Annotated in this window: 49 protein-coding genes; 28 read left to right on the plus strand and 21 right to left on the minus strand. The window is 63.0% G+C overall.

Annotation, left to right across the window (positions count from 1 at the left end):
• Nucleotides 1-280: 280 nt before the first annotated feature.
• A complete protein-coding gene (locus RT028_RS00165; RefSeq protein WP_312931059.1) occupies nucleotides 281-1,654 on the minus strand; it encodes a TolC family outer membrane protein in 1,374 nt (457 codons plus the stop codon).
• A 474-nt stretch (nucleotides 1,655-2,128) separates the two neighbouring features.
• On the opposite strand from RT028_RS00165, the gene RT028_RS00170 reads away from it, so the two are divergent.
• The gene (locus RT028_RS00170) at nucleotides 2,129-6,211 is read left to right on the plus strand and encodes a retention module-containing protein (RefSeq protein ID WP_312931061.1); all 4,083 of its coding nucleotides are present in this window, start codon (nucleotides 2,129-2,131) and stop codon (nucleotides 6,209-6,211) included.
• 15 nt (nucleotides 6,212-6,226) lie between these two features.
• Here RT028_RS00170 and RT028_RS00175 read toward each other — a convergent pair whose 3' ends face one another.
• The 5 genes from RT028_RS00175 to RT028_RS00195 all read right to left on the minus strand — a co-directional run bounded on the left by RT028_RS00175 (nucleotide 6,227) and on the right by RT028_RS00195 (nucleotide 10,526).
• On the minus strand, nucleotides 6,227-7,417 hold the full coding sequence (locus tag RT028_RS00175; RefSeq protein ID WP_312931062.1) for a benzoate/H(+) symporter BenE family transporter: 1,191 nt from the start codon (nucleotides 7,415-7,417) through the stop codon (nucleotides 6,227-6,229).
• A gap of 521 nt (nucleotides 7,418-7,938) precedes the next feature.
• Nucleotides 7,939-8,310 carry a glutaredoxin gene (locus RT028_RS00180; RefSeq protein ID WP_312931064.1) on the minus strand — a complete coding sequence of 124 codons (372 nt, stop codon included), beginning with the start codon at nucleotides 8,308-8,310 and terminating at the stop codon, nucleotides 7,939-7,941.
• Nucleotides 8,311-8,466: 156 nt separating this feature from the next.
• Nucleotides 8,467-9,012: a GTP cyclohydrolase I FolE gene (gene folE / locus RT028_RS00185; RefSeq protein ID WP_312931066.1), complete on the minus strand. Its 546-nt coding sequence runs from the start codon at nucleotides 9,010-9,012 to the stop codon at nucleotides 8,467-8,469.
• Nucleotides 9,013-9,081: 69 nt separating this feature from the next.
• Nucleotides 9,082-9,642 (minus strand): Smr/MutS family protein, encoded by a 561-nt coding sequence (locus RT028_RS00190; RefSeq protein ID WP_312931068.1) that lies wholly within the window; start codon nucleotides 9,640-9,642, stop codon nucleotides 9,082-9,084.
• Nucleotides 9,643-9,935: 293 nt separating this feature from the next.
• Nucleotides 9,936-10,526, minus strand: coding sequence for a cysteine hydrolase family protein (locus RT028_RS00195; protein ID WP_312931069.1), 591 nt, complete (start codon nucleotides 10,524-10,526; stop codon nucleotides 9,936-9,938).
• Nucleotides 10,527-10,705: 179 nt separating this feature from the next.
• Here RT028_RS00195 and prmB point away from each other — a divergent pair, with 179 nt between their 5' ends.
• A complete protein-coding gene (prmB, locus tag RT028_RS00200) occupies nucleotides 10,706-11,614 on the plus strand; it encodes a 50S ribosomal protein L3 N(5)-glutamine methyltransferase (RefSeq protein WP_312931070.1) in 909 nt (302 codons plus the stop codon).
• Between the two features lie 41 nt (nucleotides 11,615-11,655).
• Here prmB and RT028_RS00205 read toward each other — a convergent pair whose 3' ends face one another.
• Both RT028_RS00205 and RT028_RS00210 read right to left on the minus strand, forming a co-directional pair.
• Nucleotides 11,656-12,441: a hypothetical protein gene (locus RT028_RS00205; protein ID WP_312931071.1), complete on the minus strand. Its 786-nt coding sequence runs from the start codon at nucleotides 12,439-12,441 to the stop codon at nucleotides 11,656-11,658.
• Between the two features lie 372 nt (nucleotides 12,442-12,813).
• Nucleotides 12,814-13,779, minus strand: a complete 966-nt coding sequence (locus RT028_RS00210; RefSeq protein ID WP_312931072.1) for an alpha/beta fold hydrolase — start codon at nucleotides 13,777-13,779, stop codon at nucleotides 12,814-12,816.
• 170 nt (nucleotides 13,780-13,949) lie between these two features.
• Between RT028_RS00210 and aroC the strand changes: the two genes are divergently transcribed.
• The 3 genes from aroC to RT028_RS00225 all read left to right on the plus strand — a co-directional run bounded on the left by aroC (nucleotide 13,950) and on the right by RT028_RS00225 (nucleotide 16,846).
• Nucleotides 13,950-15,041: a chorismate synthase gene (gene aroC, locus RT028_RS00215; RefSeq protein WP_312931073.1), complete on the plus strand. Its 1,092-nt coding sequence runs from the start codon at nucleotides 13,950-13,952 to the stop codon at nucleotides 15,039-15,041.
• Nucleotides 15,042-15,155: 114 nt separating this feature from the next.
• Nucleotides 15,156-16,313 (plus strand): MFS transporter, encoded by a 1,158-nt coding sequence (locus tag RT028_RS00220; RefSeq protein ID WP_312931075.1) that lies wholly within the window; start codon nucleotides 15,156-15,158, stop codon nucleotides 16,311-16,313.
• Nucleotides 16,310-16,846 (plus strand): oxidase, encoded by a 537-nt coding sequence (locus RT028_RS00225; protein WP_312931077.1) that lies wholly within the window; start codon nucleotides 16,310-16,312, stop codon nucleotides 16,844-16,846. The genes RT028_RS00220 and RT028_RS00225 overlap by 4 nt, the downstream gene beginning before the upstream one ends.
• Nucleotides 16,847-16,894: 48 nt before the next feature.
• On the opposite strand, the gene RT028_RS00230 is transcribed toward RT028_RS00225, so the two are convergent.
• Complete coding sequence (locus RT028_RS00230) at nucleotides 16,895-17,167, minus strand: DUF3509 domain-containing protein (protein ID WP_312931079.1); 273 nt, start codon at nucleotides 17,165-17,167, stop codon at nucleotides 16,895-16,897.
• Nucleotides 17,168-17,445: 278 nt separating this feature from the next.
• On the opposite strand from RT028_RS00230, the gene RT028_RS00235 reads away from it, so the two are divergent.
• The gene (locus tag RT028_RS00235; RefSeq protein ID WP_312931186.1) at nucleotides 17,446-17,970 is read left to right on the plus strand and encodes an ankyrin repeat domain-containing protein; all 525 of its coding nucleotides are present in this window, start codon (nucleotides 17,446-17,448) and stop codon (nucleotides 17,968-17,970) included.
• Between the two features lie 53 nt (nucleotides 17,971-18,023).
• Nucleotides 18,024-18,551: a hypothetical protein gene (locus RT028_RS00240; protein WP_312931081.1), complete on the plus strand. Its 528-nt coding sequence runs from the start codon at nucleotides 18,024-18,026 to the stop codon at nucleotides 18,549-18,551.
• Between the two features lie 327 nt (nucleotides 18,552-18,878).
• On the opposite strand, the gene RT028_RS00245 is transcribed toward RT028_RS00240, so the two are convergent.
• From RT028_RS00245 to RT028_RS00255, 3 genes are all read right to left on the minus strand, one after another.
• Nucleotides 18,879-20,057: a VWA domain-containing protein gene (locus RT028_RS00245; RefSeq protein ID WP_312931082.1), complete on the minus strand. Its 1,179-nt coding sequence runs from the start codon at nucleotides 20,055-20,057 to the stop codon at nucleotides 18,879-18,881.
• A gap of 10 nt (nucleotides 20,058-20,067) precedes the next feature.
• Complete coding sequence (locus RT028_RS00250; RefSeq protein WP_312931083.1) at nucleotides 20,068-20,913, minus strand: MoxR family ATPase; 846 nt, start codon at nucleotides 20,911-20,913, stop codon at nucleotides 20,068-20,070.
• Nucleotides 20,914-21,118: 205 nt separating this feature from the next.
• Nucleotides 21,119-22,192, minus strand: a complete 1,074-nt coding sequence (locus RT028_RS00255; RefSeq protein WP_312931084.1) for a DUF748 domain-containing protein — start codon at nucleotides 22,190-22,192, stop codon at nucleotides 21,119-21,121.
• A gap of 135 nt (nucleotides 22,193-22,327) precedes the next feature.
• Here RT028_RS00255 and cysK point away from each other — a divergent pair, with 135 nt between their 5' ends.
• Nucleotides 22,328-23,302 carry a cysteine synthase A gene (gene cysK / locus RT028_RS00260; protein ID WP_312931085.1) on the plus strand — a complete coding sequence of 325 codons (975 nt, stop codon included), beginning with the start codon at nucleotides 22,328-22,330 and terminating at the stop codon, nucleotides 23,300-23,302.
• A gap of 310 nt (nucleotides 23,303-23,612) precedes the next feature.
• Nucleotides 23,613-24,548, plus strand: a complete 936-nt coding sequence (locus tag RT028_RS00265) for an aspartyl/asparaginyl beta-hydroxylase domain-containing protein (RefSeq protein WP_312931087.1) — start codon at nucleotides 23,613-23,615, stop codon at nucleotides 24,546-24,548.
• A 3-nt stretch (nucleotides 24,549-24,551) separates the two neighbouring features.
• On the opposite strand, the gene RT028_RS00270 is transcribed toward RT028_RS00265, so the two are convergent.
• From RT028_RS00270 to RT028_RS00295, 6 genes are all read right to left on the minus strand, one after another.
• Nucleotides 24,552-25,031: a DUF4265 domain-containing protein gene (locus RT028_RS00270; RefSeq protein WP_312931089.1), complete on the minus strand. Its 480-nt coding sequence runs from the start codon at nucleotides 25,029-25,031 to the stop codon at nucleotides 24,552-24,554.
• Nucleotides 25,028-25,921 carry a DMT family transporter gene (locus tag RT028_RS00275; protein ID WP_312931091.1) on the minus strand — a complete coding sequence of 298 codons (894 nt, stop codon included), beginning with the start codon at nucleotides 25,919-25,921 and terminating at the stop codon, nucleotides 25,028-25,030. The genes RT028_RS00270 and RT028_RS00275 overlap by 4 nt, the downstream gene beginning before the upstream one ends.
• 386 nt (nucleotides 25,922-26,307) lie before the next feature.
• The gene (locus RT028_RS00280; protein ID WP_312931093.1) at nucleotides 26,308-27,048 is read right to left on the minus strand and encodes a YciK family oxidoreductase; all 741 of its coding nucleotides are present in this window, start codon (nucleotides 27,046-27,048) and stop codon (nucleotides 26,308-26,310) included.
• 40 nt (nucleotides 27,049-27,088) lie between these two features.
• Nucleotides 27,089-27,760, minus strand: coding sequence for an N-acetylmuramic acid 6-phosphate phosphatase MupP (gene mupP, locus RT028_RS00285; RefSeq protein ID WP_312931095.1), 672 nt, complete (start codon nucleotides 27,758-27,760; stop codon nucleotides 27,089-27,091).
• Nucleotides 27,761-27,762: 2 nt separating this feature from the next.
• Nucleotides 27,763-28,461 (minus strand): bifunctional 2-polyprenyl-6-hydroxyphenol methylase/3-demethylubiquinol 3-O-methyltransferase UbiG, encoded by a 699-nt coding sequence (gene ubiG, locus RT028_RS00290; RefSeq protein WP_312931096.1) that lies wholly within the window; start codon nucleotides 28,459-28,461, stop codon nucleotides 27,763-27,765.
• 54 nt (nucleotides 28,462-28,515) lie between these two features.
• The gene (locus RT028_RS00295; protein ID WP_312931098.1) at nucleotides 28,516-29,841 is read right to left on the minus strand and encodes a TRZ/ATZ family hydrolase; all 1,326 of its coding nucleotides are present in this window, start codon (nucleotides 29,839-29,841) and stop codon (nucleotides 28,516-28,518) included.
• 167 nt (nucleotides 29,842-30,008) lie between these two features.
• Here RT028_RS00295 and mtnA point away from each other — a divergent pair, with 167 nt between their 5' ends.
• From mtnA to RT028_RS00390, 19 genes are all read left to right on the plus strand, one after another.
• Nucleotides 30,009-31,085 (plus strand): S-methyl-5-thioribose-1-phosphate isomerase, encoded by a 1,077-nt coding sequence (gene mtnA / locus RT028_RS00300; protein WP_312931100.1) that lies wholly within the window; start codon nucleotides 30,009-30,011, stop codon nucleotides 31,083-31,085.
• Between the two features lie 257 nt (nucleotides 31,086-31,342).
• A complete protein-coding gene (gene gyrA, locus RT028_RS00305; RefSeq protein ID WP_312931102.1) occupies nucleotides 31,343-34,114 on the plus strand; it encodes a DNA gyrase subunit A in 2,772 nt (923 codons plus the stop codon).
• Nucleotides 34,115-34,182: 68 nt separating this feature from the next.
• Nucleotides 34,183-35,268 carry a 3-phosphoserine/phosphohydroxythreonine transaminase gene (gene serC, locus RT028_RS00310; protein ID WP_312931104.1) on the plus strand — a complete coding sequence of 362 codons (1,086 nt, stop codon included), beginning with the start codon at nucleotides 34,183-34,185 and terminating at the stop codon, nucleotides 35,266-35,268.
• Nucleotides 35,268-36,362, plus strand: a complete 1,095-nt coding sequence (gene pheA / locus RT028_RS00315) for a prephenate dehydratase (RefSeq protein ID WP_312931105.1) — start codon at nucleotides 35,268-35,270, stop codon at nucleotides 36,360-36,362. Before serC ends, pheA begins: the two co-directional genes overlap by 1 nt.
• Before the next feature lie 63 nt (nucleotides 36,363-36,425).
• Nucleotides 36,426-38,666 carry a bifunctional prephenate dehydrogenase/3-phosphoshikimate 1-carboxyvinyltransferase gene (locus RT028_RS00320; RefSeq protein ID WP_312931112.1) on the plus strand — a complete coding sequence of 747 codons (2,241 nt, stop codon included), beginning with the start codon at nucleotides 36,426-36,428 and terminating at the stop codon, nucleotides 38,664-38,666.
• Nucleotides 38,666-39,343 carry a (d)CMP kinase gene (cmk, locus tag RT028_RS00325; RefSeq protein WP_312931188.1) on the plus strand — a complete coding sequence of 226 codons (678 nt, stop codon included), beginning with the start codon at nucleotides 38,666-38,668 and terminating at the stop codon, nucleotides 39,341-39,343. The genes RT028_RS00320 and cmk overlap by 1 nt, the downstream gene beginning before the upstream one ends.
• Before the next feature lie 124 nt (nucleotides 39,344-39,467).
• The gene (rpsA, locus tag RT028_RS00330) at nucleotides 39,468-41,144 is read left to right on the plus strand and encodes a 30S ribosomal protein S1 (RefSeq protein WP_312931114.1); all 1,677 of its coding nucleotides are present in this window, start codon (nucleotides 39,468-39,470) and stop codon (nucleotides 41,142-41,144) included.
• 256 nt (nucleotides 41,145-41,400) lie between these two features.
• Nucleotides 41,401-41,721, plus strand: coding sequence for an integration host factor subunit beta (gene ihfB / locus RT028_RS00335; protein WP_312931116.1), 321 nt, complete (start codon nucleotides 41,401-41,403; stop codon nucleotides 41,719-41,721).
• Entirely contained in the window at nucleotides 41,721-41,999 is a 279-nt protein-coding gene (locus tag RT028_RS00340) for a LapA family protein (protein WP_312931117.1), read from the plus strand. The genes ihfB and RT028_RS00340 overlap by 1 nt, the downstream gene beginning before the upstream one ends.
• Nucleotides 42,000-42,077: 78 nt before the next feature.
• Nucleotides 42,078-43,511, plus strand: coding sequence for an MBL fold metallo-hydrolase (locus RT028_RS00345; RefSeq protein ID WP_312931119.1), 1,434 nt, complete (start codon nucleotides 42,078-42,080; stop codon nucleotides 43,509-43,511).
• A gap of 251 nt (nucleotides 43,512-43,762) precedes the next feature.
• On the plus strand, nucleotides 43,763-45,205 hold the full coding sequence (locus RT028_RS00350) for a mannose-1-phosphate guanylyltransferase/mannose-6-phosphate isomerase (RefSeq protein ID WP_312931121.1): 1,443 nt from the start codon (nucleotides 43,763-43,765) through the stop codon (nucleotides 45,203-45,205).
• Nucleotides 45,206-45,334: 129 nt separating this feature from the next.
• Nucleotides 45,335-46,696: a phosphomannomutase gene (locus RT028_RS00355; RefSeq protein WP_312931123.1), complete on the plus strand. Its 1,362-nt coding sequence runs from the start codon at nucleotides 45,335-45,337 to the stop codon at nucleotides 46,694-46,696.
• A 2-nt stretch (nucleotides 46,697-46,698) separates the two neighbouring features.
• Entirely contained in the window at nucleotides 46,699-47,493 is a 795-nt protein-coding gene (locus RT028_RS00360) for an ABC transporter permease (RefSeq protein ID WP_312931125.1), read from the plus strand.
• Nucleotides 47,490-48,704: an ABC transporter ATP-binding protein gene (locus tag RT028_RS00365; RefSeq protein ID WP_312931127.1), complete on the plus strand. Its 1,215-nt coding sequence runs from the start codon at nucleotides 47,490-47,492 to the stop codon at nucleotides 48,702-48,704. Before RT028_RS00360 ends, RT028_RS00365 begins: the two co-directional genes overlap by 4 nt.
• The gene (locus RT028_RS00370; protein WP_312931129.1) at nucleotides 48,704-50,089 is read left to right on the plus strand and encodes a class I SAM-dependent methyltransferase; all 1,386 of its coding nucleotides are present in this window, start codon (nucleotides 48,704-48,706) and stop codon (nucleotides 50,087-50,089) included. The genes RT028_RS00365 and RT028_RS00370 overlap by 1 nt, the downstream gene beginning before the upstream one ends.
• Nucleotides 50,090-52,615 carry a glycosyltransferase family 1 protein gene (locus tag RT028_RS00375; RefSeq protein ID WP_312931131.1) on the plus strand — a complete coding sequence of 842 codons (2,526 nt, stop codon included), beginning with the start codon at nucleotides 50,090-50,092 and terminating at the stop codon, nucleotides 52,613-52,615.
• Nucleotides 52,616-52,657: 42 nt separating this feature from the next.
• Nucleotides 52,658-54,298: a DUF6311 domain-containing protein gene (locus RT028_RS00380; RefSeq protein ID WP_312931133.1), complete on the plus strand. Its 1,641-nt coding sequence runs from the start codon at nucleotides 52,658-52,660 to the stop codon at nucleotides 54,296-54,298.
• On the plus strand, nucleotides 54,295-55,239 hold the full coding sequence (locus RT028_RS00385; protein ID WP_312931134.1) for a glycosyltransferase family 2 protein: 945 nt from the start codon (nucleotides 54,295-54,297) through the stop codon (nucleotides 55,237-55,239). Before RT028_RS00380 ends, RT028_RS00385 begins: the two co-directional genes overlap by 4 nt.
• Complete coding sequence (locus tag RT028_RS00390; RefSeq protein ID WP_312931135.1) at nucleotides 55,236-55,628, plus strand: GtrA family protein; 393 nt, start codon at nucleotides 55,236-55,238, stop codon at nucleotides 55,626-55,628. The genes RT028_RS00385 and RT028_RS00390 overlap by 4 nt, the downstream gene beginning before the upstream one ends.
• Before the next feature lie 99 nt (nucleotides 55,629-55,727).
• On the opposite strand, the gene RT028_RS00395 is transcribed toward RT028_RS00390, so the two are convergent.
• The 3 genes from RT028_RS00395 to RT028_RS00405 form a co-directional block, all read right to left on the minus strand.
• Nucleotides 55,728-56,822 (minus strand): acyltransferase, encoded by a 1,095-nt coding sequence (locus RT028_RS00395; protein WP_312931136.1) that lies wholly within the window; start codon nucleotides 56,820-56,822, stop codon nucleotides 55,728-55,730.
• Nucleotides 56,823-57,030: 208 nt separating this feature from the next.
• Nucleotides 57,031-57,294 carry a DUF3077 domain-containing protein gene (locus RT028_RS00400; RefSeq protein WP_312931138.1) on the minus strand — a complete coding sequence of 88 codons (264 nt, stop codon included), beginning with the start codon at nucleotides 57,292-57,294 and terminating at the stop codon, nucleotides 57,031-57,033.
• A gap of 104 nt (nucleotides 57,295-57,398) precedes the next feature.
• On the minus strand, nucleotides 57,399-57,641 hold the full coding sequence (locus RT028_RS00405) for a hypothetical protein (RefSeq protein WP_312931140.1): 243 nt from the start codon (nucleotides 57,639-57,641) through the stop codon (nucleotides 57,399-57,401).
• Nucleotides 57,642-57,671: the final 30 nt, after the last annotated feature.

The raw sequence follows: 57,671 nt of genomic DNA on the forward strand, positions 1-57,671 counted from the left end.
AAGACCCGCTGCTCGTGCAACTGGCAGAGGATCAGCAGGCCATCGAGCAGCGGGTCTTCGACGTGCAACGGCGTGTGCAGGTGATTCACGGCGGTCTACTCCGGCTGCGGTGGGGCGAGCTTGAGCGGGTCCGTGCTCGATGGGCGGCTGGCCGCAGGGCGCAACCGCCCGCTGCAGCCCCGGAACGGGGTGCAGGCTCAGACGATCGCGGGGCGGGGCAGCGTCAACGCGCAACGGTGCGGGTGGCGCGTCAACAGGTCAGCGGTGAAGCAGGCAACACTCAGCGCATGTCAGGCAGGCGTGCCTGGTTGCGTACTTCGGTCTTGGCGATGGCCTCAGGCGGCAGGGTGATGCGCTGTTTGCTCAGCAACTCGCCCATGTTCGCCAGGATCCGGTACATCGAGTATTCCTCGGTGTAGCGCACCTCGGTGTAACGCCGATTGGCGTTGTACAGCTCGTTTTCACTGTCGAGCACATCGAGCAGGGTACGCTGGCCCAGGCCGAACTGGTCCTGGTAGGCGGCGCGTACGCGTTGCGTGGTCTCGGCGTATTGGCGGGCGCTTGGCGTCTGCTTGCGTGCGTTGTTCAGCGCGTTCCACGACAGGCCCAGGTTCTCGTTGATTTCGCGCAGGGCGTTGTTACGGATGTCCATGGCCTGGTTGATCTTGTACGAATCGGACTGCAGGCGCGCCTTGTCGCTGCCGCCGCGGAACAGGTTGTAGGTCAGTTCCACACCGGCCTGCCAATCGTTGTTGCTGTGGCCGCGCTCGCCGCCCAGGTTGTTGTTGGCGCCGGTGGCCAGTACGGCGTCCAGACGCGGGTAGAACGGGGACTTGGCCACTTCGTACTGGCGCTCGGCCGAATCCACGTCGGCTTGTGCCGACTTCAGGTACGGGTTGTTTTCCAGCATGCCCTGGCGCGCAGCGGCGAGGTCGGCCGGCATCATCGGTTTGGCCGACGTCGGCGCTTCCAGCTGATCAGCCTGAACGCCGACCACACTGAAGAAATTGACCTCGGCATCGGCCAGGTCCACTTCGGCGGTGTCCAGATTGTTTTCTGCCAGGGCACGGCGCGCCAGGGACTGATCAAGGTCGGCCGTACTGCCAACGCCACGCTCGCTGCGCAGGCCGATCTGATCGTTGACCCGCAGGTGCGCCTGCAGGTTGTTCTTGGCCAGGGTCACCAGCTCGCGGCGCTTGAGCACTTCGAGGTAGACCTCGATGGCGCGCAGCGCAATGGTTTCGGCAGTGGCCTGAGTGTAGTAGGCCCGCGAGTTGGCCACGGCTTGTGTACGGCCCACTTCGTTGGAGGTGTTGAAGCCATCGAACAGCATTTGTCGCAGACGCAATTCGGACTGGGTGTAGTTCAGCGTCTCTTTGTTGTGGTTGCGCGAGCCATCGGCATTCACGCCACGGGTATTGTTGTTGTCGGAACGCTGGCGCCCATATCCCGCCACCAGGTCGACCGTTGGGAAATAACCCCCGCGCGCGAACTTCACATCTTCATCGGCCGACAAGCGACTGTTGCGGTACTCACTGACTTCCGGGTGTTTGTCGACCGCGCTCTGAACCGCCTCGGTAATGGACATTGCATGCACTTGCGTGCCTGCCGTGGCGAGCAAGATGGCCGTGGTGAGCGGGGCTATAAGGCGCATTGGGGTACTTCTCCCTGGTCTCGATGTACTGAATATTCGCCAAAAAAATGGCGTAAAAAGAGGGTGTAACCGTTTCATGTTTGTAACATCACAGCTAAGAACATTTTCCGCCATAGCTAAGAAGATTTTTTCATAACCGTTATTCCAAAATAAACTTATGCAGTGCCGTCAATAGGCGACATTGTTCACCCAAGAGACGGCGCCAAGTGGCTGTAAATCACGGTTTTAAGGCGTCAATTAATGTTCCATCCCTTTTGCAGCCGAGGACGCAGGAGTGGACGGCAAGCGCGGAATTAGGCGACAAAATATTGTCGTTTGCAACACGTAACGTATCCGCGTTTGTTGAACCTGCCGCCGGGCGCTTTTGCGTACCGGCCATCGCAGCGGTGGTCTCTGCCCAGTGGGCAGGTCCGCTCCAGAGTCACCTGGCACCCCCTTGTTGCAAAACCCATCCAGACAAGGGAGCAGTGTGCCATGGCGAAGTCCGTAGGCGTGGTCAGCAAGGTCATCGGCGAAGTATTTGCAGTGCAGGTCGACGGTACTCGTCGCATGCTCATCGAAGGGGATCGGCTGTTTGCCGGCGAGCAGTTGGAGACCGGTGCTGGCGGTGCAGTGGCCGTGCAGCTGGATAACGGCGCGCTTTTGACCCTGGGCCGCGACAGTCGCGTGGAGATGACCCCGGAACTGCTTAGCCACCAGGCCCCATCCATCGACACTCCCGACCCACTGCCCAGCGAAGCCGAGCTGACCGACGTGCTGCGCCTGCAGCGCGCCATTGCCGCCGGTGCGGACCCGACGGTAGAAGCCGAAGCGCCAGCTGCCGGCGGCCCCAGGCCCTTGGGGGGTGGGCATGATTTCGTCCTGTTGACCGAAGTGGGCGCACGCGTCGAGCCGGAAGTCGGCTTTCCTACCGCAGGGTTCAGCTACCTGCCCGAACCGGGCGGCCGTGACTTCGGCGGTCGCGACCCCAGCAGCCGCTTTCGGGACGGCGTACCCACCTCACCGCCGACTGGCCCCGGTACCGAGCCCCCGGCACAACCGCCGACCGGCCCCGGTATCGAGCCCCCGGCACAACCGCCGACCGGCCCCGGGACAGAGCCTCCGGCACAGCCCCCCACCGGCCCCGGGACAGAGCCTCCGACACAGCCGCCGACCGATCATCCCGTCACCCTGCGTGGCCTGGACGTGGGCCCGGCTGAGTTGGTGCTTGACGAGGCCAATCTGGCGCAAGGCTCTGCCAGCGATGCCGCGTCGCTGACTCAGCGCGGCACCTTTACCGTGGTCGCACCGGACGGCGTCTACACGCTGAGCATCGGCGGCCTGAACGTGGTCAGCGCAGGGGTCGTGATCGGTGTTGGCCAGTCGCTGATCAGCCCCTTGGGCAATACCCTGACCATCACCGGTTATAACGCCCAGACGGGCGAAGTCAGTTACAGCTACACCCTCAACGGCGCCGAGCAGCACCCTGACGGCGGCGGCCGCAACAGCCTCAGCGAGCAATTCGTCGTGCAGGTCAGCGACACCGATGGCGACACTGCCAGCGGTACCCTGGACGTGCTGATCCGCGATGACGTACCCACGGCGGTCAACGATCTCAACGCAACCAGCGCCACGGAACTGCACACACAACTGACCGGCAACGTGCTCCTCAATGACATCCAGGGCGCCGATCGGGTCAGTGACGGCAAGCCCATCGTCGCCGGGACCTTCACCGGCACCTACGGCACCTTGCTCCTGGCCGGAGACGGTTCCTACACCTACACCCTCAATGCCACTGGGCAGGCGTTCAACCAGCTGCATGGCGGCGGGCAGGCCACCGAAGTGTTCACCTACACGCTGCGCGATGCCGATGGCGACACCAGCACCGCAACGCTGACGTTGAATATCAACAACCTCGATGATCCAGTGGTCCTCCGTGGCCTTGACGTGCAAGGGGGCGAGCTCACGGTTTTCGAAAAATACCTCGGGAGTGGCAGCACGCCTGACCCAACCGCACTGACCCAGGCCGGGACCTTCACGGTCAGCGCGCCAGACGGCCTGCAAACGTTGAAAGTGGGCGGTATGACTGTCGTGAGCGGCGGTGTGGCGGCAGATTTCACACAGGGGATTACCACAGGACTGGGCAATACGCTGACCATCACGGGGTATGACCCTGACACTGGCGTGGTCAGCTATCGCTACACCCTGCAGGACAATGCTGCGCATCCCACGGCTGGAGGGGCCAACAGCCTGCAAGAACAGTTCAGTGTCGTCGCCCAGGACAGCGACGGCAGTACGGCGACCGGCACGCTCGACGTGACTATCGTCGACGATCTGCCTGAGGCTCGTAGTGATTACGAGCAGGTGCGTGAAGGCGGCACGGTCAGTGGCAACGTGCTGTTGAATGACACGGTTGGCGCTGATGTCAGGCCTGATGGGCAGTATGTGGTTGGGGTGCGGGCGGGGAGTGATACCAGTATGTCCGCTACTGGCAACGTGGGTGTTCAGGTGCAAGGGCAATACGGCGTTCTCACCATCGCCGCTGATGGCAGCGCGACGTATCACGCCAACCCCAACAGCGTGGGCGCTCCGGGCGGACGTGACGTGTTCGTCTATACGATTCGCGATGCCGACGGGGATGAAAGCACCACGACTGTGACGTTGGACGTGAAGGACAGCGGCCTTGTGGCCTGTCCGGATTTCGACGTGACCGTGTATGAAAAAGCCCTGGATCTGGTGCGCGATGGGAATGATCTGGCGCCTGGTACGGTGGTGGGCAGCGATCCCGGCTCGCGCGGCGAAACCGGCACCGGCACGCTGGTCGGTGCAGTCTCGGGTGGCACGGGCGAGCTCACCTACAGCCTCATCGGCAACGCCACTGGCCAATATGGCCAGATCGCAATCAACCCAGATGGCACCTACACCTACACCCTGACCTCCGCGCCCAAAACGCCGGGTAGCCCGAATAATGGCGCCGATACCCAAACCGAAACCTTCACCTACCAAGCCACCGACGCCAACGGCAATACCATCCAGAACACCATCGTCATCCGCATCGTCGACGACGTGCCAAAGGCTCACTGCGACTACGAACAAGTCCGCGAAGGCGGCTCGGTCAGTGGCAACGTGTTGCTCAACGACATCCTCGGCGCCGATACCCGCAGCGACGGCCAATACGTCGTCGGCGTCCGCGCCGGCAACGACACCTCCACCTCAGCCACCGGCCACGTCGGCACCCAGGTCCAGGGCCAATACGGCGTCCTCACCATCGCCGCCGACGGCAACGCGACCTACCACGCCAACCCCAACAGCGTGGGCGCTTCGGGCGGTCGCGATGTCTTCGTCTATACCCTCCGCGATGCCGACGGCGACGAAAGCACCACCACCGTGACCCTCAACGTCAAGGACAGCGGCCCTGTACCTTGCACGCCATGGTTCGGCAAGCCCTCGGCGCTCACGCTCGACCGCCCCGACCTGGTCAAGTCCCTGGCCCGCAGCGACTTCGTCAGCAGTGCCGGCAGCCTCAGTGCAGTGCTGGTGGTCGCGGGCTTGCTGAGCTCGGCAGACGTGCACGCCGGCCTCGACCATCAGCCGTTCACCGTGGCGCTGCAACAGGGCGAACGGCTTAGCGTTCAGCACGCTGCGGGTAACGGCGGTCTGTCGATGGCCTGGCAGGACAGCACCGGCAGTGCCCAAGGGCTGGCCGAGCACGGCCAGTTCATCGCGCCGCACGACGGCCTCTACAGCCTGCAGCTATCAGGCCTATCGGGCAGCGACGCTCCTGCGGCGCAAGGCTATCAACTGAGCCTGGTGATCGATCACCCGCAAACGGCCATCGACGTCCAGCATCCGCTGGGCACGCCTGACCACCACGACGCGGCCAGCGCCGCGACAACCGCCACGGTTCATGCTGCCCACACCGACGTGGCGCATCCGCCGGCCGCCGGTGAAACGCTGATCGCTACCGACGGCAATGTGCTGCTCGACGGCGGCAGTGGCGACGCGCCGCTGATCAGCGGACAGGGCCACGAGACCGCGAGCTACGCCAACGCCAGCCACGGCGTGGTCGCCGACCTGCAACACAGTGGCGCGGATGCCTTGCACGGGATCGAGAACCTGATCGGCTCCGATCATGACGACCGCTTGTTCGGCAATGCGCACGACAATCTGCTGGTCGGCGGCCTGGGTGACGATCAGCTGACCGGTGGCGGGGGGGACGATACGTTTGCGTGGCGTCAGGGCGAGCGGGGCCACGACACCGTGACGGACTTCAAGCCCGGGCAGGATCACCTCGACCTGTCGCAGTTGCTGCAGGGGGAGGGCGCCAGCGCAACCACGCTGGATGACTACCTGCACTTCAAGGTCAGCGGCGAAGGCGCGGCACTGGCGACGACCCTTGAAGTCAGCAGCCCGGCCAGCGCAGCGCCGAGCCTGAGCATCGAGCTGGCGGGGGTCGACCTTGCCCAGCACTACGGCGTCGCACCCGGCGCAGGCGGCTTCATCGCCTCGGGTCACGACACCACCGCGCTGATCAACGCGATGCTCGGCGATCAGTCGTTGAGGGTCGATAACGTCTGATCCGGCAGGCGCTGCTCAGGCTTTGCGCGGGCTGAGGATCAGCAAGGTCAGCAGCCCGGCGATGATGCCCCAGAATGCCGAGCCAATGGAGAGCAGGGTAAAGCCCGAGGCGGTGACCATGAAGGTGATCAGCGCCGCCTCGCGCTCGCGCGGCTCGGCCATGGCCACGCTCAGGCCGTTCATGATCGAGCCGAGCAGGGCGAGCGCGGCGATCGACAGCACCAGTTCCTTGGGCAGGGCCGCGAACAACGCCGCCAGGGTGGCGCCAAAGACCCCGGCGATGCCGTAGAAAATCCCGCACCAGACCGCAGCGGTGTAGCGCTTGGCCGGGTCTTCGTGGGCATGCGGGCCGGTGCAGATCGCGGCGCTGATCGCTGCCAGATTCACGCCGTGGGCACCGAAAGGGGCCAGCAGCAGGGACGCCAGCCCGGTCGCGCTGATCAACGGCGAGGCGGGTAGCGCATAGCCGTCGGCACGCAGTACGGCCATGCCGGGCATGTTCTGCGAGGTCATGGCTACCACGAACAGCGGGATACCGATGCTGATCGTCGCGGCCAGCGAGAAACTCGGCGTGGTCCACACCGGTGTCGCCACCTCCAGGTGAAAGCCGCTGAAGTCCAGCAGCCCCAGCGTACCGGCGAGCGCCGTGCCGACCACCAGCGCCGCCAGCACGCAGTAGCGTGGCGACAAGCGCTTGACCAGCAAATAGCTGAAGAACATGCCCAGCACCAGCAAGGTCTGGTGCTGGGCTGCAACGAAGATCTCGCTACCGATACGGAACAGGATGCCGGCCAGCAAGGCCGACGCCAGTGACGCCGGGATGCGCCGCACCAAGCGCTCGAAGCTGCCGGTAAGCCCGCACACCAGTACCAGCAGCGCGCAGGTGATGTAGGCGCCGATCGCCTCGCCATAGCTGACCCCGCCCAGGCTGGTGATCAGCAGCGCCGCGCCCGGCGTCGACCAGGCCACCGTGACCGGGGTGCGGTAGCGTAGCGACAAGCCGATGCTGCACACCGCCATGCCGATCGACAGGGCCCAGATCCACGAAGAAATCTGCGCAGTGCTCAGCCCCGCCGCCTGCCCGGCCTGAAACATCAACACCAGTGAACTGGTGTAGCCGGTGAGCATGGCGATGAAACCGGCCACTACGGCTGAAGGGGAAGAGTCGGCCAGCGGCCGCAGACGTGCGGATTTGACAAGAGACATGCTGCGTTCCCTGTGCGGATGTAAGCATTTTTGCAAGCCTAGCGGCTCGTCAGGCGGCTTGTGCCATACAGCCGCGCGCGGGTTTGGCCGTACAGTGTGCGGGATGTGTTTTCGTGATGAGGGGCGGGGTAGGGCTGCTGAAAGTATGGTGGAGTGTGGCGTGCGGGAGGGCACGCGCACGGCTGATGCATCCGCGAAGCGATTTTGTCGGGTCGATTGGCAGTGTCTCGCCTGGCGATCCGGTCAGCCGCGATAGCTACAGGACCGCATGAATTTCAGATATTGCGCGGTCATGTAGGAGCGGCCGGTCCGGCGCTCCGGTCAGCCGCGATGGCCGGCAAAGCCGGCCTGATTCAGGCGCCGCGAAACACCTGATAAATGGAGGTGGCAGCTTTGGGCCGGCTTCGCCGGCCATCGCGAGCGAGCTCGCTCCTACAATGGGCTGCGTGCGTTTCAGGTAGTGCGCGGTCGTGTAGGCACGGCCGGTCCAGCGCTCCGGTTAACCGCGATTTCAGCAGGCTTCAGACGTTGCCGAAGCGCTGATCGAGGTAGGCGATGATGTCGTTGGACTCGTACATCCAGCGCACCGTCCCAGCCTCTTCGATACGCAGGCACGGCACCTTGATCCGGCCGCCGCCTTCGAGCAGTGCCTGACGATGCTGCTCATCGTGCTTGGCATCGCGCAAGGTCATCGGCACGTTGAGGCGGTGCAGGGCGCGGCGGGTCTTTACGCAGAATGGGCAGGCATGGAACTGGTACAGCGCCATGTGCCGGGCTTGCTCGTCGACCTGGGCCTGGGCAGCCGGATCGCGTTTGCGCTTGGCCGGGCGGCTGATCCAGTCACCGAAGACGATGAGCTGGCCGAGCCCGTTGCGCAGGGCTTTGACGATCATGAAACTCTCCTGAAAGCATCGAAACGAAAAAGCCGGTCTCGGGAGGGTAATGCCTGTCAGTCAATTGATTGGGGCTGCAGAGCAGCCCCAACCACCACAACGGGTATCAACTTACTGGAATTAGCCTGACAAGGCCGACCTCCAGGCAGCCACCGATCACTTGATCAGGCTGAGGAACTCGGTACGGGTGGCGGCATTGGCGCGGAACTCGCCGAGCATCACCGAGGTGATCATGCTGGAATTCTGCTTTTCCACACCGCGCATCATCATGCACATGTGCTTGGCTTCGATGACCACCGCAACACCCGCGGCGCCGGTGACCTTCTCGATGGCGTCGGCGATCTGCCGGCTGAGGTTTTCCTGGATCTGCAGGCGACGGGCGTACATGTCGACGATACGCGCGACCTTCGACAGGCCCAGTACCTTGCCCTTGGGCAGGTAAGCCACATGAGCCTTGCCAATGAACGGCAGCATGTGGTGTTCGCACATCGAGTAGAGCTCGATGTCCCGGACCACCACCATCTCGCTGTTATCGGAGCTGAACAGCGCGTTGTTGGTGACCTCTTCGAGGGTCTGCTCGTAACCGCGGCAAAGGTACTGCATGGCCTTCGCAGCCCGCTTGGGCGTGTCACGCAGGCCCTCGCGAGAGACGTCCTCGCCGATCTGGCCAAGGATCTCGGTGTAGTTCTGTTCCAGGGACATGGATCTACCTGTGGGAGTTTTCGCAAAAATGAAGGGTAAGTCGGAGAACGCGGCGCTGCAAGCGTGACGTCACTCGTCGCGGCCTTCGAGCATGGTGCGTTTGAGCATCACGTAGACCGCACCGGTGCCACCATGGCGCGGCTGACAGGAAACGAAGCCAAGCACCTGCGCATGCTGGCGCAGCCAGGTATTGACGTGACTCTTGATCATCGGCCGCTTGCCATCGAGCCGCGCCGCCTTGCCGTGGGTGACGCGCACGCAGCGCACTTCCAGCTGATTGGCTTCGGCAATGAAGGCCCACAGCGTTTCACGGGCCTTTTCAACGCTCATGCCGTGCAGGTCCAGGCTGCCTTCAAAGGCGATCTGGCCGAGCTTGAGCTTGCGCAACTGGGTTTCCTGCACGCCGTCGCGGCGCCAGAACAGCTCATCCTCAGCGCCTACGTCGATGACGAACTGGTCGGACAGGCCATCGATCACCAACGACTGATCGCTGCGGATGGTCGCTTTCTGCCGCAGGCCAGCCAACTGCTGGCGGTCAGCCTTGGGCTTGCCGACCTCGGCGCGGTCGTGGGTGATCCGCTTGACACCACGCACTTCGCTGCGAAAGAGGGAAAAATCGTCGTCTTGCATGCTGCCTCCACGTATGGCGGCGTAGTTTACGCCACTCCACGCAGCAGCGGCAGTTCTGTCGGCGCCAGGAAGGCGCAGGCAACGCCGCATTCAATTTGCATCGAAACGTCCTGGCCGCGCTGCTGGAAGACGGGTGTCCGCCCCCCCACAGCGCCTGGCGTGCAGGACGAGGACGCAGGCGCTTGGCGTCGAAGGCGTTGCACAGGGTCGTGGCAGGTCGCTGGAGCGGTGCAGCGGTGCAGCGTAGGGCTCGCAGCCGCTCGACAGGTTTCCGATCCGCCGCCGGGTTAGGCTCAGATCAGGCTGGCGGTAGGTGCAACGCAGGCAAAGTTGTCGGCCATCACCGCCATTTCATTCTGGTGAATCTGCGCGGCGGGGATGACGCTGTCCTTGAACGCCAGATCGCGCGTGGCAGAGGCATCCTCGACCAGGGTGCAGCGGTAGCCGTAGTCCTTGGCGCGGCGCACGGTGGTGCTCACGCTGGAATGGCTCATGAAACCGCAGACGATCAGATCGAGGTGGCCAAGGCCCTGCAGGGTCTCGTGCAGCGAAGTGTTCTTGAAGGCGTTGGGCATGCGCTTCTCGATCACCACCTCGCCGTCCTGTGGCTCGAGCCCGGGGATGAACGCGCCGCGTGGCCCTTGCGGGTCGAACAGGCCGCCCACGGTGCCCAGGTGACGCACGTGGACGATCGGACGCCCCGCCTGGCGGGCGGCAGCGAGCAGGCGGGCGATGTTGGCCGTGGCCTCATCCATGCCCGACAGCGCCAGGGGACCACTGAGGTACTCCTTCTGCGCATCGATGATGATCAGGCTGGCCTGGCTCAGTTTGGCCGGCGGATAATCGCGGCCGCTGAGACGGAGCATGGTGGTTGGAACGGACATCAAGGGCTCCTTTGCGATAGGGCTTTTGCGGGCCATTGTCCTCTGCCGCGACGACAATGGGAATGCTTGACAGCGTAAGCGGCATGGTTACTGGCCTGTGGCTATCTGTCGGGGCGCCTGGGGAATCATTTGCAGGCGTGGGCTGATAGACTTTCGCGCTGCCTTCAAAGGAGTCCACTGTGATCACTTCCCGCTTGCGCACTCTGCGCGACCACATCCGCTGGGCGGTCAGCCGCTTCCACGAACACGACCTGTTCTTCGGCCATGGTGCCGACAATGCCTGGGACGAAGCGCGCCTGCTGGTACTCGGCGCGCTGCACTTGCCCTGGGAAGTTGCCGACAGCTACCTCGACTGTCAGCTCGAAGACGATGAGCGTGTTCGTCTGCAGCATTTGCTCAAACGCCGCATCGAAGATCGCACTCCTACCGCGTATCTGCTCGGCGAAGCCTGGTTCTGCGGCATGGCATTCATCGTCGATAAACGCGTGCTGATCCCGCGCTCGCCCATCGGCCAGTTGCTCGAAGAGCGTCTGGAGCCCTGGCTGGGCAGCGAACCGGCGCGCATTCTCGACCTGTGTACCGGCTCTGGCTGCATCGGCATCGTGGCCGCCGATGTGTTCCCCGAGGCCGAGGTGGTGCTTGCAGACCTGTCGTTCGACGCGTTGGAAGTCGCCAACCAGAACATCGAGCGCCACGGCCTCGAAGAGCGTGTCTACACCGTGCAGGGCGACGGCTTTGGCGGCTTGCCGCACCAGCGTTTCGACCTGATCCTGTCGAACCCGCCGTATGTCGACGCCGAAGATTTTGCCGACATGCCTGCCGAATACCAGCATGAACCGGAGCTGGGCCTGGCCTGCGGCAAGGACGGCCTGGACCTGGTGCGACGCATGCTGGCCGAAGCGGCAGACCACCTCACCGACAAGGGCCTGTTGATCGTCGAGGTGGGCAACAGCCAGGTGCACGTCGAACAACGTTACCCGGAAGTGGATTTTGCCTGGCTGACGTTCAAGCACGGTGGCCATGGCGTGTTCATGCTCACTGCCGAACAGTGCCGCCAGCATCAGGACCTGTTCCGCGCCCGCGCCTGATGCCCTGCGCTGCGCCTGCCCTGGCGGGGCAGGCGTTCGCCTCAGCGGGTGGCGATGAAGATCAGCAGCCCGGCCTGGAACACCGCAAAGGCCACCAGGCAGGTGATGGTGAAGCGCAAGCCGCTGTCTTCACGCTCGACCCGCGCCATGCGTTCGTCGCGCTCACGCAATTGGCTGGCCATGTCCTGCAACTGCTGCTCGGCATGCTGCAGCATCGCTGCAGTGTCGAGAATCTGCAGCGCCTGCACCTTGTCTTCGTTCCAGAACGGCCGCAGCTGGCTGACCACGGCGTCGAGCGTATGGCCCTGGGTGGGCTGGCCGTCGGTGTAGCTGATGTCCAGGCCAACGCTGCGCAGCACATGGTCGCGGCGCAGGCGCAGGTCATCGTTCATGGCATCGCGCGCAGGCAGGTCGGCGCCCATCACGCGGTAGTCAGGCCAGCGGCTTTGCAGCCATTTGGCCGCCTGGGCCAGCAGGAAGCGGCCCAGGCCGCGGTTGCTGGGTTCCAGCTGCAGGCCGTGTTCACCACCGACCTGTACCTGGCGCAGCGCGTGATCGACCCGCACGTCGAGGCGGTTCTGCTCCTTGTGGGTCATCTGCCCAGGCAGGCGAATGTCCAGGCGCAGCAGGCTGTGGGTGCTGCTGTGCCGTTCCACCCGACCCCATTGCACGAAACGCAGCCCGCGCGGCCCACTGCGGTCGGTGGGTTGAGCGGTGAGGCGCAGAAGCTGGAAGTCTTCGGTGGCCACTTCGGCCCAGGGCAAGGGCGGGCTGGGTGGGTCTTGCGGCGCTTGGGCCGGTTCCAGGCCGGTGGGGGCGACGGTCATCACGGATCCTCGGGTGCGTGCCGGCTTGGCGCCGTTGCCGTGGCGAGGGATCGAGACCGCTCTCGCTCACGCTGGCTGGGGCTCTGTACGAAAAGTCTTGAGACGAAGGTCAGGCAAGGCGAAAACCGGCGAGGAAGCGGAGTGTACTGGAGTACATGAGCATTCCGAGCTGGTTTTCAACGCAGCATGAACGAGTATCAAGGCTTTTCGTACAGAGCCTAGGGCAGCACGCCCAACGCCGGCGCCTGATCCAGACGCGGAGGGTGGGCCTGCAGCTTGCGTGAATCAATCGGGGCACTGGACGAGCGCGCTGACGGCATCGGCATTGAGCCAATGCCAGTCTATCGGCAGCGACCGGCACAACCTGAGGGTTCAGCGGCCAGGCAGGTCTTGAATGAACGCCACCACTTTTTCGCCCAGCTCGCGCGCCAGCGGCAGCTGCGGGTTGTTGTAGCTCTCGCGCTGCTCGCTCATGTCGCGCGGGCTGATGCGCAGCATGTGGTTCATGCCGTCGATCAGCACCATTTGCGCATCGGGCTTGGCGGCATGCAGCCGTTCGGCATCGAGCACCTCCACCTGCACATCGTTGCGGCCTTGAATGATCAGCGCCGGGAGGGTCAGTCGGCCAAAGGCGGCCGCCGGGTCCTGGCGCAGCAAGGAAATCAGGTACGGCTGCACGCTGGGGCGAAAGGCCTGGCGCAGCGGAGTGGGTACGTCGAGGCTGGTCTGCCCGGCCATCAGGTGGTCGAGCAGCAGGTTGCCGCGCAGCATGTCCGCCGGGCTCAAGCGTTTGGCCAGTTGCTCGCGCAGCACCTGATCGATCGGGCGACCGCTGCCGGCCAAGGTGATCACGGCGCTGGCGCCGGCCTCCTGGGCGGCGAGGCTGGCAATCAGCGCGCCTTCGCTGTGGCCGATGATGATCAGCGGCCCGAAGCGCGGATCGGCACGCAGCTGCTTGCCCCAGGCGACGGCGTCGGCGACATAGCCTTCGACGCTGAGGTCGCGTTCATCGGGGGTCGCCGGCTGGCTGGCCGCCACGCCGCGCTTGTCGTAACGCACGCTGGCGATGCGCTGCTTGGAGAGCATCAAGGCCAGGCGCTTGAGGTTGTCGACCCGCCCGCCCGCAGGGTTGTTGCCATCACGGTCGGTGGGGCCTGAGCCAGCGATGATCAGCACCACGGGCGGTGGGGTGTCTTGCTGCGGCAACAGCAGGCTGCCGTGCAGCACGCCGTGGCCGGTGTCCAGTTCGATCGGGCGTTGTGACACGGTAGGGGCAGCGGCGTAGGCGGCGTTGAGACACAGACACAGCAGGAGCAGGGCGACGAAACGCGAGGTCATGGAGGGGCGCTACGTGGAGAGATAGAGCTCAGACCCAGCGGCCCCTGGAAGGTTCTGCGCCGCCGCAGGCGTTGCGTGCCGGCGAACGAGGCGACGGCGCCTACACCGATCAGGGCCATTTTCCGTATACTCCTCGCTTCGTTCACCTCAGGCAGATTCGCGGAGCGTCCATGTCCGGCAATACCTACGGCAAGCTGTTCACTGTCACCACCGCAGGCGAAAGCCATGGCCCGGCGTTGGTCGCCATTGTCGATGGGTGCCCACCGGGCCTCGAACTGTCCCTGGACGACCTGCAGCACGACCTCGACCGGCGCAAGCCCGGCACCAGCCGGCACACCACCCAGCGTCAGGAAGCCGATGAGGTCGAGATCGTTTCCGGCGTGTTCGAGGGGCGCACCACGGGTTGCTCGATCGGCCTGCTGATCCGCAACACCGATCAGAAATCCAAGGACTACTCGGCGATCAAGGACCTGTTCCGCCCGGCCCACGCCGACTACACCTACCACCACAAGTACGGCACCCGCGACTACCGCGGCGGTGGTCGCAGCTCGGCGCGGGAAACCGCCATGCGCGTGGCGGCCGGCGCCATCGCCAAGAAATACCTGGCCACCCAGGGTATCCGCGTACGCGGCTACATGAGCCAGCTCGGCCCCATCGAGATCCCGTTCCAGACCTGGGATAGCGTCGAGCAGAACGCCTTCTTCAGCCCCAACCCGGCCAAGGTGCCAGAGCTCGAGGCGTACATGGACCAGCTGCGCCGCGACCAAGACTCGGTCGGGGCCAAGATCACCGTGGTGGCCGAAGGCGTCATGCCGGGTCTGGGCGAGCCGATCTTCGACCGTCTGGACGCCGAACTGGCCCATGCGCTGATGAGCATCAACGCGGTCAAGGGCGTGGAAATCGGCGCCGGCTTTGCCAGCGTGGCCCAGCGCGGCACCGAGCACCGTGATGAACTGACGCCAGAAGGCTTCCTCAGCAACAACGCCGGCGGCATCCTGGGCGGCATCTCTTCGGGCCAGCCCATCGTCGCGCACCTGGCCTTGAAGCCAACCTCCAGCATCACCGTGCCGGGGCGCTCCATCGATGTCGACGGCAGCCCGGTCGACGTCATCACCAAAGGCCGCCACGACCCGTGCGTGGGCATTCGCGCCACGCCGATTGCCGAAGCGATGATGGCCATCGTGCTGATGGACCACCTGCTGCGCCACCGCGGGCAGAACGCCGACGTGCGAGTCACCACACCCGTACTCGGCCAGGCCTGATCCTCAGGCCCTGCGGCGGGTGGCTTCAGCGCCCGCCGGCACCATCCGTTCAGCACACCCGCACCACTTCGCCGCGCCGCTGACTGGCGCAGCCCTGCCGTAGCCGCGGAGCCCATGCCCACCATCCCGTACTGGCGCCTCTCCAGCTTCTACCTCTGTTACTTCGCGTTGCTGGGCGCCACCGCGCCGTTTCTCGCGTTGTACTTCGATCATCTGGGCTTTGCCCCGGCGCGCATCGGCGAGCTGGTGGCCATTCCCATGCTGATGCGCTGCGTGGCCCCCAACCTATGGGGCTGGCTCGGTGATCGTAGCGGGCAGCGCTTGCTGATCGTGCGCCTTGGCGCGTTGTGCACCCTGGTCAGTTTCTCCTTGATCTTCTTCGGCCACAGCTACGCCTGGCTGGCCCTGGTGATGGCCCTGCACGCGTTCTTCTGGCACGCAGTGCTGCCGCAGTTCGAGGTCATCACGTTGGCGCACCTGCACGGGCAGACGGCACGCTACAGCCAGGTGCGCCTGTGGGGCTCGATTGGTTTCATCGTCAGCGTGGTCGGCCTGGGCCGGCTGTTCGAGTGGCTGAGCCTGGACATCTACCCCCTGGCCCTGGTGGCAATCATGGGCGGTATCGTCCTCGCCAGCCTCTGGGTGCCCAATGCCCAGCCGGTCGAGCACGGGCAACGGCCGGGGGCCGAGGGCTTCGTGCGGCAGTTGCGCGCGCCTGGGGTGCTGGCCTTCTATGCCTGCGTGGCGTTGATGCAGCTCAGCCACGGGCCTTACTACACCTTCCTCAGCCTGCACCTGGAACACCTGGGCTACGACCGCGGCGCGATTGGCCTGTTGTGGGCGCTGGGGGTGGTGGCAGAAGTGTTGATGTTCCTGGTGATGAGCCGGCTGTTCGCGCGGGTCTCGATCCAGGCGGTGCTGCTGGTCAGCTTCGCGCTCGCCTCGGTGCGCTGGCTGTTGCTGGGAACCCTGGCGGACGTGCCGGCGGTACTGATCCTGGCGCAGCTGATGCACGCGGCCACCTTCGGCTGCTTCCATGCGGCCAGCATTGCATTCGTGCAATCGAGCTTCGGCCCGCGCCAGCAGGGCCAGGGGCAGGCGCTGTATGCCGCGTTGTCGGGTATCGGCGGCGCCCTCGGTGCGCTGTACGCCGGTTATGCCTGGAGCCTGCTGGGCGCCACCTTTACCTTTGCCGTCGCCAGCCTTGCTGCGCTGGCGGCTGCCCTGATCACCGCGTTCGCCCTGAGCGCCTCCCGGAGCCTGTCACGATGAGCATTCTCAGCGTCTTCCACTGCACCCGTCCCGCGCAACCCAACAAGGTCCTCACCCATGCCACTGACATCGCCACCACCCTGGCCGAGCATGGCGTGCAGTTCAGTCAGGCTGAACTCATCGGCCAGCCGCGCCCAGGCGCTGGCCAGCCAGCGGTGCTGGAGGCGCTGGGCAGTGAAGTGCAGGCCTTGTCGAGCGCCCATGGCTGCGCTGCGGTCAGCGTGATCGACTGCGACGGTTCGAATGCAGGACATGCACCGGCAGAAGGCGAACATGCCTACGACACGCCGGAAACCCTGATGATCCTCAGCGGACGTGCACAGATGAGCGTGCGCAGCGGCGATTGGGTGCTGGCGGTGCTGTGTGAGCGAGGCGATGTGCTGCGGGTGCCGGGCGGCAGCGGGCGCTGGCTGAGCCTGGGCGACCATCCGTTCTGCGTGGCACTGCGGATGCGAGAGGGGGAGGGTGATGCGTTACCGGTGGTCAGCGAACACGCAGGCCCAAGCGAATTTCCAGGCATGGATGAACTCTGAGGTATTAGTGGGGCCATAGACATGGCCCCAGGTCATGCAATGCGGGGTTTAGCGGTAGGTCGGCAGAGCGAAGCGCTGTTGGCTTTGCAGCATCGAGATCACCGGCAGCTCGCTGGCTTGTTCGGCCAGGTCACGGCGGATGGCACTGATGGCCCACGACAGTTGCTCGGCGCTGTGCAGTTGAGCGTACGACAGCACACGGCGGCTGACTTTGCTGTCAGCGGCGCGCAGGGTCAGCAGGATGCCACCGTCAGGACGGGGCTGCGTGTTGACTTGGTACCCTGGGAAGACGGAAGTGAATTTCTGTTGAATAAGGTCCATGTCGAGCTCCTGAACGGTAAGGGTTGCAGATTCTGTTCAAGAGAGTTGCAGCGACCGTGCCAGCTTTTGCGCTGAATAAAATCCCTTTAAAAACAATCACTTAATTTGTTTCAGAATTAGTTACTCGTTGCAGCCTGCAAGGTCGTGCACTTTGCACAGTGCAATTTGCAATGCCGGGCTGGCACATAGCCCAGCGCTTTCGTGGCGATAGATTCTGAACCTTTGTCTTCTGGCGCAGGCCTGACGCAGTATTGGGCGAACAATCTGCCAGGAGATCCATCATGCAAGACGCTGCCCCCGCCACCATGACCGATGAAGAAACCGCTGCCTTTGCCGAGCAGGTCTTCGACTGCGCCCGTCGCGGCGATGCCGACATGCTCACGCGCCTGCTGGGCAGCGGTTTGCCGGTCAACCTGCGTAATGGCAAGGGCGATACATTGCTGATGCTCGCCAGTTATCACGGCCATTTCGAGGCGGTGCAGGTGTTGCTCAAGCACGGCGCTGACCCCCTGCTGGCCAATGACAACGGGCAGATGCCGATTGCCGGGGCGGCGTTCAAGGGTGACCTGCCGATGATCAAGCTGCTGATGAAGCACGGTGTGCCGGTTGACGCCGCTGCCGCCGACGGCCGCACTGCGCTGATGCTGGCAGCGATGTTCAACCGTAGCGAGATTCTGGAATTCCTCTTGGCGCAAGGCGCAGACCCGTCGCTTCAGGACGCACGCGGTGCCACCGCGCTGGTGGCCGCCCAGACCATGGGTGCCGTGGACGCCGCCGCACGGCTGCAAGCGCTGGCCGGCTGACCCGGGCAGGGGTATTCTTGGCGCCTTTTTCCACCTGCCAGGCGACCCCTCCCATGAAAAACCCGTTGCGCGAACTCATTGCCCTCATCGGCGCGGGCTGCATGCCTGAACAGGACATCGAGCGCATCGCCGACGAAGCCGCCCAGGCTTACGCCGATCCGGCCGCTTTCCTGGCTGCCAACCCCGACATCAACTACGACGACAGCTTCCCCATCCCGCTGGGCGAATGGGTGGTGGTCGGCAGCCTGCCCGACACCGTGCTGTTCCAGGCCGAGACCTATCAGCAACTGTTCGAGGCCATCAGTGGTTCGTTCGATCAGAGCGTCGCCTTCAACCTCAAGCCCAAGCAGCTGGCGCGCACCGAGCCACTGACTGCGTTGAACCGCATCCAGGTGCAGATGAGTGCGTTGAATAAAGAAGGCGGCGGCTATGTCTTGCTCAACTTCAGCCAGGAGCTGGATGACCCGCTGCACATGGTGATCGCCGCGCGCAATGATCTGCCGCGCATCCTGGAACTGGCCGCCGAAGTGGGCATCGCCGCCGAACCTGCGCTGGAGGCGCTGAAGGCCGCTCAGGCCTGAGCCGCAGCCTCCTCGTGGGCAGGTGGTCTTACCGCGCAAACGCGTACCTGTGCGGCCGGTCCGGCGCTCCGGTAATCTATGGGCTACGCCGCGCACCTGTGGGAGCGGCTTCAGCCGCGATGGGCTGCTCAGCAGCCCTGACATCTGCAATCGCGGTTTATCGGGGTACGCGTCGCTTGAGTCAGGACGGCTGCGCCGTCCATCGCGACTAAAGTCGCTCCTACCCGGATCGCGGGCTCCTACCGGACCGCGTTTCTCCACCCGGATCGCTTGCTCCCACCCGGACCACACGCGCTCATTCATCACATAGTGCGCACGTCTGGCAGCTCACTTGGCCAGGTATTTCATCCCGTCTTCCAGCCCTTGCAGCGTCATGGGAAACATCCGCGCTTCCAGCAGTTCGCGCACCAGCCCGATCGAGGTGGTGTAGTCCCATGCGCGGGTTGGATAGGGATTGATCCAGATGACCTTGCGAAATTTCTCCAGTACCCGCTGCATCCACACGTAGCCGGCTTCCTCGTTCCAGTGCTCGACGCTGCCGCCCGGCTGAGTGATCTCGTAAGGCGCCATGGCCGCGTCGCCGACGAACACCACGCAATAGTCATCGCCATACTTGTGCAACAGGTCGAACGTGGCCATGCGCTCGTTGCTGCGGCGCTGATTGTTCTTCCACACCGACTCGTAGATGAAGTTGTGGAAGTAGTAGTACTCCAGGTGCTTGAACTCGCTGCGGCATGCCGAGAACAGCTCCTCGCAGACCCGTACATGGGCATCCATCGAACCGCCGATGTCGAACAGCAACAGCAGCTTCACGGCATTGCGCCGCTCCGGGCGCATCTGGATGTTCAGCAAGCCGGCATCGCGCGCGGTGTGGTCGATGGTGCCGGCAATGTCGAATTCTTCGGCGGCGCCCTGGCGGGCGAACTTGCGCAGGCGGCGCAGGGCCAGCTTGATGGTGCGGGTGCCCAGTTCGACTTGATCGTCGAGGTTCTGGTACTCGCGCTGCTCCCAGACCTTCACCGCCTTGCCCTGGCGCTCGCCGGCATCGCCCACGCGGATGCCCTCGGGGTTGTAGCCGCCTGAGCCGAAGGGGCTGGTGCCACCGGTACCGATCCACTTGTTGCCGCCGGCATGGCGCTCCTTCTGCTCGGCCAGGCGCTGCTTGAAGGCTTCGATCAGCCTGTCCAGGCCGCCAAGGGACTGGATCTGCGCCCGCTCTTCAGCGCTCAGCGAGCGCTCGAATTCCTTGCGCAACCAGTCTTCGGGAATCAGCGCCTCCAGGTGCCGATCGAGGTCGACCAGTCCATTGAAATAGGCACCGAACGCGCGGTCGAACTTGTCGAAATGCCGCTCGTCCTTGACCAGGATCGTGCGGGCGAGGAAGTAGAACTGCTCCATGTCGGCGAACACCACGTGCTGCTCCAGGGCCGCATGCAGGTCGAGCAGTTCGCGCAGCGACACCGGCACCTTGGCCGCGCGCAGTTCGGTAAACAGGTTGAGCAGCATGATGGGCTCCTCAGCGGTTGCCGCGGCGGCTCATGAAGGCCAGGCGTTCGAGCAGCTGCACGTCCTGTTCGTTTTTCACCAGGGCCCCCGCCAGGGGTGGAATGGCCTTGGTCGGATCACGCTCGCGCAGCACTGCCTCGCCGATGTCATCGGCCATCAGCAGCTTGAGCCAATCGACCAGCTCCGAGGTGGACGGCTTCTTCTTCAGGCCCGGCACCTTGCGCACATCGAAAAACACATCCAGCGCCTCGCTCACCAGCGACTGGCTGATGTTCGGATAATGCACGTCGACGATACGTTGCAGCGTGGCGCGGTCGGGGAAAGCGATGTAATGGAAGAAGCAGCGGCGCAGGAAGGCGTCGGGCAGCTCTTTCTCGTTGTTCGAGGTAATGATGATGATCGGCCGGTGCCGGGCCTTGATGGTTTCATCGGTCTCGTAGACGTAGAACTCCATGCGGTCGAGTTCTTGCAACAGGTCGTTGGGGAATTCGATGTCGGCCTTGTCGATCTCATCGATCAGCAGTACCACCCGCTCGTCGGCCTCGAACGCTTCCCAGAGCTTGCCCTTCTTCAGGTAGTTGCGCACATCGTGGACCTTGTCCACGCCCAGTTGCGAGTCGCGCAGGCGGCTCACGGCATCGTACTCGTACAGGCCTTGCTGGGCCTTGGTGGTCGACTTGATGTGCCAGGTGATCAGCCGCGCGCCGAACGAGGCCGCCAGTTGTTCGGCCAGCAAGGTCTTGCCGGTGCCCGGCTCGCCCTTGACCAGCAGGGGGCGTTGCAGGGTGATCGAGGCATTGACCGCGAGTTTCAGGTCGTCGGTGGCGACGTAGTCGCGGGTCCCTTCAAATTTCATCGAGCGTTCCTCATGGCCGGCAATGGGCAGTGCGGGGGACTATAACCGCAGCCTGGTGCGCAAATGCAACCCAGCTGTGCGGGGGCAGCAGCAGTCAGTCAAGTGATCGGGCCTCTCCCAGTTGATCGAAGCGCCGGACCGCTCAGCCACTGGGGCTGAATGCCAGCCCAAATAGCCAGAACGCGGGCCAACCGGCTGCATCGGTCTATTCGGCATCGGGCTTTGGCTGTTCGTAGCGGGCATTGAACGCCTGCACGAAGCCATTGCGCAGAATCTGCAGGAAGGCCTGGAAGGCGCTGATGTCCTGTTGGTGCACGCTGCCACTGAGATTGACGCGGGTGGCGAACTGGTTCTTCGGCTGATTCTTCAATACGTTCTGGCCAGCGCCGACCACCGCTTCCCACACCGAGCGGAAGAAACCCTTGTCTTTGTTTTCCACATCCTGCTGCCAGTTGAACACTTCCACGTCACGCAGCAGCGGCTTGATGTAGCCATTGAGCCGACCGTTTTCGGCCTGGGCTTCGATCACCACCTCGCCATGGCCGGCGTTGAAGTCGAACTTGCCATACGCGCTGGCGAAATCATTGAGCTGACGCAGGGTGATGTCGCGGGCGCGCAGACGGAACTGGAAGTCATCGAAGTCGCTGAACGGGTCGAAGGTGGCGCTGCTTTCGACCTTGGCGTCACCGAACAGCCGCGCCTTGGCCTCGAAGCTGGCATCGCGGCGGCCTTCCTGGTCGCGCACGTTGGTCAGGTTGTGAATGCTGGCTTCGAGCTGGGTGGCCTGCAGGCGTACCGGAGGCTTGGACTGGAAGTTGCGAAAGCTGAGGGTGCCGTCGTGGATCAGCACTTCGTTCAAGGTGATGGGCAACAGCTTGTCCAACTGCTGACGCCAATCGGTGCCCTGGCCGGACTGCGACGTCTGTTTGCTGCCACCGTCGACGAAGTTGATCACCGGGCTGTCGAAGGTCACCTGGGCCACTACGGCCTGGTCATACCAGAGCGAATGCCAGCTCACCGAGATGTCGATGACGGGTGCTTCGAGCAGCGGTACGGGCACCTTGCCGCTGGTCTTGACGATCTTCAGGCCGTTGATCGTGTAGGCGCCGCGCCACCAGGCGAGGTCGACGTCGCTGACCTGGCCACGGTAGTCGCCCATGTCGGCCAGTTTCTCGTTGAGGTAGTCGCGCACCAGCCAGGGCAGGGTCAGGTGCAGGGCCACCAGCAGCACGAGCAGGCTGACGAGGCTGACCAGTGGCCAGCGGTAACGGGCTTTCATCGACGGTGCTCCATGGTGCCTCTCCAGATGCGGTAGGAGGTTGACCGTGAGCGGTCGCTGCGAGTTCGACAGGCTTTACGGGCTACCGGGGCAGGCTTACCCTGAGCGTCTACATCGCCTGCCAAAGGACCCAGCATGAGCCGCATCTACGCAGACAACGCCCACTCCATCGGCAACACGCCACTGGTACAGATCAACCGCATCGCCCCGCGCGGGGTCACCATCCTGGCCAAGATCGAAGGGCGCAACCCCGGCTACTCGGTCAAGTGCCGGATCGGCGCAAACATGGTCTGGGAGGCGGAAGCCAGCGGCAAGCTCAAGCCGGGCATGACCCTGGTGGAACCCACCTCGGGCAACACCGGCATCGGCCTGGCCTTCGTCGCCGCTGCCCGCGGCTACAAGCTGCTGCTGACCATGCCCGCCTCCATGAGCCTGGAGCGGCGCAAGGTGCTCAAGGCGCTGGGCGCCGAACTGGTGCTTACCGAACCGGCCAAGGGCATGAAAGGCGCCATCGAGAAGGCCAGCGAAATCGTCGCCTCCGATCCTGCGCTCTATTACATGCCGGGCCAGTTCGAAAACCCGGCCAACCCGGCCATCCATGAAAAGACCACCGGCCCGGAAATCTGGAACGACACCGACGGGGCCATCGATGTGCTGGTCGCAGGCGTCGGCACCGGCGGCACCATCACCGGCATTTCGCGTTACATCAAGCACACGGCAGGCAAGCCGATCCTGTCCGTGGCGGTCGAGCCCGTCAGCTCGCCGCTGATCACCCAGACCCTGGCCGGCCAGGAACTGCAACCGGCGCCGCACAAGATCCAGGGTATTGGCGCCGGTTTCGTGCCGAAGAACCTCGACCTGTCGATCGTCGATCAGGTTGAAACCGTCACCGATGAAGAGTCCAAGGCCATGGCTTTGCGGTTGATGCAGGAGGAGGGGATTCTCTGCGGGATTTCTTGCGGTGCGGCCATGGCGGCTGCGGTGCGCCTGGCCGAAAAGCCGGAAATGCAGGGCAAGACGATCGTGGTGATCCTGCCGGACTCGGGCGAGCGTTACCTGTCAAGCATGCTGTTCAGCGACCTGTTCAGCGAGCAGGAAAACCAGCAGTAATTTGTTCGCCGTCTGCAACCACTGATCCGGCGCACTGCCGGGTCAGCGCATTGCGCGCGAACGCTTGATCGGACACATCGCCCGGGGTTGTTTTTCGCTGGGGCGGATGGGTTTATGCGCGCAGGAAAACCAGCAATAAGCCCTGCGTCGCTCTGCACCACTGATCCGGCGCAATGCCGGGTCAGCACACGGCGTGCACACTCTTGATCGGACGCATCGCCCCGGGTTGTTTTTCCCTGGGGCGGATGGGTTTATGATGTCCGGCGATTTCTGGCAGCCATCGCCTGTTTTCCTCTCCAAGGAGTGTTGCATGACGTTTTCCTTCATCGCCAAGGCGGGTGTCCTGCTGGTGTTCATTGGCAGCGTGCTGTATGTGCACCTGCGCGGCAAGGCGCGCTTGCCGGTCCTGCGCCAGTTCGTCAACCATTCGGCGCTGTTCGCCCCCTACAACGCGCTGATGTACCTGTTCTCCGGCGTGCCGTCCAAGCCCTATCTGGACCGCCAGCGGTTCCCCGAGCTGGACGTGCTCAAGGACAATTGGCAGGAAATCCGCGTCGAGGCCATGCGCCTGTTCGACGAGGGCTATATCCGCGCTGCCGAGAAAGACAACGACGCAGGTTTCGGCTCGTTCTTCAAGAAAGGCTGGAAGCGCTTCTACCTGAAGTGGTACGACAAGCCGCTGCCGTCTGCCGAGGCGCTGTGCCCACGCACTGTAGAGCTGGTCAGCAGCATCCCCAACGTCAAGGGCGCGATGTTCGCCCTGTTGCCGGGCGGCAGCCACCTCAACCCGCACCGCGATCCGTTCGCCGGCTCCCTGCGCTATCACCTGGGGCTGTCGACGCCGAACTCGGACAACTGCCGCATCTACGTCGACGGTCAGCCCTACGCCTGGCGCGACGGGGAAGACGTGATGTTCGATGAGACCTACGTGCACTGGGTCAAGAACGAAACCGACATGACCCGGGTGATCCTCTTCTGCGACGTCGAGCGGCCGCTCAACAGCCCGTTGTTGACCCGACTCAATCGCCAGGTCAGCGCCTTCCTGGGGCGTGCCACTGCGCCGCAGAACACCGATGACGAACGCGTGGGCGGGATCAACCAGGCCTACGCCTGGAGCAAGCGCTTCAGCAACAGGTTCAGCGCCCAGGTGAAACAGTTCAAGCGCGCCAACCCCAAGGCTTACCGCATCCTGCGGCCGGTGCTGGCGGTAGTCGTGGCATACCTGCTGTATCGCTGGTTGTTCTGATGCTCAACCCGCGCCGGGCAGCAAGCCGTCCGGTAGCGGGTGTCGCAACACCCCCTCCTCGAAGTCCACGATCCCGGCCTCGCGCTGTACCAGCAGAAAGTACAGCAGCGGGGCGATGCTGGCCTGCGCCGGGACATGAATCGCCAACAGCCGTGTCGAGCGTTCCAGCTCGCACGGGCAGGCGAAGTCCTGCAGCGCGGCATGCACCTCATCCAGGTCATCGTTGACCTTGACCATCACCCGCAACATCGAAGCGCCGCTGCTGTGCAGCAGCCTGTCGAGCCAGAGCGCCTCGCCTTCGCGGCGCACGCTGATAAGGTCGCCAGGGGCGATGTCGTAGGCGTGGAAGGGCAGGCTGTCGATGCGGTAGCCGTGTTCGGTTCGCTGCGCCCAGAGCCCTTCCACCGACGCGGTGGGGTAGCCGTTGGCGTCGTGGGGCAAGCGCACCAGCACCTTGCAGAAATCGCCATGACCTTCGCTCATGCCGGGTCCAGTCGCCTGGCGCGGGCAGGACGCAGCACCAGCCACAGCGCCAGGCTGATCAGCACGCCGCCGTACAAGTGGCCGAGCGACAGCGGTTCATCCAGCAGCCAGGCGCCCCATAGCACGCCGAACACCGGGATCAGGAAGGTCACTGTGCTGGCTCGCACCGGGCCGATGTCGCTGAGCAGCCGGAAATACAGCACGTAGGCGAAGGCCGTACACAGCAGGCCCAGCCCCAGCAGCGAGCCCCAGACCGACCAGCCGCCCCAGCTGGCCGGAGGCTGGGTGGTGACGCTCCACAGAAACGCCGGGGTCAGCAGCAACGTGGCGCCAAGCATGCTGCCAAGCGCCGACAGCCGACTGTCCAGCCCGCTCACCCAGCGCCGTGCGAGGAACCCGGCAAAGCCGTAGCAGGTGGTGGCCGCCAGGCAGGCGAGGGCGCCTTGTATCAGCGACGCATCCAGCGCCACGGGCCCCGCACCGCTGAGGATGGCGACGCCAAGCAGGCCGAGAGCGATGCCGATCAGCTTGGGCAGGGTCATGCGTTCATGGAAGAACAGCGCACCGATCAGCACGCCCATCAACGGCGTGGTGGCATTGAAGATCGCCGAGTACCCGGCCGGCAACACTTGTGCGGCGACTGAGTAGAAGGTCGCGGGAATGCCGGAATTGATCATCCCCAAGACCAGGCAGGCTTTCAGCTTGCCCTGGAAATGCCAGCCGACCCGAGAGGCCGCGACGATGGCGATCAGGCCCAGGCAGGCGATCGATACGCGAAAGAACGCGGTGGGCACGGTGCCAAGCTCAGGGGCGATGATCCGCATGAACAGGAAGCTCGCACCCCAGACGGCGGCGAGCAGGATCAGGCGGATGAGGGCGGTAGCGGGCACGGATGGCTCCAGGAAAAAGACGGGGCGTCGTTGTGTTTGTGTGTGGGGGGGCGGGACGGCGTTGCCGGCCATCGCGACTGACCGGAGCGCCGGACCGGCCCCACCCAGACCGCGCTTACTTCTATTTCGGCCCTGTGGGAGCGGCTTCAGCCGCGATGGGCGGCGCAGCCGACCCAAAGGCTGACACTTCGGTTTTCCTGCTGTTTCGCGGCGTCTGAATCGGGCCGGCTGTGCCGGCCATCGCGGCTAAAGCCGCTCCCACAGGGATCGCGTTGCTGTCGACAGAGGCCTGATCCGACCGTTTGTCAGCCCTTGACGGAAGACAGTTGGCTCCTACTGGGCCACAGGGTTGCTCGGCAACACTGCCCCGCCCGCCAAGGCTGACCTCACTGCGCGTTGAGCGCCCGCCCATTCACGGTCTTGCTGTCCGGCCCCATCAGGTACAGGTATACCGGCAGGATGTCTTCGGGCAGCGGGTTGTTCTGCGGATTTTCACTGGGATAGGCCTGGGCACGCATGCTCGTGCGGGTCGCCCCCGGGTTGATGCTGTTGGCCCTCACCGGCGCCACGCCGTCCAGCTCATCGGCCAAGGTCTGCATCAGGCCCTCGGTGGCGAACTTCGACACCCCATAGGCACCCCAGTAAGCCCGGCCCACGCGACCGACGCTGCTGGAGGTGAACACCACCGACGCGTCCTCGGACAATTTCAGCAGCGGCAACAGCGTGCTGGTCAGCATGAACGTGGCATTGACGTTGATGTGCATCACCCGCATGAAGTGATCGCCCGACAACTGCTCCACCGGCGTGCGCGGCCCGATGATCGAGGCATTGTTGAGCAACCCATCGAGGCGCCCGAACTGGTTCTCGATCATCACTGCCAGCTCGTCGTACTGGTGCGCCAGGGCGGTTTCGAGATTGAACGGGATGACCACCGGTTCCGGGTGGCCGGCTGCCTGAATCTGGTCATAGACCTCGTTCAGGTTGGCCTCGGTCTTGCCCAGCAGCAGCACGGTGGCGCCCAGCGCGGCGTAGGCCTTGGCAGCGGCGGCACCGATGCCGCGGCCAGCACCGGTGACCAGAATCACACGGTCCTTGAGCAGCTCGGGGCGGGCGGTGTAGTCGAACATGGCAGAGGTCCTTGCAGTCGGAGAGAGGAATGCGGCGCGCTCAGCAGCCACACAGCGCGCTGTCGAGCACCTTGCGCAGATCCAGCGGATGGTCCACCACCACATCGGCGCCCCAGTTGTTGGGGTTGTCCTCGGGGTGGATATAGCCAAAGCGCACGGCGGCGGTACGGGTGCCAGCGTCACGGCCCGACTCGATATCGCGCAGGTCGTCACCGACGAACAGCACGCTGGCCGGGTCCAGCTTGAGCGTGGCGCAGGCCAGAATCAGCGGCTCGGGGTCGGGCTTGCTGTTTTTCACGTGGTCCGGGCAGATCAGCAGCGCCGAGCGCTCGGCCAGGCCCAGGCGCTGCATGATCGGCTCGGCGAAGCGCAGCGGTTTGTTGGTTACCACACCCCACAGCAGGCCGCCTTTCTCGATGTCGTCGAGCAAGGTGTCCATGCCGTCGAACAGGCGGCTGTGCACGGCACAATCGCGCTGATAGCGCTCGAGAAACTCCAGGCGCAATGGCTCGAAGCGCTCATCGTCCGGCTCGATGCCAAAGGTGGCGCAGACCATCGCCCGCGCACCGCCCGAGATCACATCGCGGACGGTCTTGTCAGCGACAGGCGCCAGGCCGCGCTCGGCGAGCATGGCCTGGGCGATAGCGATGAAGTCTGGCGCGGTGTCCAGCAGGGTGCCATCCATGTCGAACAGAACAGCTTGCAAACGCATGCTTAGGCCTCGCGCAGGGTCTGGATCATGTAGTTGACGTCAACGTCACTGCTCAGCTTGTAGTGCTTGGTCAGCGGGTTGTAGGTCAGGCCGATGATGTCCTTGACCTCAAGGCCAGCGGCACGACCCCAGGCACCCAGCTCGGACGGGCGGATGAATTTCTTGAAGTCATGGGTGCCGCGCGGAAGCATCTTGAGGATGTATTCAGCGCCGACGATGGCCAGCAGATAGGCCTTGGGGTTGCGGTTGATGGTCGAGAAGAACACCTGGCCGCCCGGCTTGACCAGGCGCTTGCAGGCCTCGATCACCGAGGATGGGTCGGGCACGTGCTCGAGCATCTCGAGGCAGGTGACCACATCGAACTGGCCGGGCATTTCGTCGGCCAGTGCTTCGGCAGTGATCTGCCGATAGTCCACTTCCACCCCTGATTCCAGCTGGTGCAGGCGGGCCACCGACAGCGGCGCCTCGCCCATGTCGATGCCCGTGACGGTCGCACCGCGCAGGGCCATGGCTTCGCTGAGAATGCCGCCGCCGCACCCGACGTCGAGCACCTTCTTGCCGGCCAGGCCGACGCGCTCGTCGATCCAGTTGACGCGCAGCGGATTGATGTCATGCAGCGGCTTGAACTCGCTCTCGCGGTCCCACCAGCGGTGGGCAAGGGCCTCGAACTTGGCGATTTCAGCGCGATCGACGTTGCTCATTGAACCATTCCTCGGAAGATCTTCATTAATAGGGGTGCCTGCAGCGCTGCTGCGTCATGGGCGCTGCGCTCGCATGCGCTCGCCCCAGGCCCGCGCGTTAGCGGCCAGGGCGTTGGCGTCCATGCGCGTCAGGCGGCGGTCGTCGAGCAGCTGCTGCCCTTCGACCCACACATGCCGCACGCAATCGCGGCCAGTGGCGTAGATGAGTTGGGACACCGGATCATGCACCGGTTGTTGCGCCAGGCCGGACAGATCGAACACCACCAGGTCGGCGGCCTTGCCGACTTCCAGTGAGCCGGCACGCGCCTCGATGCCCAGGGCGCGGGCGCCGTTGAGTGTGGCCATGCGCAATGCACGATGGGCGTCCAGGGCACTGGCAGAGTCGGCCACGGCCTTGGCCAGCAGCGCCGCAGTACGGGTTTCACCGAGCAGGTCGAGGTCATTGTTGCTGGCCGCGCCATCGGTGCCGACCGCGACATTCACGCCGGCCTGCCACAGCTGCTCGACCGGGCAGAAACCGCTGGCCAGCTTGAGGTTGGACTCCGGGCAGTGCACCACGCTGGTGTTGCTTTCCACCAGCAGGGCCAGGTCGTCATCGCTGACCTGGGTCACGTGTACCGCCTGCATGCGCGGGCCCAGCAGGCCCAGACGGCTGAGCCGGGCCAGTGGGCGCTCACCGTGCTCGTTCACGGCCTGCGCCACTTCGCTGGCGGTTTCGTGCACATGCATCTGCAGCGGCGCGTCGAGCTGGTCGGCGATGACGCGGATCTTCTCCAGGCTGGCATCGCTCAGCGTGTACGGCGCATGCGGCCCCAGTGCCAGGGTGATGCGCGAGTGCTGGCGCAGGTCGTCGAACAGTTCGATGGCCTGGTGCAGGCCATCGTCCACCGTGCGTGCGCCAGGGATCGGGAAGTCCAGCAAGGGCACGGCGATCTGCGCACGGATGCCACTGCGCTGCACGCGGTCGCAGGCCTGGCGCGGGAAGAAATACATGTCGGCAAAACAGGTGATGCCGCCGAGCAGCTGTTCGGCAATGGCCAGGTCGGTGCCATCGGCAACGAAGGCTTCATCGACCCAGCGCGCTTCGGCCGGCCAGATGTGCTGTTCGAGCCAGGTCATCAAGGGCAGGTCATCGGCCAGGCCGCGAAACAGGCTCATGGCGGCATGGCCGTGGGCGTTGATCAGCCCAGGCGCCAGCAGGCAATCAGGCAGTTCACGCACCTGTGTGGCCGCAGGCGCCCGGTGACGCGGGCCGATCCAGGCGATCAGGCCGTCACGCACGCCCAGGGCATGTTCGGTCAGCACCACGCCTGCGGGTTCGACCGGCACCAGCCATTGGGGAATCAGCAGCAGGTCGACAGGGGGCGCGGCACTGGGCATGCAGGGTGTACCTGGGTTTCGGCAGAGCGCGGAGTATACCGCAATGCCACAGGGTTGAGCTTCCCCGGCAGGGCCCGCCTGCGACGGGGGTGAGCGTTTCCCGAGCACCTGTGCAGGCAGCTCGGTATACTTCGCCGTTTTTCACACGTGAACGGCGAGGAGAAGCAATGCGCGAGCGACTTTTGGCGGCAGAGAAGGTGATCGGCATCCGCTGGCGCGATGGCGCGCTGCACCTGCTCGATCAGCGCCTGTTGCCGGCTCACGAGCATTGGCTGATCTGTACCGAAGTGGGCGAGGTGGCCGCGGCGATCCGCAACATGGCTGTGCGCGGCGCGCCGGCCATTGGCATCAGCGCCGCCTATGGGCTGGTGCTGGCGATGCGCGAGCGATTGACCGAAGGCGAGGGCTGGGAGCAGTCCCTGGAAGAAGACTTCATGGCCCTGGCCGAGTCGCGCCCCACGGCCGCCAACCTGTTCTGGGCGCTCAATCGCATGCGTGAGCGCTGGTTGCGTGTGCGCCCCGGCGAACCTGTGCTGGCCGCGCTCGAGGCCGAGGCCGTGGCGATCCACGCGAGCGACCGAGAAGCCAACCTGACCATGGCCCAGTACGGCGTCGAGCTGATCCGTCGGCACCAGGGCAGCGAGCAGACCTTCTTCACCCATGGCAACGCCGGCGCCCTGGCCTGTGGTGGTATCGGCACGGCGCTCGGGGTGATTCGCGCCGCGCAGCTCGAAGGCATGGTCGAGCGGATCTATGTCGACGAAACCCGGCCCTGGCTGCAAGGCTCGCGCCTGACCGCCTGGGAACTGGCCAACGAAGGCGTGGCCGTGACCCTGTGCGCGGATTCCGCCGCGGCTCACCTGATGAAGACCAAGGGCATCACCTGGGTGATCGTCGGTGCCGAGTGCATCGCCGCCAACGGTGATGTCGCCGCCAAGATCGGCACCTATCAACTGGCCGTCGCGGCCATGCACCATGGCGTGCGGTTCATGGTCGTGGCGCCGAGCACCAGCATCGACCTGAACCTCGAGAGCGGCGACGACATCGAGTTGGAGGAGCGGCACGCCGACGAGCTGCTGGATGTGGCAGGCGAGCGGGTCGCGGCGAGCGTGGAGGTGGTCAATCCGGTGTTCGACGTGACGCCGGCCGACCTGATCGATGCGATCGTGACCGAGCGCGGCATCATCGAGCGGCCCGATGCCGCCAAGATCGCGCAGATGGTGTGCCGCAAGCGCTTGCACTGAGCCCCGGTCGGGGACGTTTCGCGAAGGGATCGGCAGCACGCGCGAGATGCTGCCAGATCTCCCATCACCCCGGTCGTTGTGGTAACATCCGGCGGTTTCCAAGGCGGCCCATGATGGCTGTCTTCATTGCGCAAATCCATGTCACAACTCATTGATTTGTCGTAAGTCGTCGCACCCTTGTGCGTTGCGGCGGCGAGCTTCGTTCGTCCCAGGAGGGATTTGACGGAGTTTCACCAGAAAAAGGAATCAGGCTTCTCATGGGCGAACTGGCCAAAGAAATCCTCCCGGTCAATATCGAAGACGAACTGAGACAGTCTTACCTCGACTACGCGATGAGCGTGATTGTCGGGCGAGCGCTGCCCGATGCGCGTGACGGCTTGAAGCCGGTGCATCGTCGCGTTCTGTTTGCGATGAGCGAGTTGGGCAACGACTGGAACAAGCCGTACAAGAAATCCGCCCGTGTGGTCGGTGACGTGATCGGTAAGTATCACCCCCACGGTGACACTGCCGTCTACGACACCATCGTGCGCATGGCGCAGCCGTTCTCCCTGCGCTACCTGCTGGTAGACGGCCAGGGCAACTTCGGCTCGGTCGACGGCGACAACGCCGCGGCCATGCGATACACCGAAGTGCGCATGTCCAAGCTGGCGCACGAGCTGCTGGCCGACCTGCACAAGGAAACCGTCGACTGGGTGCCGAACTACGACGGTACCGAGCAGATCCCGGCGGTCATGCCTACGCGCATCCCCAACCTGCTGGTCAACGGCTCCAGCGGCATCGCTGTGGGTATGGCCACCAACATTCCGCCGCACAACCTCGGCGAAGTGATCGATGGCTGCCTGGCGCTGATCGACAATTCCGAGATCACGGTCGATGAACTGATGCAGTTCATCCCGGGTCCGGACTTCCCGACTGCCGGGCAGATCAACGGTCGCCAGGGCATCATCGAGGCCTACCGCACCGGTCGTGGCCGCATCTACATGCGCGCCCGCTCGGCCATCGAAGACATCGACAAGGTCGGTGGTCGCCAGCAGATCGTCATCACCGAGCTGCCGTACCAGCTGAACAAGGCGCGTCTGATCGAGAAGATCGCCGAGCTGGTCAAAGAGAAGAAGCTCGAGGGCATCACCGAACTGCGCGATGAGTCCGACAAGGACGGCATGCGCATCGTCATCGAGCTGCGCCGTGGCGAAGTGCCGGAAGTGGTGCTCAACAACCTCTATTCGCAAACCCAGCTGCAGAGCGTGTTCGGCATCAACATCGTCGCCCTGATCGACGGTCGTCCGCGCCTGCTGAACCTCAAGGACCTGCTCGAAGCGTTCGTCCGTCACCGCCGCGAAGTGGTCACCCGGCGCACCGTGTTCGAGCTGCGCAAGGCGCGCGAGCGGGGCCATATCCTCGAAGGGCAGGCGGTCGCGCTGTCCAACATCGATCCGGTCATCGCCCTGATCAAGGCCTCGCCAACGCCTTCCGAGGCCAAGGAAGCGCTGATCTCCACGCCGTGGGAATCGTCTGCCGTGCAGGTCATGGTCGAACGCGCCGGGGCCGATTCATGCCGTCCTGACGACCTGCCCGAGCAGTTCGGCCTGCGTGAAGGCAAGTACTGGCTGTCACCGGAACAGGCCCAGGCCATTCTCGACCTGCGCCTGCACCGCCTGACCGGCCTCGAGCACGAAAAACTGCTGGCCGAGTACCAGGAAATCCTCGCGCAGATCGGCGAGCTGATCCGCATCCTGAGCAGCGCCGAGCGCCTGATGGAAGTGATCCGCGAAGAGCTCGAAGCCATCCGTGCCGAATACGGCGATGTGCGCCGCACCGAAATCCTCGATGCCCGTCACGATCTCAACTACGGCGACATGATCCCGGAAGAAGAGCGCGTGGTGACCATCTCCCACGGCGGCTATGCCAAGACCCAGCCACTGACGTCCTATCAGGCCCAGCGCCGTGGCGGCAAGGGCAAGTCGGCCACCGGCGTGAAGGACGAGGACTACATCGAGCACCTGCTGGTCGCCAACAGCCACGCCACGCTGCTGCTGTTCTCCAGCAAGGGCAAGGTCTACTGGCTGAAAACGTACGACATCCCTGAAGCATCGCGCGCTGCGCGCGGTCGGCCAATGGTCAACCTGCTGCCGCTGGAAGACGGCGAGCGCATCACGGCGATGCTGCAGATCGATCTCGAAGCCTTGCAGCAGAACGCCGACCCCGATGAAGAGCTCGAAGAGGCCGATGACGCAGTGCTCGAAGGTGAACTGATCGAGCCGGAAGAGATCGACGAAGTAGACGGCGACACGCCGGAACTGGTCGCAGAACCCACCGGCGCGTTCATCTTCATGGCCACCGCGTGCGGCACCGTGAAGAAGACCCCGTTGGCCCAGTTCGCCCGGCCACGCACCAGCGGCCTGATCGCGGTGAAACTGAAAGAGGGTGACACCCTGATCGCGGCGGCCATCACCGATGGCGCCAAAGAGGTCATGATGTTCTCCAGCGCCGGCAAGGTCATCCGCTTTGCCGAGAGCGTGATCCGCCAGATGGGCCGAAGCGCCCGCGGCGTGCGCGGCATGCGCCTGCCCAAAGGTCACGAGGTGATCTCGATGCTGATCCCCGAGTCCGGCGCGCAGATCCTCACCGCTTCGGAGCGTGGCTATGGCAAGCGCACGCCGCTGTCCAAGTTCCCGCGCCGCGGGCGGGGTGGTCAGGGCGTCATCGCCATGGGCACCAAGGGCCGCAACGGCGACCTGATCGGCGCCATCCAGGTGCACGAGGGTGAGGAGATCATGCTCATCTCCGACCAGGGCACGCTGGTGCGTACCCGGGTCGGTGAGGTGTCGAGCCTGAGCCGCAACACCCAGGGTGTGACCCTGATCAAGCTGGCCAGCGACGAGAAGCTGGTGGGTCTGGAGCGTATCCAGGAACCTTCCGAAGACCTCGACGAGTTGGTCGAGCTGGACGAAGACGGCGTGGAGCGTGTGGCCCTCGACGGGCTGGATGAAGACGGCCCTGCGGCCGCCGAAGAGTCCGGCCAGGAATAACATGGCGCAAACCCGGCGGGGCGACACAGGTCGCCCCGTTGACTGACCAGAGCAGAGCGAGAGTGGATGTGAGCAAACGAGCCTTTAACTTCTGCGCAGGCCCTGCTGCGCTTCCTGACGCTGTGCTGCAGCGTGCCCAGTCGGAAATGCTCGATTGGCACGGCAAGGGTCTGTCGGTGATGGAGATGAGCCATCGCAGTGACGACTACGTCGGCATTGCGGAAAAGGCCGAGCAAGACTTGCGCGACCTGCTGTCCATTCCTTCGAACTACAAGGTCCTGTTCCTGCAGGGCGGCGCCAGCCAGCAGTTCGCGGAAATCCCCCTCAATCTGCTGCCCGAAACCGGCACGGCAGACTACGTCGAAACCGGCATCTGGTCGAAAAAGGCCATCGATGAAGCACGCCGCTTCGGCAACATCAATGTCGCTGCCAGCGCCAAGCCGTACGACTACCTGGCCATCCCCGGCCAGAACGAGTGGCAACTGAGCCGCGACGCGGCCTATGTCCATTACGCGTCCAACGAAACCATTGGTGGCTTGCAGTTTGACTGGGTGCCGGCCACGGGTGACGTGCCGCTGGTGGTCGACATGTCGTCCGACATTCTTTCGCGCGCCATCGATGTCTCGCAGTACGGCCTGATCTACGCCGGTGCGCAGAAGAACATCGGCCCGAGCGGCCTGGTGGTGGTGATCGTGCGCGAAGACCTGCTCGGCCGTGCCCGCAGCAGCTGCCCGACCATGCTCGACTACAAGGTGTCGGCCGAAAACGGCTCGATGTACAACACCCCGGCCACCTACGCCTGGTACCTCTCGGGCCTGGTGTTCGAGTGGCTCAAGGAGCAGGGCGGCGTCGACGCCATGGAGCAGCGCAACCGGGCCAAGAAAGACCGGCTGTACGGCTTCATCGATGCCAGCGACTTCTACAGCAACCCCATCAGCCACAACGCCCGGTCCTGGATGAACGTGCCGTTCCGCCTGGCCGACGAGCGCCTCGACAAGGCTTTCCTGGCAGGCGCCGACGCCCGCGGTCTGCTCAACCTCAAAGGCCATCGCTCGGTGGGCGGCATGCGTGCCTCCATCTACAACGCCTTGGGCCTGGAAGCGGTCGAGGCCCTGGTCGGTTACATGGCTGAATTCGAGAAGGAGCACGCCTGATGGTCGAGCAGGAACTCAAGGCGCTGCGCGTGCGCATCGACAGCCTGGATGAAAAGATTCTCGAGCTGATCAGCGACCGCGCCCGGTGCGCCCAGGAAGTGGCGCGGGTCAAGACTGCCAGCCTTGCCGAAGGCGAGCAGCCGGTGTTCTACCGCCCCGAGCGTGAAGCGGCGGTGCTCAAGCGCGTCATGGAGCGCAACCCGGGCCCATTGGGTAACGAGGAAATGGCGCGGCTGTTCCGCGAGATCATGTCCTCGTGCCTGGCACTGGAAGAGCCGCTCAAGGTGGCCTACCTCGGCCCTGAAGGCACCTTCACCCAGGCAGCCGCCATGAAGCACTTCGGCCATGCCGTGGTCAGTCGCCCGATGGCGGCCATTGATGAAGTGTTCCGTGAAGTGGCCGCCGGTGCGGTCAATTTCGGCGTGGTGCCGGTGGAAAACTCCACCGAAGGCGCGGTCAGCCATACCCTCGACAGCTTCCTCGAGCACGACATGGTCATCTGTGGCGAAGTCGAGTTGCGTATTCACCACCACCTGCTGGTCGGTGAAAACACCAAGACCGACAGCATCACGCGCATCTACTCCCATGCGCAGTCGCTGGCGCAGTGCCGCAAGTGGCTCGATGCGCATTACCCGAACGTCGAGCGGATTGCCGTATCGAGCAATGCCGAGGCCGCCAAGCGGGTCAAGGGTGAGTGGAATTCGGCGGCAATTGCCGGCGAAATGGCCGCCAACCTGTACGGTTTGAGCCGTCTGGCCGAGAAAATCGAAGACCGCCCGGATAACTCCACGCGCTTCCTGATGATCGGCAACCAGGAAGTGCCGCCCACCGGCGACGACAAGACCTCGATCATCGTCTCGATGAGCAACAAGCCGGGTGCGTTGCATGAGCTGCTCGTGCCGTTCCATGACAACGGCATCGACCTCACGCGTATCGAGACGCGTCCGTCACGCAGTGGCAAGTGGACGTACGTGTTCTTCATCGACTTCGTCGGTCATCACCGCGATCCGCTGATCAAGGCCGTGCTCGAGAGCATCAGTCAGGAGGCGGTGGGTCTGAAGGTGCTGGGCTCTTATCCGAAAGCCGTGCTTTGAGGCTGCAAGCCCGGCCTTGCCGCACCCCGGCAGTGATCGTCGTACAGAACAGGATGTGCATGCGTGGTTGAAGTGGTAGAAAAAGCGCCGCGGCCCCTTATCGGGCGGTTGGTGGTGGTCGGGCTCGGCCTGATCGGCGGCTCCTTTGCCAAAGGCCTGCGCGAGAGCGGGTTGTGCCGCGAAGTGGTCGGCGTCGACCTTGACGCCGAGTCGCGCCGGCAGGCCGTTGCCCTGGGGGTGGTGGATCGCTGTGAAGAAGATCTGGCCGTCGCGTGCCTCGGTGCGGACGTCATCCAGTTGGCCGTGCCGATTCTGGCCATGGAGAAAGTCCTGGCGGTGCTGGCTGGGCTCGATCTCGGGCGCGCCGTTCTGACGGATGTGGGCAGTGCCAAAGGCAACGTGGTGCGCGAAGCGCGCCGGGTGCTGGGTGCCGGGCTGACCCGGTTCGTGCCGGGCCACCCGATTGCAGGCTCCGAGCAGAGCGGCGTGGAAGCCTCGAACGCGGCGTTGTTCCGTCGACACAAGGTGATTCTCACACCGCTGCCGGAAACCGACGCCGATGCCTTGGCCGTGGTGGATCGCCTGTGGCGCGCACTGGGCGCCGATGTCGAGCACATGCCTGTCGAGCGGCACGACGAAGTGCTGGCCGCCACCAGCCACCTGCCACACCTGCTTGCATTCGGCTTGGTCGATTCGCTGGCCAAGCGCAATGAAAACCTCGAGATCTTCCGCTACGCTGCGGGCGGCTTTCGTGATTTCACCCGGATCGCCGGCAGCGATCCGATCATGTGGCACGACATCTTCCTCGCCAATCGCGAGGCCGTGCTGCGCACACTGGATACTTTTCGCAGCGACCTCGACGCCTTGCGTGACGCGGTCGATGCTGGGGACGGGCACCAGCTGCTGGGTGTGTTCACCCGCGCCAAGGTGGCCCGCGAGCATTTCAGTAAAATCCTGGCCCGCCGGGCCTATGTGGACGCTATGAACGCCAACGACCTGATCTTCCTGGCCCAACCGGGCGGCTGCCTGTCCGGACGTATTCGCGTACCGGGCGATAAATCCATTTCCCACCGCTCGATCATGCTCGGCTCGCTGGCCGAAGGCACCACCGAGGTCGAGGGCTTCCTCGAAGGTGAAGATGCCCTGGCGACGTTGCAGGCCTTCCGCGACATGGGTGTGGTCATCGAAGGGCCGCACCATGGCCGGGTGACCATCCATGGTGTCGGCCTGCACGGCCTGAAGCCACCGCCTGGCCCCATCTACCTGGGCAACTCCGGCACGTCGATGCGCCTGCTGTCCGGGCTGTTGGCGGCGCAGCCGTTCGACGCGACCATGACCGGCGATGCCTCGCTGTCCAAGCGTCCGATGAACCGCGTGGCCAATCCCCTGCGCGACATGGGCGCGGTGGTCGAGACCGGTCCTGAGGGGCGCCCGCCACTGACCATTCGCGGCGGGCAAACGCTCAAGGCGCTCGACTACACGCTGCCGATGGCCAGTGCGCAGGTCAAATCCTGCCTGCTGCTTGCCGGGCTGTACGCCCAAGGGCAGACCACCGTCACCGAGCCTGCGCCGACCCGCGACCACACCGAGCGCATGCTGCGCGGCTTTGGTTATGCGGTGGAGTCGAACGGACCGGTCGCCTCACTGACATCGGGCGGTACCTTGACCGCTACCCGCATCGAAGTGCCGGCGGATATTTCTTCTGCGGCCTTCTTCCTGGTCGCGGCGTCGATCGCACAGGGCTCGGAACTGGTGCTCGAGCATGTCGGCATCAATCCGACCCGCACCGGGGTCATCGACATCCTGCGGCTGATGGGCGGTGACATCACCCTGGAGAATCAGCGCGAAGTGGGTGGCGAGCCGGTGGCCGACCTGCGTGTGCGCGGCGTACCGCTCAAGGGCATCGACATCCCCGAGCACCTCGTGCCACTGGCCATCGACGAGTTCCCGGTGCTGTTCGTCGCCGCCGCATGCGCCGAAGGGCGTACGGTGTTGCGCGGGGCTGAAGAGCTGCGGGTCAAGGAGTCCGATCGGATCCAGGTCATGGCCGATGGTCTGATCGCCCTCGGCGTGAAGTGCGAGCCAACCCCGGACGGTATCATCATCGACGGTGGCAGCATTGGCGGTGGCGAAGTGCACGGCCACGGTGATCACCGGATCGCCATGGCGTTCAGCGTGGCGTCGTTGCGCGCCAGTGCGCCGATCCGTATTCATGACTGCGCCAACGTCGCTACTTCCTTCCCCAACTTCCTGGGCCTGTGTGCCGAAGTCGGCATTCGCGTTGCCGAAGAGGGCAGGTCGTGATCGCGCCGGTCATCACCATCGACGGCCCGAGCGGCTCGGGCAAAGGCACGGTTGCAGGCCTTCTGGCCCGCGAGCTGGGCTGGAAGCTGCTGGACTCGGGCGCGCTCTACCGCTTGCTGGCCTTCGCGGCCTCCAATCACGGTGTCGACCTGACCAACGAAGAGCTGCTCAAGGCGCTCGCGGCCCATCTGGACGTGCAGTTCATCGCCGCCCAGCCTGGCAAGTTGCAGCAGATCATTCTCGAGGGTGAAGACGTCACGCACGTCATCCGTACCGAAACCGTCGCCGCTGGCGCCTCGGCCGTGGCGGCGCTGCCGGTCGTGCGCGACGCCCTGCTGCAGCGCCAGCGCGCGTTTCGCGAGGCGCCAGGGTTGATTGCCGATGGCCGCGACATGGGCACGGTGGTGTTTCCGGATGCACCGCTGAAGATCTTCCTGACCGCCAGCGCAGAGGAGCGTGCTCGCCGCCGTTACCTGCAGTTGAAGGGCAAGAACGAAGATGTTAGTCTGCCGAGTCTGCTGGATGAGATACGGGCACGCGATGAGCGTGATACCCAGCGTGCAGTGGCCCCGCTAAAGCCGGCGGCCGATGCGATACAGCTGGACTCCACCGAGTTGTCCATCGAGCAGGTGTTGGAACGTATCAGGAGCGAGATCGCACTACGCGATATCCACTGATCATCAGGAAAGCCGGCAGGTGCACCAGTCATCGTCCTGCCAGCTTTTCTTTATTTAAACGAAACCCACATTGTCTGGAGTGTGGCGATGGGCGTCTGTTTCGCCCGAATCTACAGGAATGAAAATGAGCGAAAGCTTTGCAGAACTCTTTGAAGAAAGCCTGAAAACCCTCAATCTTCAGCCGGGTGCAATCATCACCGGTATCGTTGTCGACATCGACGGCGACTGGGTTACCGTTCACGCTGGTCTGAAGTCCGAGGGCGTCATCCCGCTCGAGCAGTTCTTCAACGACGCTGGCGAGCTGACCATCAAGGTCGGTGACGAAGTTCACGTTGCGCTGGACGCGGTCGAAGACGGCTTTGGCGAAACCAAGCTGTCCCGTGAAAAAGCCAAGCGCGCCGAGTGCTGGATTGTTCTGGAAGCTGCTTTCGCTGCCGAAGAAGTGGTCAAGGGCGTTATCAACGGTAAGGTTAAAGGCGGCTTCACTGTCGACGTTAACGGCATCCGTGCGTTCCTGCCGGGCTCCCTGGTTGATGTCCGCCCAGTGCGCGATACCACCCACCTGGAAGGCAAAGAGCTGGAATTCAAGGTCATCAAGCTCGACCAGAAGCGCAACAACGTTGTCGTTTCCCGTCGTAGCGTCCTGGAAGCCGAAAACAGTGCCGAGCGCGAAGCGCTGCTGGAATCGCTGCAGGAAGGCCAACAGGTCAAGGGTATCGTCAAGAACCTCACCGACTACGGCGCATTCGTGGATCTGGGTGGCGTCGACGGCCTGCTGCACATCACCGACATGGCCTGGAAGCGTATCAAGCACCCGTCCGAGATCGTCAACGTTGGCGACGAGATCGACGTCAAGGTTCTGAAGTACGATCGCGAGCGTAACCGTGTTTCCCTGGGCCTGAAGCAACTGGGCGAAGACCCATGGGTTGCCATCAAGGCTCGTTACCCGGAAAGCACCCGCGTCATGGCGCGCGTGACCAACCTGACCGACTACGGCTGCTTCGCAGAGCTGGAAGAAGGCGTGGAAGGCCTGGTACACGTTTCCGAAATGGACTGGACCAACAAGAACATCCACCCGTCGAAAGTCGTTCAGGTTGGCGACGAAGTGGAAGTCATGGTTCTGGACATCGACGAAGAGCGTCGTCGTATTTCCCTGGGTATCAAGCAGTGCAAAACCAACCCATGGGAAGACTTCTCCGGTCAGTTCAACAAGGGTGACAAGATCTCCGGCACCATCAAGTCGATCACCGATTTCGGTATCTTCATTGGTCTGGAAGGCGGCATCGACGGTCTGGTTCACCTGTCCGACATCTCCTGGAACGAGCCTGGCGAAGAAGCCGTGCGTCGCTTCAAGAAGGGCGACGAGCTGGAAACCGTCATCCTGTCGGTTGATCCAGAGCGCGAGCGCATCTCCCTGGGCATCAAGCAGATGGAAGACGATCCGTTCTCCAACTTCGTTGCTGTCAATGACAAGGGCGCTATCGTCAAAGGTATCGTCAAGGAAGTTGACGCCAAGGGCGCTATCGTGACCCTGGGCGACGATATCGAAGCTTCTCTGAAAGCCTCCGAAATCAGCCGTGACCGCGTTGAAGACGCGCGTAACGTTCTGAAAGAAGGCGAAGAGATCGAAGCCAAGATCATCAGCGTCGATCGCAAGTCCCGCGTCATCAGCCTGTCCATCAAGTCGAAGGACGATGCTGAAGAGCGCGAAGCTATCCAGAGCCTGAAAGCTGCTCCGGAAGCTGCTGCAGATACCACCATGGCTGCGCTGCTGCGCGAAGCAATGGCTAAACAGAACTGAGTTCTGTCTTGGTAGCAAAAGGGTGACTTCGGTCACCCTTTTTTTTGCCTTGAATTCAGTGCGGGCGATATCCCCGATTCGGCATGTGCATCTGCGCGGTGAACCTTAGTGTCATCGCTCAGGTCTGTTTGCAGGGTCTCCGTATGCCGATCTTGAATTTTCTGCTTAAGTCAATAACCGGCCTGTTCAAATCCTGCGGAGCGTGCTACAACCTGATTAAGCAATGATCTAGCTGCTTGATAACGAAGGGAAAAACATGACGAAGTCGGAGCTGATCGAACGAATTGTCACCCACCAGGGGCTGCTCTCGCCCCGTGACGTGGAGTTGGCCATCAAGACCATGCTTGAACAAATGTCGCAGTGCCTGGCTACGGGTGATCGCATCGAGATCCGTGGTTTTGGTAGCTTTTCTCTGCACTATCGCTCAGCGCGAGTAGGGCGCAATCCCAAGACTGGGCAGTCGGTCAGCCTTGACGGCAAGTTCGTGCCGCATTTCAAGCCGGGCAAAGAGCTGCGTGACCGAGTCAATGAAGACGAGCACGAGGCAGAAGCCTTGAATGCTGCAAGGAATTTCTGATGCGTAATCTCAATCGTGCCCTGGCGGCAGTGCTCGTGCTGTTGCTGGCGGCGGTCGTGCTGTTCTTCGTGCTTGAAAATCAGCAAGCGGTGTCGCTGGTGCTGTTTGGCTGGGAGTCCCCGGAAATGCCCGTGGCGGTGCCTGTCCTGGTTGCGTTGATCGTTGGCTTGGCCATTGGCCCATTGCTGGGTAGCTACGCGGTGATGCGCACGCGCCGACGAATTCGCCTGCAGGCTCGCGAAGCCGCACTCGCTGAAAATAGGAAAATTCCTGCATGAATATGGCCGGAATCCGATTTCGCTGAGGTCCGTCGTCTGCCGTAATACCGCGCCCTGTCGCTAACGAGCGCGTATTGCATGCGTTATCCCCGTTTGTCTCACCATGGCGGGCACCACACGGTCACCGGCTCCTGCCATCAACTGCACCTTGATGCCGTTACCAGCCTGCTCATCGACTGCGGCCTGGCACAGGGTAAAGATGCCGCCGCAGGCAAGCCGAGTAGGGCCTTCGACGTCACCGGTATCGAAGCCGTGGTGCTCACCCATGTCCACCTGGACCATGTCGGCCGCCTGCCTGCGCTATTCGCGGCGGGTTATCGTGGGCCGATCCTGTGCAGTGATGCGTCGGCCAAGCTCCTGCCACTGGTCCTGGAAGATGCCTATAAATTGGGCATCAGTGCTGATCCTGTCGAGGTTTCAGGGTATCTGGCCTTCGTGCAGGCGCGCTTGCAACCCTTGCCGTTCGACCACTGGCACACCGTCATCGAGCGTCCGGGCCTGACGTGCCGTGTACGCTTGCGGCGAGCAGGCCACGTGCTGGGTTCAGCCTACGTTGAGTGCGATGTGCTCGGGTCGTCGAGCGAGCAGAGCGCGCGCATCGTTTTTTCGGGAGACTTGGGTGCAAGTGACAGCGCAGTGCTGCGCCCGGTCGAGCCACCCGAGCGAGCGGATCTGCTGGTTCTTGAAAGTACCTATGGCGACAGGCTGCACGTCGCCCGCGGCGCGCGGCGCGAGGCGCTTGAAGCCGTCATCGACCGGGCGCTGGCCGACCACGGTACGGTACTGATCCCGGCATTCAGCCTGGGGCGTACCCAAGAGCTGCTGTTCGACCTCGAACACATCCTGCACCGCAAGGCGTTACGCCAGCAGGGCCAGGCTGGCCCATCCGACAACCCATTGAGTGTGCTGGACTGGGCCCAGCTGCCGATCATCCTCGACTCACCCCTCGCTCAGCGCATCACCCAGGTCTATCGCGAGCTCGGCGCACACTGGAATCTGCAGGCGCGCCAACGCCTGCAGGCGGGGCGAGCGCCCCTGGGCTTCGAGCAGCTGATCAGCATCGACAACCACGCGCAACACCGGCAGGTCGTCAACTACCTCAGCAGCACGGGCAAGCCCGCCATCGTCATCGCCGGGAACGGCATGTGCTCGGGTGGGCGCATCGTCGCCTACCTGAAGGCCATGCTGGGCGACCGGCGCCATGAGGTGGTGTTCGTCGGCCATCAGGTGCAGGGCACGCCGGGGGCAGCGATTCGCGCGAGCGCAGGCACAACCGGCGGTGTGTCGGTGGAGCTGGAGGGGCAGACGTATGAGGTTCGCGCCAAGGTCTCCACTGTGCCAGGGTATTCGGCGCATGCGGATCAGGACGGGCTGGTCGAGTTCGTGACCGGCATGGCCCGATGGCCGGCACGCATCCGTCTGGTACACGGCGAGCGGCCCGCCCGGCAGGCATTGGCGGCGCGCTTGCGCGAGGTCTACACAAAAAAAGCGCTCGCCGTGGAGATCGAATGATATTCGTTGCGGTCCAAGTGGGCGGCAACGGATCGCCCGACACCGCACCCGCGAGCAAGCCTCAGGTAATGTTCTCTGATATTCTTGAGCCTCTCGGATTCTGGGGTGTGCCTGCCTTTATGCTCGCGTTGAGCCAAGCAGTTGGATCATTAAGGAAACTTGAACGTTAAAGGTGCGAAGTGGCAAATCGTTGCTGAAGTACTTTGCGTTTTGTTTACGTGCCATGCCAATGGCTAGCAGGATTAGAAAATATGGATTTGATACCCGTAATTTTGTCAGGCGGCGTGGGCAGCCGGTTGTGGCCCGTCTCGCGTGAGGCCCATCCCAAGCCCTTCATGACCCTGCCTGATGGTCAGAATCTGATTCAAAAAACGTTCCTGCGCGCTTGCAACCTGCCAGGTGTGTCGGAAGTGCTGACCGTCACCAACCGTGAATTGCTGTTCAAGACCGAAGACGAATACCGCGGTGTTCAGCAGAACGGTCCTGCGCAAGCGTTCATTCTCGAGCCGTTCGGTCGCAACACGGCCGCCGCCGTGGCACTCGCCGCGTTGCAGCTGCGTGACAGCCATGGCGCTGATGCGCACATGCTGGTACTGGCCGCTGACCACCTGATCCAGGACGAGGCAGCCTTTGCCGAGGCCGTGTCCAGAGCCGTCGAGTTGTCCAGCAATGGCTGGCTGGTGACCTTTGGCATCAAGCCGCAGTACCCTGAAACGGGCTTCGGTTACATCGAGGCGGGCCTGGCGGGCGAGTTGCCCCAGGGCCTGAAGGTCGCGCGCTTCGTCGAGAAGCCCAACCTCGAGCTGGCAGAGTCGTACGTCGCAGCGGGCAACTACTTCTGGAATTCGGGCATGTTCTGCTTCCGTGTCGGCACCGTGCTGGAAGAGTTTGAAAAGCATTCGCCCGACGTGTTGCAGGCCGCCCTGCATGCCAAGAGCCAGTCACGCCTGGCCGAGGCTGCCCGCTACAGCTGCCTGACCATCGATCCGGAAAGCTTCGCGCAAGTGCCGGACATTTCCATCGACTACGCGCTGATGGAGCGCTCGGAGCGCGTCGCCACCGTACCGTGCGACATCGGCTGGAGCGACATCGGTTCATGGAACGCTGTCAGCGAACTGACCCCAGCAGACGCCGATGGCAACCGCTTTGAAGGTGAAGTGCTGGCGCATGCCTCGCGCAACAACTACGTCAACAGCGAAGGCCGCCTGACCGCCCTGGTCGGTGTCGAGGACCTGCTGGTGATCGACACCCCTGACGCGGTGATGATCGCTCACAAGGACCACGCCCAGGACGTCAAGCACATCGTCGGCCAGCTCAAGAGCAAGGGCCACACCGTGCACCAGCTGCACCGTACCGTGCACCGCCCCTGGGGTACCTACACCACCCTGGAGAACGGCGAGCGCTTCAAGATCAAGCGCATCGTGGTCAAGCCCAAGGCGTCGCTGTCGCTGCAGATGCACCATCACCGCAGCGAGCACTGGATCGTGGTCAGCGGCACCGCCGTGGTGGTCAACGACGACAAACAGATGATGCTGCACACCAATGAGTCCACCTTCATTCGTGCAGGCCACACGCATCGACTGGAAAACCCGGGCGTCATCGACCTGGTCCTGATCGAAGTGCAAAGCGGCGACTACCTCGGCGAAGACGACATCGTCCGTTTCGAGGACATCTACGGTCGCTGCACCGGCTGATACCCAGTGTTTCCCGCTCGGCCCGTGGTGCTCGTTCGAGTACCACGGGCCGTTGAGCATTGGCCGCACTCCAGGCGGTCAGCGTACACATCGATCGCTGCCTGCAGGCGGCTCGTCAAAGTGAGAACCATGTACCCCTCTATCCAGACCCGTTGCTTCAAAGCCTACGACATCCGTGGCCAAGTGCCTGCCGACCTCAACGAAGACGTCGCCTACCGAATCGGCCGCGCGCTGGTCGCCGAACTGGGTGGCAAACGCTACGTAGTCGGCCGAGACATGCGTCTGGAAAGCCCCATGCTGGCCCAGGCCCTGACCCGCGGCCTGACCGAGGCGGGCGCTGACGTGCTGGACATCGGCCTGTGCGGTACCGAGGAAGTCTACTTCGCCACCAGTCACCTCAAGGCGGATGGCGGCATCATGATCACCGCCAGCCACAACCCCAAGGGCTACAACGGCATGAAGCTGGTGCGCGAGCACTCCAAGCCGATCAGCGGTGATTCCGGGCTGTTCGCCATCCGCGACCGCGTCGAGGCTGGCCAGCTGGGTGAACCTGCCGCGACCCCAGGCCAGGTACGGGAAGCCTTCGACAAGACGGCCTACATCGACCATCTGCTGACCTACGTCGATGTCTCGGCACTCAAGCCGCTCAAGATCCTGGCCGACCCCGGCAACGGCGCCGTGGGCCCGGTGCTCGAGCTGCTCAAGGCACGCCTGCCGCTGCACATCGACATCATCAACGGCGAGCCCGATGGCGAATTCCCCAACGGCGTGCCCAACCCACTGTTGCCGGAAAACCGCCAGCTGACCCGTGACGCCGTGCTCGAGCGCCAGGCTGACCTGGGCCTTGCCTGGGACGGCGACTTTGATCGCTGCTTCTTCTTCGACGGCCAGGGCCGCTTCATCGAGGGCTACTACCTCGTCGGCCTGCTCGCCGAAATGCTGCTGCGCAAGCATCCCGGCAGCAAGATCATCCATGACCCGCGCTTGACCTGGAACACCATCGAGCAGGTGCAGGCTGCGGGCGGCGAGGCCATCCAGAGCAAGACGGGCCATGCCTTCATCAAGGAACGCATGCGCGCCGAAGATGCGGTGTACGGCGGCGAGATGAGCGCCCACCACTATTTCCGCGACTTCGCCTACTGCGACAGTGGCAACATCCCATGGCTGCTGGTGGCCGAACTGATGAGCGTCAGTGGCAAGACCCTGGCCGAACTGGTGGACGAGCGCATTGCGGCGTTCCCGTGCAGTGGCGAGATCAATTACGAGGTCGACAACGTCAAGGCGTCGGTGGAAAAGGTCCTGGCCTTCTACCTGCCTCAGGCTCCCGAGGTCGACCGTACCGACGGCATCAGCGTGGCGTTCGCCGACTGGCGCTTCAGCCTGCGCGGCTCCAATACCGAGCCCCTGCTGCGCCTGAACGTTGAAAGCCGCGGCGACGAGGCCCTGGTGACTCAGCGTGTCGCTGAAATCGAACGTCTGATTCAAGGATAACTATGTTTGGCATGATCCGAGGCGTCTGGGACTACCGGGGCTTCATCCTCACTTCCATCAAGAACGAATTCATCTCACGGTTCGCACGCAGCAAGCTGGGCGGCCTGTGGATGATCATCCACCCGCTGGCCCAGGTCGCGATCTATGCGCTGATCCTGTCCAACGTGCTTGGCGCACGCTTGCCGGGCATCGAGAACAAGTATGCCTACGCGCTCTACCTGATCGCCGGCATCCTGGCCTGGAACCTGTTCGCCGAGATCGTCGGGCGCTGCCTCACGGTCTTCATCGAGCAGGGCAACCTGATGAAGAAGATGCGCTTCCCGCGCATCGCCCTGCCGGTGATCGTCGTCGGTTCGTGCCTGCTGAACAACCTGCTGCTGTTCGTGGCGGCGTTGATCATTTTCGCGCTGCTGGGCCACGCCCCCGACATGCAGATTCTCTGGTTGCTACCGCTGACGCTTGTAGTGGTCGCGTTCGCAGTAGGCCTGGGCCTGGTGCTGGGGGTGTTGAACGTGTTCTTGCGTGACATAGGCCAGGTCGTGCCGATCATCATGCAGGTCTGGTTCTGGTTCACGCCCATCGTCTACTCGGTCAACATCGTGCCCGATTATCTGAAAGGCACGCTGGACGTCAACCCGATGTACGCCATCGTCACGGCCTATCACAACGTGCTGGTGTACAAGCTCGAGCCCAACCTGGGCGATATCGGCGTCACACTGGCCATTGCCCTTGGCCTGATGGTCGTAGGGCTGTTCCTGTTCCGTAGGGCTTCTGCAGAGATGGTGGACTCGCTATGACACTCATGTCCGTCACCAACGTGGGCAAGGCCTACCGCACCTACCGCTCCGAATGGCAGCGCATTGCCCGCTGGTGCTACCTGCCGGTCAAGCCCAGCAGTGAGCACTGGGTGCTCAAGCACATCAGCTTCGAGATCGAAGCCGGCGAAGCCATCGGGCTGGTCGGCCAGAACGGTGCCGGCAAATCGACGCTGCTGAAGATGATCACCGGCACCTTGCAGCCCACCGAAGGCGCTGTGCATGTCAATGGCCGTATCGCCGCCATCCTCGAACTGGGGATGGGGTTCAATGCCGAACTGAGCGGGCGCCAGAACGCTTACCATGCGGCTGGGCTGATGGGCTTTTCCACCGAACAGATCGATGGCGTGATCGACGATATCGAGGCGTTCGCCGAAATTGGCGAATACTTCGACCAAACCGTGCGCACCTATTCCAGCGGCATGCAGATGCGTGTGGCGTTTGCCGTCGCCACGGCCTTCCGCCCTGAAATTCTCATCATCGACGAAGCATTGTCGGTCGGTGACAGCTACTTCCAGCACAAGAGCTTTGGCCGCATCAAGGCGTTCCAGCAGGCTGGCACGACACTGTTGATCGTGTCCCATGACCGCGGTGCCATCCAGGCGCTGTGCAACCGCGCGATCCTGCTGGACGGCGGCACGGTCATCAAGGACGGGCCACCGGAAGAGGTGATGGATTATTACAATGCCATCATCGCGCAGAAGGAAAACGCCACGGTCGAGGTACAGACACTCCAGGACGGTAGCGTGCAAACGCGTTCAGGCAGCGGCAAGGCCACGATCGCCAGTGTTGCTCTGCACAACGCCGAAGGCGCGCCTGTCGAGTACATTTCGGTAGGGCAAGCGGTGTGCTTGAGCATCAGCGTGCAGGCGCACGCTCCATTGCCGGAGTTGGTGGTGGGTTATGTGATCAAGGATCGCCTGGGCCAGGACGTGTTCGGTACCAATACCCATCACCTGGGCTGTACACGCACCGACATCGCCCCGGGTACGGCGCTGACCTACGCCTTCCGTTTCCCGGCAAACCTGGGCGTGGGTTCCTATTCGGTGGCCGTGGCCTTGCACACGACCGACAGCCATATCGCCGACAACTATGAATGGCGTGACCTCGCGCTGGTGTTCAACGTGGTCAATATGTCTGAACAAACTTTTGTAGGCCTTGCCTGGATACCGCCTACCGTGGAGTGCAACTGATGAGTGGAGGTTTTTACCGGGCTTTCGAGGACCGCTATCGGGGTTCGCGTGAGCTGATTACCCAGCGGCTTCAGGCCTACCTGCCGTTCCTCGAACCCCTCAAAGCGCTGTACGCTGACCATCCGGTACTCGACCTGGGCTGTGGCCGCGGTGAGTGGCTGGAGCTGATGCTGCGCGAAGGTTTCACGCCGCTTGGCGTAGACCTGGACGAAGGCATGCTCGAAGCCTGCCAGGCCCGCCAACTGCCAGCACACAAGGACGATGCGCTCGATGCACTGCGCAAGTTGCCCGATAACAGCCAAGTGATCGTCAGCGGCTTTCATATTGCGGAGCATTTGCCGTTCGAGTTGCTGCAGGCGCTGGTGGCTGAAGCACAACGGGTGCTGCGCCCGGCCGGGCTGTTGATTCTGGAAACGCCCAACGCCGAAAACGTGACGGTGGGCACCAATAACTTTTTCCTCGATCCGACCCACCAGCAACCGCTGCCAAACCTGCTGATGTCCTTCTTGGCCGAACACAGCGGCTTTGCCCGCGCCAAGGTCGTGCGGTTGCAAGAAGCCCCTGAACTGCACGATGAGCACGCGGCGCTTGGCGTGCTCGACGTGTTGTTCGGTGTCAGCCCGGATTACGCCGTGGTCGCGCAGAAAGCCGCACAGGACAGCCAGCTGGAGCCCTTCGACGAGCTGTTCGAAGCGGCCTATGGCATTTCGCTTGACCAGCTGGCGCATCGCTACGATCGGGCCATCGACCAAAGGTTCGCAGCGTTGCAAGGCGCTGTGCAAGAAGTCCAGGCTACTTTCTTCGCACCCGCTGAATTCCAGAAGATCATGGCGGAGGTTCAAGCCCAGCAAACCCACCAGTTGCTGGTTATCCAGGACCGCTACCAGACGGCGCTCAGCGATGTGCAGCACCAGCTCGGCGCCATGCAGGCAGAGCACAACGCGTTGCAGCAGCAGCTCGGCGGCATGCAGGTGGAGCGTAACGTGGCGCTGGAGAACTGCCACCATCATTACCTGCGCGCTCAATCCGCGGAACAACAGCTTCAGGCACTGCGCGCCAGTACCTCGTGGCGAGTGACCGCACCGCTGCGCCTGTTAGGCCGCATGCTGCGTTGGCCTTCTCGGCACGGCAAGGCTTCGCTGCGCCGCGCCGCGCCCCATGCGCGCTTGTGGGTCGCGAGGCGCCCGGCGGTGAATCGCCTGGCGATGGCCGTGTTGCGTCGCAGCCCCTGGCTGGACCATCAGCTGCGCAGGCTGCTCGCTACCGAGGCAACTGCAGCCGCAGCCGATCCCCAGCACGGAGTGATCGACCACGCACCTCTGACACCGCGCGGGCGCTCGATTGAAAGCGCCCTTGGCGAAGCCATAAACAAGAGCAAGCACTAAATGCGTATTGTAATTGACATGCAGGGCGCGCAAACCGAGAGCCGCTTCCGTGGGATCGGCCGCTACAGTCTGTCCCTTGCCCAGGGCATCGTGCGCAACAGTGCCGGGCACGAAGTGTACCTTCTGCTCAATGGCATGCTGCCGGACAGCATCGACAGCATCCGCACGGCGTTCATTGGCCTGCTGCCGCAAAGCCACATCCGCGTCTGGTACGCCGAGGGCCCCGTCAGCGCAAGTGATCCGGCCAACCGGGTGCGTCGCGAAGTGGCCGAGCGAGTCCGCCAGGCGTGCATCGACGATCTGCATCCCGATGTAGTGCACATCTGCAGCTCGGTAGAAGGCTATATCGACGATGCCGTCATCGGCAGTCCGCAGCTGGACCAGCAAGCGTTGGTCAGCGCAACCCTGTACGACCTGATTCCGCTGGTAAGCCCCGGGCAGTATCTGGATAACAACCCAGGCTACAAGGCGCACTATCTGGACAAGGTCGAGGCGTACAAGCATTACGGCCTGCTGCTGTCGATTTCCGAGTTTGCCCGTCAGGAGGCACTGTCCTTGCTGCCACTGGCCAGCGAGCGAGTGGTCAATGTGTCCACGGCAGCCGATGACGTCTTCCGCCCCGTGGAGATGGGCGCCACGCAGCGCCAGGCATTGGCCGCTCGCTTCGGCGTGCGCGAGCCGTTCGTGCTGTACTCCGGCGGCGCCGATGAGCGCAAGAACCTGCCGCGCCTGATCGAAGCATTTGCCAAGGTCAAGCGGGAGCTGGGCAACGTGCAGCTGGTGTTCGCGGGCAGGATGCCGCAGTTCCATGTCGACTTGTACCGCGCCACGGCGCGCAGCCATGGCCTGGCCGACACCGACCTGGTGTTTACCGGCTACATCACCGACGACGAGCTGGTCGCACTCTACAACGCCTGCCAGCTCTACGTGTTCCCCTCGTGGCACGAAGGCTTTGGTTTGCCACCGCTCGAAGCCATGAAGTGCGGCGCTGCGGTGATCGGTGCAAATACCTCCAGCGTGCCCGAGGTCATCGGCCTGGAAGAGGCAACCTTCGACCCGCTCGACACTCAGGCCCTGGCTGCAAAGATGCGCCAGGCCCTCGAAGATGAGGCGTTCCGCGAGCGCTTGGCAGCCCACGGCTTGCAACGCGGCGAAGCGTTTTCGTGGGATCTCACCGGCAAGGCGGCGGTTCAGGCCTTCGAACAGGCCTTGGCGCAGCGCCAGGCTGACAAGCCAGCGCCGGTGGCCCCGGCAACCGACGCCCTCCAGGCGCTGATCGACGACCTGGCGGTCCGAGGCCTGCTGCAGGCCGGTGCGGTAGACATCCCGCGCCTGGCAAAAGCCATCGACTACTCCCTGCAGGGGCTCGCCAGCAAGCCACAGCTGTTCGTCGATATCTCCGAGCTGAGCAAGCACGACGGCAAGAGCGGTATCCAGCGTGTGGTACGCAGCATCCTGCTGGAGTGGCTGAACAACCCGCCCGAGGCGTACGACATCCGCCCTGTGTATACCCTGGCGGGGGAGGCGTTCTACCGCTATGCCTCACGCTTCACCGCGAAGTTCATGGGCCAGGCGTTCGAGCACATCGAGGATGAAGCCATCAGCTACAGGGCAGGCGATGTGTACCTGTGCCTTGACCTGCTGATGGACGTACTGCCGCACAAGCGCAGCTACCTAGATACCTTGCGCAGCCATGGCGTGAACATCTTCTTTGTCGTTTACGACCTGTTGATCCTGCAGTTGCCCCATTGCTTCGTCGAAAGCCTGCAGGCCCACTACCGGACGTGGATTCATGCCGTGGCCCAGTACGATGGCGCGCTTTGCATCTCCCACGCCGTCGCCGACGAGCTACGCGACTGGTTGGTCGAGAACGACATGGTGGGTGAGCGCCCCTTCCGTATCGGCGCATTCCACCTGGGCGCGGATATCGACCAGTCGATGCCTTCCACGGGTATTCCGCAAGATCCTGGCAAACGTCTGGAAGCGCTGGCGGATAACCCCAACTTCCTCATGGTCGGCACGCTCGAGCCGCGCAAGGGGCACACGCAAGCGCTTGAAGCGTTCGAGCGGCTGTGGGCCGCCGGGGTGCAGGCAAACCTGGTGATTGTCGGTAAGCACGGTTGGCTGGTCGATGAGCTGGCAGCCAAGCTGAATAGTCACCCGGAAGCTGGCAAGCGGCTGCTGTGGCTGGAAGGGGCTAGCGACGAATACCTCGAATATCTGTATAACAACTGCGATTGCCTGGTGGCGGCCTCGTACGGCGAGGGGTTTGGCCTGCCATTGATCGAAGCTGCGCAGTACCACCTGCCCATCATTGCCCGCGACATTCCGGTGTTCCGCGAAGTGGCAGGGGAGCACGCCTGGTTCTTCGAAGGGAGTGACGCCCAGGCTGTAGCCGACAGCATGGGTGAGTGGCTGAAACTGCATGCCGAGGGCCGCCATCCGCAGTCCAGCCAGATGCCCTGGCTCACCTGGAAAGCCAGCGCCCAGCAACTCATTGGCGAAATCGACAAGTACAAGTTCTGACAAGTCAGTGACGACACATCAAAAAAATCGGGATGTAGGGAAATGCGTTTGAAGTTAGATTCAACGGGGAGAGCCGGCTTTGCGGTTGCGCTGGCGATTGGGGTGTTTTTCGTCTTGCGGTATTTTCCAGCGGGCTTTGTCAGCGGTACATCGTCGTACTGGCTGAGCGAGGTCGATGATGTCACCCAGTATTTCGCTGGGTTCAATGCGTTCTTCAATGCCCCCTTCAGCTACCCGCTGCTGGCGTTTGACAGCATCAACTATCCGCAAGGCACGCGTGCCACCTTTGTAGACGCCATCCCGCTGTACGCGTTTTTGCTGAAGGTATTCGTGCCCTCCAGCTTCGCGCCGTTCAACCCCTTCGGTGCATGGGTTGCGCTGTGTTTCATTGGCCAGGCCGTCTGCGGCTGGTGGATCCTCAGAGAGCTGCGCGTACGGTCCTGGCTGGCGCTGCTGGCACTCGTGGTATGCCTGTTGACCTTCCCGGCGCTGACCACACGCCTGGGGCATATTTCGCTGATGTCGCACTGGATCATCCTGTGTGCGCTGGCGTTGTATATCCGCAGTCGCCGCACCGTCACGCCAGAGCGTCTGGGCTGGACGCTACTCCTGGTGTCGTCCTTCTACGTCAACATCTATCTCTGTGTGATGGCCAGCGCCATCTATGTCGCGGGCCTGCTTCACCAGCCGTCGTGGCGTAACCCGCGTGAACTCGTGCGCTCGGCCATCCCTTTCGTGGTGATCGGCGCCAGCTTGTTCCTGACCATCTTGCCCATGGAACGGGTGGAGGTTGCACCGGAGACCGGGTTCGGCACGTATTCGATGAACCTGTTGTCGCCGTTCCATGGCGGCAAGTACATCCGCTTCGCTGATCCGGAAATGCCGGGGCAGTACGAGGGCTTCAATTACCTGGGCCTTGGCGTTCTGCTGGCGTTCGCATTGGCGTGGGCACTGAATCGCACAGCGCCACAGGGCAGCTTTGCCAGGCACAAGGCGCTGACCTGGTTGATGGTGCTGTTCACCGCCTATGCCTTGTCAAACATCATCTACCTGGGCGTGCATGAAGTGGTCTCGCTGCAGTATCCGTCGTTCATGGACCGCATCACGTCCCAGTTCAGGGCTTCGGGTCGGTTCTTCTGGCCGGTAGGCTACAGCGTCGTGATCTTTGCCATTGCGAGCCTGTACAGGCGGCTGGGCAGCAACGCCTTTGCGCTGTGCATGGTGGTGTTGATCGGCCTGCAAGTGTCAGACCTCGGCAACTTGCGCCATCGCCTGGTCGATACGACCAGACGCCCGGCATCGCTAGTGCTGACCCAGCCGACGTGGGACCAGCAGCTGACGGCAAACACCCAGTATCTGTACTTCTTCCCCAAATTCCGTTGCGGTCGGGCTGACCAGATATTGAACACGCTCATGCCCACCATGCGTTACGCCTCGGTGCACAATTTGAAGATCAACACGGGCTATGTGTCCCGAGCGGCGTCCAACTGTGCTGTTGAAAGCACCCAGGCGGAAATTGCCGGATCGCAGATGGCCCAATCGCTGTATGTGTTCAACCGCGGCGATTACCCCCAAGTCGCACAGGTGAAAGCATTGTTCCCGGCAGACCGCCAACCTGCCTGTACCGAGATAGATTTCGCCCACGTCTGCCGCCTCCAGCCAACAGGGAGTGAAGCTCAATGACAACTTTGCCAAAGCGTAAAGTTTCCCTGGTATCACCGTTCTACAACGAAGAAAAGGGCGTGCAGGCGTTCTTTTCCCGGATCAACGAAGTGTTCGCACCGCTGGCCGAGCGTTACGACCTTGAAGTCATCGGCATCAATGACGGTAGCCGTGACCGCACCTACGACGAGCTGGTGAAAGCCAAGGCCGAGAATCACTACCTGACCGTAGTTGACCTGTCGCGCAACTTCGGCAAAGAGGCCGCCATTTCGGCTGGGCTGGATTTCGCAACGGGTGACGCCGTCATTCCGATCGACTCTGACCTGCAGCATCCACCTGAAGTCATCCTGGAGCTCATCCAGAAATGGGAAGAGGGTGCCGAAGTGGTACTGGCCAAGCGGGTTGACCGAGATACCGACCACGCCGTCCAGAAGCTCACGGCTAACTGGTTCTACCGGGTGCACAACAAGATTTCCGACATCGATATCCCTGCCGATGTGGGCGATTTCCGCTTGATGGACCGAAAAGTGGTAGACGCACTGAAAACCCTTCCCGAAACACGCCGCTTCATGAAGGGCCTGTTCGCCTGGGTCGGTTTCCGAACGTCGATCGTTGAATACAAGGTGGCGCCGCGCGAACACGGTACATCCAGCTTCAACACCTGGAAGCTGTGGAACTTCGCCATTGAAGGCATCACCAGTTTCAGCACTGCGCCACTGCGGATCTGGACCTACCTGGGCTGCGGCGTCTCTGCGTTCGCGTTCCTGTATGCGGCGTACCTGTTGATAAAAACCATGTTCTTTGGTGCCGATACCCCAGGCTACGCCTCGATCATGATCACCATCCTGTTCGCCAGTGGCGTGCAGCTGATAGGCATTGGCGTGTTGGGAGAATACGTGGGGCGGATCTTTGCCGAGTCGAAGAAGCGGCCAGTCTATATCGTGCGTGACGTCATCAAGTGATCAATCTGATTCCTCAGCGTTACCACGAATTCATCCGCTTTGGCCTGGTGGGGGTGACCAATACGGCAGTCCACGCCGGCATCGTGATCGCGCTCATGGAGCTGCTGGCCCCCCCAGCCTTCGTGGCCAATGGCGTGGCGTTCATGTTTGCCAATGTGATGTCTTATATGCTGAACAGCCGTTTCACCTTCAGAATGCCTGCCAGTTTTGCCGGTTATCGGCGTTTCCTGTTGGTATCGCTGGTGTCGCTGATCCTTACCCTGGCGATTACTTCGCTGGTGGAGTACCTGGGCTGGCATTACGCATTCGGTTTGCTGCTGGTCATTTTCGTGGTGCCGGTACTGAACTACGTCGTGATGAAGCTCTGGGCGTTCAAGCCCGCCGCGTAGGTAGTCGGCAAGAGAACACAAGTTGGTCTCTTGCCGTACCTAGCTCTGGTCAGCGATAGGGGAAGGCTGAAGGCGTGCAATGACGTCCTGGTAGAACACTTAACCGGGAATGAGCAACCGCAGCACTGGGGTTCGTTGAAGCACCCAGGTCAAGGCCCCACAGGCAACGAAAACGACGACTACCAGGAGTGGAATGGCCAGCCAGGGGTTGATGAAATTCCAGCCGAAGCCATGATGCTGCAATTCCCAGATCAACATGGGATGCATCAGATACACCCCAAAAGTAAGGCTGCCGCCAAAGATGATCGGCTGAGACGTTCCAGGCCAGCGCTGCGTCAACCAGAGGCTGAAGTGGCGCAGGGCATGGAATATACAGAGGGCTGAGATCACTACCAGCGGCGCATAGTACTCATAATAAAGTTCTGTGTTGGTAGTGGCATCCTTTGAAAAGAACCATGTCAGGAATGCCGTGCCCGCGCAGCAAACCAGATACATGCCAATGCCTGCGAGCGCACGCACGGATGCCATACGCACATGGTGGTAGAGCATTGCGCCGGCCAGCATATAGGCTGGATAGATGTAGAAAAAGCGCATATCCATATAGAGGTAGGCTGCATTGAAGTAGCGTTCCATGAACGGAACCACGCTGGCAGCCAAAAACCACACTGCCAGCACCACGCACTGCAGGCTCAGTGCAGTGGTGCGAAAAAAGCCTGTCAATACAGGTATGAAAAAGTAACCGGCAATCAGGGTATACAGATACCAGAGATGCGGCGCCACGGGCCATCGCACAATGGCCGCCAGCCAATGCCCGAGTTCGGATAAGTCCGGCAGCAGCATGCCGGTGATTTTGTACTTGTTGTAAACCAGAAAGATGATTGACCAGGCCAGTAGTGCCGTAATCATGCGCAGGGCGCGGCGTGTGGTGCTTTTGATGGTATGCGTGCGAGGCAGCAGCAGAGCACCAGTGATCATGAAGAATATGGGTACGCTGGCTCTTGAGAGGCTCTCGTAAGCGTTAACAGCCCACCAGTGCGGTGCCAGCTCAGCGAAACCTGCAGCAGAAACGTGGATCATCACAACCATCAACGTTGCCACGAGCCGAAGCGCATCCAGAGAGGTGTCGCGCGGCGTGCCGTGAGTTGCAAGGAAGACGGGAGTTTCAGCAGGTTGTGATTGTTGTTGTGCATTCATTTTTTGATGTCAACTTCCATGTGGCAAACGCAGGGATCATAGGCCAAGTGCCATCATGTGGGAATCGGGATTCAAATGCACAGGCGCTGTCGCTGGTAGTTGAGGCGACTTTGGAAATGGAAGACGACGCACGAGTGTGCTGCGCTGAACAGGGGGGCGTTCTTTGCGAGGGCAGGGCGGCAAGCACCCTGCTCAGTCAACGGCGCGCTTACTTCGCCATGCCGGCCTCTGCATCATCCATCAGGGTCTTGGCCAGCGCGCCCAGGTAATACGCTGCCCAGACCAGCTTGGGGTTTTCATTCATCAAACCACTGATGGTCAGCTCCTGGGCGTAACCCATCAGTTCCGACGCTTGCGCCCGCGCATGGTCGCAAGGTATGCCCGGTTCGATACAGAACAACGGTTGAGTCTGCTGCGTGCCTTGGTAAAACTTGGTCTTGCCGGCAGTGAAGCCGGTAGGTTCAGTGGTCACTGTTCAATCTCCCTTGATCGTTTCGCTGCCGGCATCGCCGTGCGTCCCTTAATGGGAACGGGCGTGCCCGCGAAGGGCCCGCCCAGCCAGCGCAGACCTGTGCGTCAGTGGCACGCTCCGGCTTCGTTTTGCAGCTGTACCTCTATCAGCGCCGATTCGAGCAGAACCCGCAGCGCCTCCATTTCATGCAGAGAAGCCATGATCAAGGTCGATGCCGGAGATTTGGGCTCCAGCAGCAGCGCCTGATGCGCGACGGTAGCGGCGCATAGCGCGTAGTCCGTGGCTTGGGTCAGGATGTGTTCGAGGGAGTGAATAGGGCGGGGTGGGTCTGGGACAATCTTAAGCATTGCATAGTACCTTCCAGTCGGGCCGTCACC

It is taken from the genome of Pseudomonas sp., from assembly GCF_032058845.1.
Classification (GTDB): Bacteria; Pseudomonadota; Gammaproteobacteria; order Pseudomonadales; family Pseudomonadaceae; genus Aquipseudomonas.

Bases quoted from the DNA above. Each gene is read 5' to 3' on its own strand.
- ubiG (WP_312931096.1), bottom strand. From the start codon at position 28,461: ATGAGCAACGTCGATCGCGCTGAAATCGCCAAGTTCGAGGCCCTTGCC.
- RT028_RS00225 (WP_312931077.1), top strand. From the start codon at position 16,310: ATGAGCATTCTCAGCGTCTTCCACTGCACCCGTCCCGCGCAACCCAAC.
- RT028_RS00210 (WP_312931072.1), bottom strand. From the start codon at position 13,779: ATGACCTCGCGTTTCGTCGCCCTGCTCCTGCTGTGTCTGTGTCTCAAC.
- rpsA (WP_312931114.1), top strand. From the start codon at position 39,468: ATGAGCGAAAGCTTTGCAGAACTCTTTGAAGAAAGCCTGAAAACCCTC.
- RT028_RS00340 (WP_312931117.1), top strand. From the start codon at position 41,721: ATGCGTAATCTCAATCGTGCCCTGGCGGCAGTGCTCGTGCTGTTGCTG.
- RT028_RS00175 (WP_312931062.1), bottom strand. From the start codon at position 7,417: ATGTCTCTTGTCAAATCCGCACGTCTGCGGCCGCTGGCCGACTCTTCC.
- RT028_RS00380 (WP_312931133.1), top strand. From the start codon at position 52,658: ATGCGTTTGAAGTTAGATTCAACGGGGAGAGCCGGCTTTGCGGTTGCG.
- RT028_RS00350 (WP_312931121.1), top strand. From the start codon at position 43,763: ATGGATTTGATACCCGTAATTTTGTCAGGCGGCGTGGGCAGCCGGTTG.
- RT028_RS00385 (WP_312931134.1), top strand. From the start codon at position 54,295: ATGACAACTTTGCCAAAGCGTAAAGTTTCCCTGGTATCACCGTTCTAC.
- RT028_RS00230 (WP_312931079.1), bottom strand. From the start codon at position 17,167: ATGGACCTTATTCAACAGAAATTCACTTCCGTCTTCCCAGGGTACCAA.
- cysK (WP_312931085.1), top strand. From the start codon at position 22,328: ATGAGCCGCATCTACGCAGACAACGCCCACTCCATCGGCAACACGCCA.
- RT028_RS00295 (WP_312931098.1), bottom strand. From the start codon at position 29,841: ATGCCCAGTGCCGCGCCCCCTGTCGACCTGCTGCTGATTCCCCAATGG.
- RT028_RS00190 (WP_312931068.1), bottom strand. From the start codon at position 9,642: ATGCAAGACGACGATTTTTCCCTCTTTCGCAGCGAAGTGCGTGGTGTC.
- RT028_RS00355 (WP_312931123.1), top strand. From the start codon at position 45,335: ATGTACCCCTCTATCCAGACCCGTTGCTTCAAAGCCTACGACATCCGT.
- mtnA (WP_312931100.1), top strand. From the start codon at position 30,009: ATGCGCGAGCGACTTTTGGCGGCAGAGAAGGTGATCGGCATCCGCTGG.
- RT028_RS00360 (WP_312931125.1), top strand. From the start codon at position 46,699: ATGTTTGGCATGATCCGAGGCGTCTGGGACTACCGGGGCTTCATCCTC.
- RT028_RS00255 (WP_312931084.1), bottom strand. From the start codon at position 22,192: ATGAAAGCCCGTTACCGCTGGCCACTGGTCAGCCTCGTCAGCCTGCTC.
- RT028_RS00365 (WP_312931127.1), top strand. From the start codon at position 47,490: ATGACACTCATGTCCGTCACCAACGTGGGCAAGGCCTACCGCACCTAC.
- folE (WP_312931066.1), bottom strand. From the start codon at position 9,012: ATGTCCCTGGAACAGAACTACACCGAGATCCTTGGCCAGATCGGCGAG.
- RT028_RS00265 (WP_312931087.1), top strand. From the start codon at position 23,613: ATGACGTTTTCCTTCATCGCCAAGGCGGGTGTCCTGCTGGTGTTCATT.
- RT028_RS00180 (WP_312931064.1), bottom strand. From the start codon at position 8,310: ATGATCGTCAAAGCCCTGCGCAACGGGCTCGGCCAGCTCATCGTCTTC.
- RT028_RS00170 (WP_312931061.1), top strand. From the start codon at position 2,129: ATGGCGAAGTCCGTAGGCGTGGTCAGCAAGGTCATCGGCGAAGTATTT.
- RT028_RS00205 (WP_312931071.1), bottom strand. From the start codon at position 12,441: ATGACCGTCGCCCCCACCGGCCTGGAACCGGCCCAAGCGCCGCAAGAC.
- ihfB (WP_312931116.1), top strand. From the start codon at position 41,401: ATGACGAAGTCGGAGCTGATCGAACGAATTGTCACCCACCAGGGGCTG.
- aroC (WP_312931073.1), top strand. From the start codon at position 13,950: ATGTCCGGCAATACCTACGGCAAGCTGTTCACTGTCACCACCGCAGGC.
- RT028_RS00375 (WP_312931131.1), top strand. From the start codon at position 50,090: ATGCGTATTGTAATTGACATGCAGGGCGCGCAAACCGAGAGCCGCTTC.
- RT028_RS00220 (WP_312931075.1), top strand. From the start codon at position 15,156: ATGCCCACCATCCCGTACTGGCGCCTCTCCAGCTTCTACCTCTGTTAC.
- RT028_RS00165 (WP_312931059.1), bottom strand. From the start codon at position 1,654: ATGCGCCTTATAGCCCCGCTCACCACGGCCATCTTGCTCGCCACGGCA.
- pheA (WP_312931105.1), top strand. From the start codon at position 35,268: ATGGTCGAGCAGGAACTCAAGGCGCTGCGCGTGCGCATCGACAGCCTG.
- RT028_RS00270 (WP_312931089.1), bottom strand. From the start codon at position 25,031: ATGAGCGAAGGTCATGGCGATTTCTGCAAGGTGCTGGTGCGCTTGCCC.
- RT028_RS00395 (WP_312931136.1), bottom strand. From the start codon at position 56,822: ATGAATGCACAACAACAATCACAACCTGCTGAAACTCCCGTCTTCCTT.
- mupP (WP_312931095.1), bottom strand. From the start codon at position 27,760: ATGCGTTTGCAAGCTGTTCTGTTCGACATGGATGGCACCCTGCTGGAC.
- RT028_RS00195 (WP_312931069.1), bottom strand. From the start codon at position 10,526: ATGTCCGTTCCAACCACCATGCTCCGTCTCAGCGGCCGCGATTATCCG.
- RT028_RS00405 (WP_312931140.1), bottom strand. From the start codon at position 57,641: ATGCTTAAGATTGTCCCAGACCCACCCCGCCCTATTCACTCCCTCGAA.
- RT028_RS00280 (WP_312931093.1), bottom strand. From the start codon at position 27,048: ATGTTCGACTACACCGCCCGCCCCGAGCTGCTCAAGGACCGTGTGATT.
- gyrA (WP_312931102.1), top strand. From the start codon at position 31,343: ATGGGCGAACTGGCCAAAGAAATCCTCCCGGTCAATATCGAAGACGAA.
- RT028_RS00345 (WP_312931119.1), top strand. From the start codon at position 42,078: ATGCGTTATCCCCGTTTGTCTCACCATGGCGGGCACCACACGGTCACC.
- RT028_RS00240 (WP_312931081.1), top strand. From the start codon at position 18,024: ATGAAAAACCCGTTGCGCGAACTCATTGCCCTCATCGGCGCGGGCTGC.
- RT028_RS00370 (WP_312931129.1), top strand. From the start codon at position 48,704: ATGAGTGGAGGTTTTTACCGGGCTTTCGAGGACCGCTATCGGGGTTCG.
- RT028_RS00250 (WP_312931083.1), bottom strand. From the start codon at position 20,913: ATGAAATTTGAAGGGACCCGCGACTACGTCGCCACCGACGACCTGAAA.
- RT028_RS00245 (WP_312931082.1), bottom strand. From the start codon at position 20,057: ATGCTGCTCAACCTGTTTACCGAACTGCGCGCGGCCAAGGTGCCGGTG.